Source organism: Paenibacillus sp. FSL R7-0128 (assembly GCF_038002245.1).
In the GTDB taxonomy this organism is placed as follows: Bacteria; Bacillota; Bacilli; order Paenibacillales; family Paenibacillaceae; genus Paenibacillus_AQ; species Paenibacillus_AQ silagei.
The window spans coordinates 6166036-6223706 of the sequence record NZ_JBBOCD010000001.1; the positions used below are offsets into that span (position 1 = coordinate 6166036).

A 57671-nucleotide genomic window follows, 5' to 3' on the forward strand; every position below is an offset into this window, starting at 1 on the left:
GGCCACCCGCTGCTGCTGACCGCCGCTCAGCGAGAGCGGAAACCGGCCGGCGAGCTGGGCGATTCCCATGGATTCAAGCCAGTGCATAATTTGCCGGTCCTGCTGCCGCCTACCCCGGCCTGCCCCGCCCGGACGGGCGATCCGCATCGCAATCCGAATGTTGTCACGGACCGTCTTCCAGGGCAGCAGACCATAATTCTGCGGCACCAGCCCGATCAGCGTCTCCTTCTCATGGACAGATCTGTCATTGAAAAGCAGTTCCCCCTCGTAACCAGGCAGCAGTCCGGCAATCGCCCGCAGCAGCGTGGATTTGCCGCTGCCCGAGGGACCGATCACCGTATAAATCCCGTGCTCCGGCAGGGTCAGGTTCATTTCCCCCAGGGCCAGCTGCCCGTTCTGATAAGCTACATGGAGCTGATTAATGCGGAGACCGCTATTTTTTAAACTGGACATCGGAGATCACATCTTCAGCCGATAGTGTTTTGGTCAACAGTCCTTTTTCACGGGCCCAGGCAAAAGCAGCCTCCACTTCCTTCACATCCACCTGGTTCGCAGGCAGATACTCCGGCACCTTAATCTCATTCTTCAGCGTATCGGGATAGCCCACTTCCTTAATAATCAGGTCGATATATTCCGATTGGTCATGCGTCTTCATATAATCGACAGCCTCATCATAAGCGGCGTACATATCGCGGATTCCTTGACCCTTGGCATCAATGGCACTCTGTGGAAAAGCCAGCACAAACGGATTGATCCCCGCACTATGGGTGGAGCTGAGAACGCGCAGACCGGCAGTACGGCCCATGGTGACAAAAGGCTCCGGCAAAACAGCCGCATCCGCCTTATGATTCTTAAGCAGCTCCAGACGCGTTGGAATCTGCGGCACTTCCGTTACAGTAATATCGGCTTCCGTCAGGCCTGCCTGCTTCAGCATCATGGCAACGGTATACTGGGTTGAGGTATTCTTGGACAGGATGACGGTCTTCCCCTTCAGATCCTTTACCTCTTTCACTTCATCATTTCCGGTCAGCAGGTCGAATTCACCTGTGGTCGTGCTGGTGATTTTGACATCGAGTCCTGCTTCATTATAGATCGAGATCGCCACCAGATCCGCACTGAGGCCATCTACCTTACCCGCCTGAAAAGCCACATCACGATCCTTCGCGCTCTTGAAGGTCTGGATATCCAGGTTCACATGATGCTTCTGATCAAATCCCTGCTCATGGGCAATAATAAAAGGAATTGCATCGATGGATGGCAGCAGTCCCAGCGATATCGTAACGGCCTCAGCAGGTACAGCTGTAGCAGCTCCTGTATTAGTATCTTTGGCATTTCCTGCCTGATTTGCGCTACCGCATCCGGCAGCTACTACACTGACAGCAGCAGTCAGCACGACTAGCTTCATAAGGTGTTTCCAGTTTCTTGTCTTCATGAATCTTGATTCCCCCATCTCTTATCGGTTACGCTTCATGCGAATTTATTCACATACATAGTACACCCATTGTCCTATTTTGTATATTTATAAATTTAAGTATCAGTTTTCTAATGTCCAATATGTTCATGGAATTCTTTTTACAGCAGCACCCAATAATGACGCAAATATGCTATAATGACCTGTACCTATTCCGCAGGTATCCCCCTTCAAGCAGCAGTCCTATTCCAACCCTATCTAAGGAGCTGTGCCCTATGAGCGATGTAATTCTCCAGCAGATTCTTGCCGAGCTGCAAGGAGTAAAGTCCGAAATTACAGAATTAAAATCGGAAATTTCAGGAGTTAAATTCGAAGTTACAGGAATGAAGTCCGAAATCACAGAACTAAAATCCGAAATTTCAGGAGTTAAATCCGAAGTTACAGGAATGAAGTCTGAAATCACAGGGATCAAATCCGAAATTTCAGGACTCAAGGCCGATGTTCAAAATCTTCAGTCAGAATTCACTGCATTCAAGTCTGAAATTACGGCCGAGCTGGTGATCATCAAGGATGAAATTGAAAACGTCAAGGCCGACATCCTTACCATCAAGGATGATATCGTTACCGTCAAGGCTGATATCGAAAGCATCAAAGAAGATACCAAGCTGATTCCGCTTATTCAGCAGGCGGTGTCCGAAGTGAATACTGAAGTCGTTGCTGGCCGGGATTCTCTGGAGCGAATTGACCGGAGCCTAAGAGGACATGACGCAACGCTGGATATCCTGGCCCGGCGTTCTATAGATCAGGAAGCTGAAATGAAACGTTTAGCTGCTTCTGCATAACATCCTGCCACTAAGCGACCGCCCTCCCGGCTGCCGCTTTTTTTGTTGCCCGCACGCAGTCCATCTCACGAGGACATTGTTCTCTTATACAAATACAAACCCAGTTATCACAACATTATTCCTTATTTATTTGTCTTTAACAGGCGGACACTCCATTGCTTTATGGATTATGTATGTTATAATGAAAGCGTAACCAAAAGAGATGTCCCAGAGGTTCATTACCGTATTTCATCGCCAAGGAGGATGAATGCAATGCTGGCAGGAATTAAGGAACTGAAGAATTGGGTAACCGGGATGTGGCAGCCGGGGATGGCTTCCGGAGAAGAGGATTACCGGAGAATGGAATACAGCGCACACCGCCATCTGCACACACCGCCAACGCCAAGCCCGCTAACTTACGAGCAGGAATCGCGCATCAAGACTGTCAAATTTCACTAATTTACAGTTAGATGTATATATAGAACACCCTTCACCTATTAGGTTAAGGCCGCTAAGGAACGGGAGCATCCCGGCTCAGGCGGCCTTTTATTTGTTGCACTTGATTCATTATATTGCTAACCACCGCAGGATCGTCTGTGCCGCTTCCTGATAGCGCTGTCCTACGAGAAGGCCGGTATGGGTGGTGTTCCAAAGACCTGTGTAGGCTGCGCTGAAATACGCTGCATTAGCTCTGCCCCGACGCTCATCCTCATCACTGTTAATGGCATGGATCACCAGACAAGGGCAAGTAATGAACCCGCTGTCTACGGATACCCCTGCTGCCCCGAAATGATAAGAAAAGGTTCGAAACGCCTTGGCGGACTCCATCGTCAGGTATTTTCGCTGAAACGCTATGTCTTCTGCCGTCTCATCCAGGCTGATCTCCTCTTCGCGGACCGGTGCGGGTACTACGTTACCCGGTACTGTCTTAACGATATCCGTATAAGGGACCTCCTCATGTACCTCTCTGCATAGACTCGAATCAATCAACACAAGTCCGGCCAGCCCGGCTGTCTCCGCCACCTTCTGGCTAAGAATTCCGCCCATGCTGAACCCGATTAGGGCAGGAGCAACTCCGCATTCAGCTTGGATCACCCGCATCACTTCATGGATATCCTCCAGATAATCTTCAAAGGTAATTTGCGTCATATCCAGCACCCGGCTCCGGTAATGACTTCTCAGATTCATCACATAACATGTCCAGCCTTCACGGATGAAATGGGGAATGTACTTGCTCCACATCCAGCTTCCGGTATAGGCACCGTGTACAAACAGTAGGGGTACCTTATTCTCCTGTTCCTGGCCTTTTCTCGCCTCTTCTCCCTTATAAATCTCCAGATAGAGATCATGCTCACCGACATATATCTCTGTATGCGGCGGTAATTCATCAGTATAGTCCCTCATTGTAGTGTCCTTCCCCCAATTAGTTTGATATCAAACTATCACACCAAATTTTTAGAAATTATGATTGATTTTTATTAAAATCGCCAGCAAAATTGTCTGCTCCTCTTCCGTGATATCGCGGTAGAACTGCTTCAGCATAGCAGAAGAGACCGATTCAAATACCGGCTCCAGCGCCTTCCCCTTCCCGGTTAGAGTAACGTATACGTACCGTGTGTCCTCCTGATCCCTCTCCTTCTTAACCAGTCCCAGCCGGACCAGCTTATCCACAAGTGCTGTAACCGTAGATTTGTCCTTATGAATATGTGCCGAGATCTCAGCCATGGTGAGTCTGTGCTTAGACAGCAGCGCATAAAGAATATCTCCGTGTGAGGTGGCAATGCCGTCTACTCCCTGCTTCGCCATCTCTTGAACGATGAAGCGGTTAACCTTCTCGCGGATCTTGGATATAAGTGAAATAGCGTCTCTGGTCTCCATACAGGGATTATAGTTTGATATCAAACCATTGTCAATAGATTAGTACATCAGTTCTGCTCCTATTCAGAGTCCTTATCAAGCAGCATGACTTCCTCACCCCGCTTCTGCCGGATCGCAATATTGGTTCTGCCCCAGGAGCACATCAGGTCAATGATTTCATTGGCTGTCACTCCATACTCGGTGATGTAATATTCCACTTTGGGCGGCATTTGGCTGTAGACCACTCTGCCGATGATCCCGTCCCGTTCCAGCTCACGAAGCTGCTGAATTAGAACTTTTTGCGAGATGCCTGGAATACTGCGCTGGAGTTCACTGGTCCTCTTGGTCCCCGACATCAGTATACATATGATCAGCGACTTCCATTTCCCGCCGATAATCTCAAGTGTTGCCTCGATCCCTAAATGATATTGCTTCATCTCTGGCACCTCACCCGTCTTAAATTGAACCTACTTCTCTAAGCATGCCACAATATCCTGCAAGTGGAAACGGCTTTGCCGTCTTTCTTATATTATTAAGTCTAGTGCACACCTTGAGGTAACCTTGTTACTTTATTGTGTGTATTTACATTTTCAGGAACTTGCAAAATAATAAAAGCAGCTGCACAACACAAATTATACCCCGGAAAGGTGATCCCTAATGACAACCCTGATTATCCTGGCACACCCCGATATAGAAGCTTCAAGAGTGAACCGGAGATGGAGACAAGAGCTGCTGCTGCATCCGGAGGACGTTACGGTCCACGAGCTCTACAAGGAGTACCCGGACTGGAGCATCGATGTTCTGCGGGAGCAGCGTTTATTGGAGGCGCATGACCTGATTATTTTCCAATTCCCCTTATACTGGTACAGCTACCCCCCGCTGCTGAAAAAATGGCTGGACGATGTGTTCACTCACGGCTGGGCTTACGGCTCGAACGGGAACAAGCTGAAGGGTAAGAAGCTGGGCATAGCTATGACCATCGGCGATAAAAAGGAAAACTACCAGCCGGCCGGCTCTGTTTCTTTTACCGTAGATGAAGTGATCGCGCCTTTCAAAGCCAGTACAGTACATGTAGGCGCAACCGTATTACCCTATTTCGCCGTCTTCGGCGCCTCCTTCCAGGCGAGTGACGAAGAGATTAACCAGAGTGCGGCGGATTATGTGGAATATATTATTGGGAACAGTTAAGATTGGGGAGATAACTCCCCCTTTTAGTACTTTTTCTGAAAATCCTGCTCCAAATGCAACATCCCCCTGCTCATCTCGGCCATAATCCCAAAGTGTTGTATAAAAAGCAGGATTTCTCTTCCTCCAAGCGGCTTAGCGGGGCCATTCTTGCATTTTATACAACAACTCTAGCAAATTGCTAGAGTTCCAGGTCATAGAGTTGCAATAAGTACACCATTCATTGCTGTTAGCCAATAATCCAATCGACTTCCTCGATAGCAACCACTTCAATGTCATTACAGTAGAACTTAAACCGTTCCTCATTCTCAATATCCCTGACAAGATATTTAACGGAATCCCAGCCCCTGTCCGAAATATTCAAAATCTCAAAGCTGGATAATTGGATTACCATTCCTCCGGCAGATATCTGAAATTTCCCCACCTTTTGAAATTGAATGCTGACCTTATATATCGGTTTACCGCCTTTAGGTATTAAAACAAAGTTGATTAGCAGCATTGGCGTATTGTATTCATCGAACAGTTGTACCGTATCCAGCTCAACCCAGTATCTGTAATCTGTAATGAACTTCAGATCATTCACTGTAAAGTCAGTTACTTTGGCGGTGACCAGATCTATTTTTTTGATATTTGGCATAGTACCTCCCAGCAAGTTACTTTCTTACGTTCACTCTATATAGACTCTATATAGTATGCTATTCCCGCTTCTTCCCCACTGCGCCAAGATAGATCACAAACTCTTCATCTCCGTCCAGCGCCAAAATCTCGTCAATCAGCTTCTGGTCATAGATTCCGATAGCGCAGGCGCCTGCTCCGATCGATTCACTGGCTAGGTACAGATTCTGGCAGACATGTCCAACATCGATGAGGATTTTTTTGTGGGCTGAAATATCATACTTCCATTCAGAACGGTACGGTGTGGTACTCCAGGCGAACAGCACAGAAGCCTTGCGTGCAAAGTTAGGGACGAACGGCTGATCCAGCGTAATGGCATCAATCTTCTGCTCCAGCTCATCCAATTCAAACATAAACAAGAGCTGATGCTCCACAGGAAGATATCTGTAAATCCCCTGCCGGATGCCTTCTACCCGCATAATCATCAAGTAGGTCTCAAAGGTGTGTGTCGCGCCACTGCAGGGTACAGTCCGCAGCGTAAGCCCGTTCTTGTTCATTCCAGTAATCCCCTGGGTGGCCCACAATAAATAGGATAGCTCCTCTAGACTTAGCGTGTCGGCCGAATAGAAGCGTGTACTTCTTCTCTGCTCTATACAGTCAAATATACTCTCTTTACTCACTACGTCTCTACTAACCTTTGGCAGATCAATAATTTGTGATTCCGCATGAAATGACTTCACAATCGGTGGCTGTGCAATGCCCTTAATCTTGTCTGTTTTGATCTGCTTGAATTCATGAAAATTGGATTTCAGAAAATTTCGTTGTTGTTCATATCTGGTCATAACAGTTCCTCCCGGATTACCTTAATAGCTATAATTTATCATTTGATAAAATTCAGATGGTGATCTAACTCACTCTTCTGTTGTTTTCGCACTTCAACAAAAAACTCCCCCACCCCGAAGGGTAAGGGAAGTCTTCATCGCGTCATCTCTTAAGCGCGGCAGCTATATTATCAGCTCCCAGCGTAATCTGGCTCGGGAAGCGTATGCGGACGGCTTTTAACCTACTCTACTCATCCTCCAAAATCAGCCGGTATCCCTTCTTGCCTTCCCTGGCAGCAAGTCCCCAGGCCTCGGCTGCCATCCAGGCGGGATCACTCCCCAGCCGGACCTCAAAGGCCCGGCAGGCTTCGGCCCGCTTACGCAGTTCTTCATCGGCTCCGGGTTCAGTCCCCCCGGTTATTACCTTCCGCCGCAAGGCTCTCCACAGCTCTACATCCGCCAGGGCTCTGTGCAGCCAGGGGCCTGCTTCCGTCTGGAACTTGGAATTCTCCATTTCAAGCAGCCTGCAGGAGACGCTCTCCAGTCGGTCGAAATACGCATCAAGCCAGTGGATATCTCTGCTGTGCACAGCCTCTTTCAGTTCCTCATATCCACCGCTATAGAGCTGGCTATTGAGATTCTGGCGGCAGAAGAACATCATGTCGTCTGCCAGCTCTCCGGCAAATTCGCGGACCGACAGCTCCCAGGATAGCTCAAGCATATAACGCTCACTGTTCCACATATAGTGGGCCATGGTGTTCAGTGTAATCTTGGAGCATTCCCACTGCACCATCGGATTCGCTACCACGGCCTGATGTCCGGTCTGGCCAAGCCGGGAATAACGCCCGCGGACCGGGTCCAGAAACAACCGGTCATAGTCGGCATCATTGACAGGTATGTTGTCCCACAGCCACAGCTCATGTCCGTAATGGCTGTAATTATCCCGTGCATGCCTGCTCCCGACTTGCCGGGCAAAAACGGCAGATCCGGTCCAGAATATCTTGATATCCGTATGCAACTTCTCGCGGATATCCCGCTTATATTCGGTATCCCAGGAGGACCAGTACTCAGAGGGGCACATCACCAGCATAACCTTCTGCAATTGACGGCTTAAATAGTCGTAGACACGGTTGGCCACATAAGCGTGTGCCAGTCCGGAGCGCTCAAGGTAATGAAGGTTCTCCCCTGACAAGGCGTAGTCGATGTCGTCCATCAGCAGAGCGAAATGCCGGACCCCGATGGCGATCATCGCTGTCAGCTTCGCTTCCAGACTGGCAAAATCGTCTTCACTGCGAAACTGCAGATCATTCCCCGGACTAATGCAATAATAGAAGTCCACCAGCTGCGTATCACATTCCTGCTTCAGCTCACGAATCTGCTCGAACAGATTCTCAGGATAAGGCTCACGCCATAGCTCGCGGTGATAGGGATCATCCTTGGGAGCATGCATGAAGGTATTCATCCGGTGAGCCGCCAGATAACGCACAGCATCCATCCGGTCCTCGAAGCTCCACGGCGTGCCGTAGAAGCCTTCAATAATGCCGCGGACCGGAAAAGAAGGCTCATCGTGAATGGTCGCCACAGGCAAGCGGCACTTGCCTTCATCTAGGATCAGCAGCCGGTGCAGAGCATCCATTCCATACCTTAGTCCCCTCTTATTGGAGGCAGCTATGGTAACTGTGCCGTCCTTACGGATATCCAGCAGATAGCCATCCGCTTTAAGCGATCTCTCATATTTAAGTTCCAGCTTGATATTTCCAGGTTCAGGTGTTTCCTCATTTTCTCCAGACGGCTCAAGGATCACAATCGGGCCTTCGGCGGCAAGCGGCCACTCCCACTTCTGGATCATGGAGAACTTTGAAGTCAGCTCGATTCTCAACTGCTGCCCTTCCACCACCAACTCTTCACCCTGATCGTAATAGTCCCGAAAGTAATACTGCCGTTCCCTTAACGGCATCGTCATATGCATACCTCCTTAATCCGTAACCTTTACATTTCCAAACACGGCCTTGTTCCGCGAGTCATTCCCGGGGTTGCTGAGGGCAATCCCGATATACACCTTGCTTTTCATCGGGATCTGAATGGTTCCGACCGTCTGCCAGCTGCTCCCATTTGCCGAAATCGACCCTTTGAACGTATTGCCGGTTCTTGTCAGCTTCAGCCATTTCGGAGCTGAGGCAGTTGCCGTATGATCGGCCATAGTTCCCGCAGTTTCTGAACGATACTGGAAGGTGGCCCCATTCGATGGGGTAAGCATCATATCCGCGTGCTTGGAATTATGGCTCAGGGACTCCCGGATCATAATGCCGGCCTTGGCCCAGCCGTCCAGCCAACTGGTGGACTGCACCTTAACCACAATCTCCGCATTGCCGCTCACGGGTTGGTAGATATAATTCAGCTGATCCCCATTCCCCCAAATATCCGTAGAGCTGCTACTGAGTGTAAACTGCTTATTGGAAGCATTGTAGGTGGCGTTCCCCGGCATGGAACCGATATTCCGCGCCTTCCATACCGCAGGCAGCTGGGCCGGATAGTCCTGCTCTACCGGAGCCGTCCAGCCCGGCGTCGGCCAGGTCTCACGTTCATGGATGTTTGCCAGTTCCTCTTCCGGCCAGGCCCCGTAGGCAAAGAACGACAGGCGCTTCACACCCGGATAATTCTCGCGGATGCCCTTGTAGACCTCCTGATATTGATCATCGGACCAGTCATTATCCAGGGTAGCTACAATATCCACATCACTGCCGCTGATCGCGTCACTGGTATCCTTCAGGATACCGTAGGAGGTGCTGTATACCCAATCACTGTTGAATTCCCAGTCATCGAAGTACGCCATCGGTGCGACAAAGTCGATCTCATCCTTGAACTTGGCTACATTCTGTCCAACCTCGGTAAATTCCGGCGGCAGAATATATACACCGAGCTGCACATCCGGATTCGCGGATTCGGAAATATCCTCACGGATATCGCCTACATACTGTCCGATTTGTTCAGTTCTCCATTCATTCCACTGCTGACGCTGCGGCGAATCCGTATTGAAGTCAATGCTGAGCGGCGAATACCCGAACTGCGCCTGATACTTGGCAACCGTATAATCACTGACATCCATGTTGTAATTGTCGAAGCGGATCCAGTCCAGTACAACACCGTCCACATCATAATTCCCGATCACTTCCTGAATGATGGAGCGTTCATACTGCTGCACTTCATGGTGAATCGGATTGACGAAATATTCGTTGCCGTTAGAGCCCGTAAACGGAGTCTGAACCCCGTTCACCAGCGACTGCATCTGCCATTCATCATGAGCGAGGAAGGCCTGCTGGTCATGGAACTGGGGAATCCAGGCATGAACCTTGATGCCTGCGGCATGAGCTGCCGTAATGACAGCCTGCAAAGCATCGAAATTCTGATAGCCCTGGGCAATAGGAGCGATATCACTCTGATAAAATACACTGCCGGACGGAACCTCATCATCTTCATCCTGCTTCACATTCATGCTGATGACATCGACCCCGTAGCTGGTGGACAGCGCGATGAAATTCTGCACATCCGCCAAGTTCTTGAACTGGTTAACAGTCCGTACAATCACTTCCGTCTCAAATGGGGGATTGCTCTGCTCCTCGGCCTGTGCCGGAAGGGGAAGGGAACCCCCCGCTACCGAAGAAACCAACACAATGCCTAACACTGCCATGAACCTCGATCTCAATGCAAATGCCATAATATCGCCTCCACATCATAGTTTTATTTGGCCAGTTGCCCGTACGGCAGTTATTTCGTCAGGTTCATTTTCTTCACATTTTCCTGCCATTTTTCAGTTCTGAACTCAAGCAGCTTATCCAGCCCGGCTTTTTCGGTGTTCTTTCTGGCGGTATCCAGTGCTGCCAGCACCTCTTCATCCGATTTCGCCTGAACCATCTGGGCGTAAGCAAGAGTGTAAATATCTGCGATATTCTGTGCGATAATGCCGGTCTCCGTATCCGGAAGCGGATCGGTATTTACGAATTGTGTAATGTCCAGCGCGGTTTTCCAGGTCACGGTGGACTGGGCCACGGTCTCCCAGGATTTCTGGTTCGCGGAGAGCAGCGCCTCGAGGCTCATTTTGGCCGTATCAATGAAGGTCGTATTCCCGGCCCAGTTGAAGTCCTCGAATTTCCGCATCGTATCCGTACGCTCGTTAGCAGGCGTTGTCTTGTATTTCTCGTTTGGAATCGGCGCTCCATCCGCATCCTCCTCATCCCAGTACAAGCCCTTGGGGCCGAAGAATAGCACCTTCTGTCCCTCCGGACCCGTAATCCAGTCAAAGTAAGCGAAGATAGCCTCCGGGTCCTTGGCTTGTTTGGTAATGACGCTGACGTTCCAGCCCAGCGTCTCAAAGCCGCTTACAAATACTTTGGTCTTGTCTACTCCTGCTTTGTGGACAGGCCAGATAATTTCATAACCGCTGTCCGGATTGCTTGCTGTCAATGCCCGGTGTCCCTCGGCTCCATACGTAGTGATATTGGATTCGACCATGACTGCTACCCGGCCGGTATTGACCTTTTCCTTGACCGCATCCTGGGTTTGCTGCAGCGCATCCTGTGTAATTAGCCGTTCACGGTACAGCTTATTGATGTACAGCACCATCTCCTCGTAAGCGGGATCATCCAGGATCGATGACAGCTTATCGCCATCCGGATATCCCATGAGTGTAACGAACTTGCTGGTGGAGTTCTCCTTGAAGCCGCCATACATGATCTCCAGACCTGCACCCTTCTCCCCAACCTCCAGAGGGACTACATCCGGATACTTGTCTTGCACCAGGAGCAAATATTGATACAAGTCATCAAAGGTCTCCAGCGCCGGCCTGCCGAGTGCGTTATAGATATCCTTATTCACCATCCATCCGCCGTTGCCGAATTGCCCGGAGGTATACCAGTTCGGGATTTGATAGATTTTCCCGTCGTCGGAACGGAGCAGATTCAGGGTCGATTCCTTCACATATTTCTTGAAGTTCGGATATTTCTCATAGTAATCATCCAGTGCAACGAGCTGCCCCGCCTGCACCAGCCTCTCCACTGAGGACCCCCGGTCCGTAAAAATGACATCCGGCAAATCGCCGCCGACGATCATCGTGTTCAGCTTTTCTCCGGCCGCTCCTCCGGATTGGATCGGTTCAACCGTAACCTTGCGGTTCTCCTGAATCCACTTCGTCGCCTCATTCTCCCCCCATGGTGATGTCGTGAGCCAGTCGTAGTTGCCATAGAAGCTGAAGGTCACAGGCTTGATCCCGCTGCCGTCATCTGTAGCGGCCCCGGTATTCAGATTGTTCCCGCTTGTGTTCTGTGAAGTGTCAGAATTCCCCCCTCCGCTACAGGCAGCGAGCAGCAGCACCAGCGAAGTCAGCAACAGAGCTACCCATGTCAGGCGTTTGCGCATTCTTTTTCCTTCTTTCTACGTAAGATGGGGACTGCTATTCTTTCAATGAACCGACCATCACGCCCTTCACAAAGTACTTCTGGAGAAAAGGGTAGGTCAGGATAATCGGAATAGTAGCGATCATCATCGTAGCCATAGTCAGTGACTTCGTGGTAATCGTCCGATTCCGGTTCATATGATCCAGCGCGATCGCATTCGAGGAGCCAATCTGGGTCATGATGTTGGAGTTCATTACCTGCCGCAGCAGCGTCTGTATAGGCAGCAGGTGATCCTCGGTAATGTAGATCGCTCCCGTAAACCAGTCATTCCAGTAACCGACTGCGGTGAATAAGGCTATCGTGGCCAGCACCGGGCCGGAGACGGGAATCACGATCCGGAAGAAAATGCCGTAGTTGCTGCTGCCGTCGATTTTGGCGGATTCCTCCAGTCCCTCCGGCAAAGCGCTGAAGAAGGTGCGGATGACAATCATGTTCCAGACGCTGATGATGCCGGGGATAATCAGCACCCAAAAGGTATCCAGCATCCCCAAAGAACGGATGAGTAAATAACTGGGGATAAGCCCTCCGCTGAAGAACATCGTAATCATGAAGAACACCATATATTGCTTGCGGAAAAGTAAGGTCTTCTTGGACATGCCGTAAGCTAGCAAGGCCGTAAAGAATACGGATAATGCTGTGCCGCAGAGCGTTCTGAGAATGGTGATCAGAAACGAATTCAGCAGGCGGTCATCCTGAAACACAATATAATAATTTTCCAGGGTAAAGGCTCTCGGCCACAAGGTTACACCGCCGAGCGCCGTATCGCTCCCCAGATTAAAGGAAATGACGAGCGCGTTCCAAAACGGGTACAGCATGAGTAGCGCCAGCAATGCCAAAAGGATATAAATACTCCGCTGCATCATTTTGTCGCCCAGGCTTAGTCTCATTGTTCGGCCCTCCTAAAAGGTTTATGGAGCATTGTTGTGGTATCTACCAGAGACTTACATCTGCCCGGCGCGCGATTTTGTTGGCTGTCACCAGCAGAAGGACACTGATTACCGCTTTGAACAGCCCTACCGCTGTCGCATAAGAGAATCTGGCATTTAATATCCCGACGCGGTACACATAGGTGTCGATCACATCGGAGTAGGGCCTGAGGATTGGATTGGTTGCAAGCAGCAGAATATCCTCGAAGCCCGCACTGAGCAGACCGCCGATGGCAAGAATCATAAAGATGACGATAATGGGGGTAATGCTGGGGAGTGTAATCAGGTGAATTTGCTTAAAGCGGCTTGCTCCGTCTATAGATGCAGCCTCGTACAGGGTCGGATCAATGCCGGCAATCGCCGCCAGATAGACAATACTTCCGAATCCGACCTCCTTCCAGACATTTACACTTACCAGAATAGACCAGAAGTATTTCGGTACTGCAAGGAAGTTAACCGGCTCCTGGACCAGATTGAACCGTTCCAGCAGATAGTTCACCGTTCCGTTATCAACGGACAACAGCGAAAATACGAAACCGGATACAATAACCCAGGACAGGAAATAAGGTAGGTAGCTGACGGTCTGGATCACGCGTTTGAAGCCCATATGCCCGACTTCATTCAGCATCAGGGCAAGCAGTATCGGGGCAGGAAACGAGATAATCAATTTTAACAGGCTAATCACAAGGGTGTTGCGCATCACATTCCAGAACTCCGGCGCCTCGAAGAACATTCTGAATTGCATCCATCCCACCCAGGGGCTATTCATCATACCGCCGAAAATATCGTATTGCTGGAACGCCATAACCACGCCATACATCGGAATGTAACTGAAAATGAATACAAAGATAATTCCCGGCCAAACCATAGACTGCAAATCCAATTGACTGTTAAACTGCTTCCACCTGCTCGGTTTCCCGGCCGTATTCATCCGCTTGACCTCCTCTGGACGATTCTATTGAAATAACGGCAAAAACGGTTTGTTCTTCTCCAGCATTTCATCCAGCAGCTGTTCCGCTACGGTAACCGAAGGTATGAGCGGATGATGAACCATCGCCTGCAGGGCCACATCCCGGTCTCCGTGTACAGCCGCCTCAACGGTAAGGCTCTCGTATTGCTTGACGGCAGCCAGCAGACCTCTGACAGACTGGGGCACCTTGCGCAGCGGAATCGGCAGCGGCCCCTGCTTGGTGACTATACAATTCACCTCAATCGAGGCATCGTCCGGCAGGAAATCAATAATTCCGTTATTCCTTACATTCAGCGTCTGGATATCGCGCGAATCATTATGAATGGAACGCATCAGCAGCACTGCCGCCTCCGAGTAATAGGCTCCGCCGCGCTGTTCCAGCTGCCCCGGCTTCTCCTTCAGCTCAACGTTCCGGTACAGCTCAAACAGCTCCTCCTCCACCTTCTTCACGACTTCAGCGCGTGATCCGGCCGTTGCTGCGGCTTCCTTCTGTTCCGCCAGCATCGCATCCGTCATATAGTAATAGCTCAAGTAATAGGAAGGGATAGCTTTCAGACTGTTCAGAAACCGGTGGTCCCAGGAATCAAACGGCACATTGCTTGCCTTATAGCTCTCGGGGTAATCAATAAGCTCCTGCAGCTTGCTCTTCCCGTCAATCACGACATCGGATACCCAGTGCAGATGGTTGATGCCGACAAACTCCGCATAGATCTTCTCTATGGGAAGTCCGAAGAACCCGGAGAGCCACTTTTGAAACCCGATTGGCGAGTTACACAGGCCTACGCTTTTAACCGATGAATATTTGTGAACTGCTTCAGTCACCATCCCGGCCGGATTCGTAAAATTCAGCAGCCAGGCATCCGGAGCCAGCTCCTCGATATCCCTGCAAATATCCAGAATGACCGGGATAGTCCGCAGGCCCTTCATCATGCCTCCGGGACCCGTCGTCTCCTGACCGATGACACCGTATCGAAGCGGAATCAATTCGTCCCACTTGCGTGCTTCCAGCATCCCTACCCGGATCTGCGTGCAGACGAAGTCCGCTCCGGCAATAGCCTCCCGGCGATCAAGCGTCTCTGCAACGGCAATCGGCAGTCCGGATTCAGCAATCATGCGCTTGCTCAGTTCCGTAATCGTATGTAACTTCTCTCTTCCTTCTTCAATATCCACCAGCCATATTTCGCGGACAGGAAGCTCCTGGTGGTGCAGGATGATCCCTTCAATTAATTCAGGCGTATACGACGACCCCGCTCCGATAACAACCAGCTTCAAGGTTTCCCCCATGATAATTGCTCCTCCTTACCCTGTGATAGATGATCAAGAACCTCCTGATTCACATGCAACCCGCTACTTTCCATTGCCAGAACGACCGACCCTACAACCGGCTCCCGGGTTAAAATCCTTAATGTGCCGTACGGAGCCGCCTGCTTCACTCTTCGCTCAATGGCCCGGCGGATGATACCCGGGCGGTCTCCCTTGGTCAGCAGGCTGCCTGCAAGCACGATGTCGAAGGACTCCTCCTCCATGGCCAACCGGCGGACAGCCGAGGCAGCCGCCAGACCCAGCTCATCCCCTTGCTTGACCAGCAGCCCGGTGGCCACCGGGTCCCCTTCCTCTGCCGCCTGAAACAGCAGCTCCGCAATTTGGGGAGGCAGGTCTCTGAAATGATCGAGGTAATCCTCTCTTAGCTGCGGGACATTGGAATAGCCCAGCAACTGAGTTAAGCGTTCGCTTAGGACCGTCTTCTGTTCTCTTCCGTCATCCGCCCTGAGGACGCTGCGGAAGACCTCCATACTTAAGTCATAGCCGCCGCCGAAATCCCCGAACCGGTATCCGAATCCGCCGCATTGATAAGTAGCACCCGCCGGATTCTTGCCGCTGCAGTTCACGCCCGATCCGCAAATCAGCACGATCCCGTAATTCTTCTCTGTACCTGAACGCAACGCATTCCAGGTATCACAGGAAAACTCCGTCCGGGGAAGGCCGAGGCGGCCGATGATAGGCCGTAAAATCCTAAAATCAGCCTCTCTGTCCGCTCCCGCCAATCCGAACCAGGAATAATCCAGTTGCTCCCTGGTCAGCCCGGATGCTGTAATGGCTTCCGATACAGCCTGTTGCAAGCTGTTCTCCGCCTGCTCACGGTTCAGCTGATGATTTCCGTTCCCCCCCTTGCCTGCACCGAGAAGCTTCCCCTGTTCATCTGCAATCATTGCGTAGGTCTTACTGCCCCCTGCATCCACTCCCAAAAAATACTTCACAGATCATTCACTCCTAAATTTCAAGTTAATCGAACAGAAGCGGTAGATTCACGGATGAGAAGCTGAGGAGCAAGCTTCGTTACCGCAGGGGGCATCACCTCCCCATTGATCAGCTTCAGCAGTAAGTCAACGCCGATATTGCCCATCTGCGCCTCTGGCTGTCTGACCGTTGTGAGCCGCGGGTAGAATTCACCGACGAACTGCTGATCATCAAAGCCGACCACGGAGATATCCTGAGGCACCAGAATCCCCTCCTCACGCAGGGCTTGAACAACCCCGAGGGCAATAAAGTCGTCTCCCGAAAAAATGGCTGTCGGCAGCTTATCCTCGCGGACCCATCTCTTCGCCACCTCATAACCGCTGCTTACCGTAAAGCCGCAATATTCCGTGCCAAAGGGCGTTAGTCCCGCTTCATCCAGCGCCTGGACATAACCCCGTTTGCGCTCCGTTACACTCAGGAACTCCGAAGGGCCGCCGATATAGGCGATCTGGGTGTGTCCAAGACTAATCAGGTGTCTTGTCGCTTCATACCCGCCCTGATAGTTATCAACGACGACACTCGGAACATCCTCATGCTCGAACTGGTTATCCAGCAGGACAACAGGGATGTTCTTTCGCTTCAGCTCCTCCACATATTCCTTCTCCTCCAGCGGAGACAGCAGGATAATCCCGTCCACGCGGTCCTTCTGGAACAGGAAGTTCACGCCATCATCATCGTTCTCGGCTATGGACAGGGCCAGAAAGTACCCCTGCTCTGCCAGCTTCCGGTTCACCACGCGGATCACACGGTCATAGAAAGAGTCATTAAAGTTGGTAATCGACATCCCGATGACTCCGGTCTTGCCGCGCACAAGGCTCCGTGCTGCTGAATTAGGCTGATAATTTAATTCCTCTATCGCTCTCAGCACTTTCTGGCGGTTGCCTTCACGTACAGAGGGGGAATTGTTAAGTACTCTGGATACGGTCACTACAGAGAGCCCCGACTTCTTGGCTACATCATGAATATTCATCTAAGTATCTATGCCTCCACACTTAAAAGTTTAAACGATTTAACTTTCAAAGAAATAAAAAAGATTTACTCAGCACACCATAACTTACAGCCTGACTGAAAAATCGGACATTGTGCGTCAGCTTTGCATTTATTAAAAGTATCAAAACCTTCCCTAAAGTTTAAAGGTTTATACTTTACACTGATTTTACAACCAATTCCCCCAGCCGTCAATCCATAAAATGCAGCCGGACTTGACTTAATATTTCGGGAGGTTGGATCGCCGGGACTAGTAAGAGCAAAAAAAATCTCATCCCGAAGGATAAGAGAAAGCTTAATGATGCGCAAGCTGAAGCAGAGCCGCTATGATATACTAAACATATGATAAACCAAGTGAGGTGAAGCCAATGAAGTGGGGAGAGATTACAGAATTGCACCCAAGCCGCTTTGTACTGGTGGAAGCAATTAAAGCAAGCTCAAGTAACCGCATGCGTCATTTAGAAGATATGGCAGTCATACAAGATTACGATAACCCGCAAGAAGCGTGGAGCGGCTATAAAAAGCTGCATAAACTTCATCCAAACCGTGAACTGTATGTATTCCATACAAGCAGAAATGATGTTGAGGTTGTGGAAGAGTTTTTCTCAGGAGTAAGGCAACCGATATGAAGTTACACCTCCTCCATGGCCTGCCTATTATTTCTTTGACACTAACTCACCAAGGTAAATCCATTTCTCTTAGGAATCTTTTATTTGATACTGGCTGTGCTGCAACCGTCTTTGATTCCGATATACTTGCTGTAATAGGTATCGATATTGATTTTATTAACGGAAGAGCCAAGCGAATGTATGGAGTAGGAGGAACGAGCGAAATTTGTTATAAGCAGCAGATTCCCGACTTTTGCATTGAAGGTATCGATTTGAGTGATTTTCCCATACAGCTTGGTTCGATTCAAGAGCCTTACGGCTTTGATGGAATTATTGGCATTGATTTTATGATGAGCGCCAAATGCAAGGTGAATTTTGAAACCATGACCATCGAACTTGATAAATAAACCAAGCGATGCCCCATCAGAGGTCAGCAAGCGCTTGGTTTATTTTTGCCCGCAACAAAAAACCTCCCCTCATCCCGAAGGATAAGAGAAGGCTTAAACGCATCACCTCTGAAGCATGGCAGCTATATTTTCAGCTCCCCAAGCTTGATCAGCTCGACAACCGCTTGCGAACGGCCTTTTACGTTTAATTTTTGCATTACGTTTGAGATGTGGTTGCGGACGGTTTTTTCGCTGATGAATAACAGTCCGGCAATATCCCGTGTAGTTTTGTCCTGCACAAGAAGCTCGAATACTTCGCGTTCACGATGCGTCAGCAAAAATTTGCTATGATGTTCGTTGCCCTTCAATGGTGTCACCCCTCCTTGCCCTGGGTTTGTTTGGTATAACAAGGTAAAGGGATACAGTCAAAACATACTATGTGGAGGGGCAGTTAATGGTGCTGTCGCAGCATTAAATTGGGCGGGGGCAGGCGCGGAGCATGGACAAACCCGGTACTACTGACCGGAATGCACACAAAAAACGGCTGCTGCTCCTTAGTCATTAAGGCGGCATCCGTCGGGCAATGTCTATAGAAACCACGCTGCTAAAAGGTTGCTCAGGCAAAAAATATTGCTGAACATCCTTCCTGCCCGCAGCGTGAAATGGCTAACGTTACCGGTCCGTCACGCCCTTGCGGTCACGCCGGTTTCTCCGGTAAGGCTTGTTGCACCCCCAGTGTAAAGTATGAAATGGATTCCATAGCAAGCTTTTTATCGGCCGAAAAGCTGTTCATTTCTATGTTAGAATAATGACATACCAGTCTCACACAGGAGGCGCAGACGAACGTGGCTAATATTAAAGAAATCGCCCGGATGGCCGGAGTGTCTGTAACGACCGTCTCACGGGTGCTCAATAATCATCCGTATGTCAGCAAGGACAAAAGAGCCGCTGTATTGCAAACAATTGAGCAGCTCGACTATACCCGCAATATGAACGCCGTTCATCTGATTACCGGACGTACCGGTGCGGTGGCGGTGATTCTGCCGTATATTCATGCTTTTTATTTCTCGATTATTATGAATGGCCTTGCCCACGAGGCGCTGCTCTCGCAATACCGGCTGATTCTGTGCCAGAGCAATTACCTGGAGGAAGAAGAAATCAAAGTGCTGGAGATGCTGCGCCATAAAGAGATTGACGGTGTTGTTATTGTATCTACTGCGCTGAAACCGGACATCATCGAGGAGTACACGGCCTACGGTCCGGTCGTCACCTGCCAGGACAGCGGAGAGCGGCGCTATTCCTCTGTCTATATTGAGCATTATGCGGCTTTCAAGGAAGGGCTGGAGTACTTGACCAGCAAAGGTTACCGCTCCATCGGGTATTGTGAAGGAAGGAGTAACGGCAGCAGCGCCGTGATCCGGCAGGCTGCTTACCGCGAATTCATTGCTGAGCATAAGCTGGCTTTTGAAGAGGAATGGATGATCTATGACTGTATAACGGAGGAAGACGGCGCAGCCGCTGCACAGTCCCTGCTGAAGATGCCACAGCGGCCGGAAGCCATAATTATTACTGGAGACCATGTCGCCGCCGGGCTGATTATTGAAGCGCGCAGAGCCGGCCTCAGCATCCCTGGGGACCTCGCAGTTATGGGCTTCGATAACCAGCCGATCGGACGGCTGCTTCAGATTACCACCATGGACAACCACCTGTATGAGATGGGGGCCGCCGCCTTCCGCATTATCCATGAGCAGATTCACTCGGAGCGCCCCGAGCCGGTCTACCGCAAGCTGGACTACCGGATTATTGAGCGGGCTACGGTGTAGAATCCGATCAGCCGGAAATTTATATATACGAACTGCGTCTTCCGCCTGCCGGGAGGCGTATTTTTGCATTTTATTTGTGCGGATCAGTATGAATATGATAATTATCACATTTTTATTGACAGCCAATAGGGGGAGATTTATGATAAGTCCATTATTGATAACGATTATCATTTTCATAAATGAAAAGGGGTATCCATACAGATGAAAATAGGCTATGCAGTACCCGCAGGTTTGCTTGCGGCTTCCCTCCTGTTTGCCGGCTGTGCAGGCAAGGACAACAGTAATAACGATGGCAACAACGGCAACAGTGGTAACAACTCAGGGAATAATGCTGCAGCCCAGGCAGGCAGCGGGGCAGAAAGTGTAGCGAAGGCCGGAGGTGAGACGAATGCAGATTTCACCACTGCCATCGATGAATACCGCAAATACGTCATTGAACAATGCGATGCGTTCGTTAAGCAGACCGAGGGCTTCACGGATGCTGTCAAGGCGGGCAAGCTGGATGAAGCCAAGGTGCTGTATGCTCCGGCACGCATGCATTATGAGCGGATCGAGCCGATCGCTGAAGCGCTTGGGGATCTGGACCCGAACATTGATGCCCGTGAGAATGATGTAGATGCTGCGGACTGGCGCGGCTTCCATAAGATTGAACAGGCTCTCTGGCAGAACAATACAACGGAGGGCATGACGGATGTCGCGGACCGCCTGCTGAAGGATGCGCAGCTGCTGCGCGCCAAGGTGGAGACGGCCGGAATCGATGCCAATCTGCTCGTTACCGGGGCTGTTGAGCTGCTGAATGAGGTCTCCTCCTCCAAAGTAACGGGGGAAGAGGAGCGTTATTCCCATACGGATTTGTATGATTTTGTGGCGAATGTGGAGGGGGCCCAGAAGATCTATGAGCTGCTGAAGCCGGAGCTGGCCAAAAAAGACCCGGCCCTTGAGCAAACCATCGGCGAGCGGTTCACCGCCTTAATGAATGAGCTGGCGCCGTTCAAATCGGGGGAGGGCTACGTCTCTTACGAAACGCTCAAACCGGAGGAGGTCCGCAGGTTAAGCCAGAACCTCGACGCCTTGGCTGAGCCGCTATCCAATATGGGAACGATTCTGGGAGTGTGACGATATGAACAAGAAAGATAAGAATTCCCGGAATAAGGCTGACGCGGATCACGGGATTCCTGCGCCGGAGACCAAACTGTTCAACACCAAATTCAGCCGCCGCGATATGCTGCGGCTGACCGGTGCCTCGGGTCTCGGGCTGCTGCTCGGCGGAGGCGGTGTGGGCGGTATTATGGCGGCACGCCAGGCAGCGGGAAGGGCAGTCCCGGCCGCTGCAGCCTCCGGGCAGAATGAAGAGCAGGCGGATACGATCCCCTTCTACGGCAAGCATCAGGCGGGGATTCTTACCCCTGCGCAGAATTTTCTGTGCTTCGCTTCATTTGATGTGACGACTACCAAGGTCAGTGATCTGAAAAAACTGCTGGAGGACTGGACTGCCGCCGCTGCTGCCCTGACCTCGGGTACGATGATCGGCACGGCGAACGACAAGCCCAATCTCCCGCCTACTGACACCGGCGAGGCGGACGGCCTCACCCCTTCCAAGTGCACGCTTACCTTCGGGGCAGGTCCGGCCCTGTTCGACAGCCGGTTCGGGCTGGCCGGAAAGCGCCCCGCTTCCTTCACTGAGCTTCCGTCCTTCCCAGGAGACAGCCTAGAGCCGCAGTGGTGCGGCGGCGATCTCTGTGTCCAGTCCTGTGCGGACGATATGCAGGTGGCATTCCATGCTATCCGCAATCTGGCCCGCATCGCCCGGGGCACGGCGGTGCTGCGCTGGACACAGGAAGGCTTCCAGCGCAGCGGCAGCGCCGATCCGTCAGGCGGCACCCCGCGTAATCTGCTTGGCTTCAAGGACGGCACGGGGAATCCGGACGTCACCGATGAGACGCAGATGCGAAATATCGTCTGGAGCAGCAGCGCCGATGGCCCGGCCTGGATGAACGGGGGCACGTATCTTGCGGTGCGACGCGTACGGTTCCGTATTGAGGTCTGGGACCGCTCCTCGCTGAGCGATCAGGAAGCCACCTTCGGGCGGCACCGGCAGAGCGGTGCACCGATTGGAGCCGGAGATGAATTCGCCGAGCTGAATCTGGCAGCAGCCGATGCCAGCGGCAAGCCCGTCATTCCGCCGGATTCCCATTCCGCCCTCGCTCATGGGGACGGCTCGGTCAAGATTCTGCGCCGCTCCTACTCCTATTCCAGCGGCATGGATCTCAAGACCGGACAGCTTGATGCCGGTCTGGTGTTCATCAGCTTCCAAAAGGATCTGATGAAGCAGTTCGTCAGCATCCAGCAGCGCCTTGCGAAGAATGACCGGCTGAATGAATACATGGTTCACACCGGCAGCGCCGTCTTCGCCTGCTTCCCGGGTGTACGGGAAGGCGGATATATCGGGGAGCTGCTGCTCGAGGGATGAAATGCCTAGGCTGTGACCGGTGACGCTGAGGAAGCAGGAGCTATGGGGATTGCGAGGCCGAAAGCGCAGCGGCGATTCGGGGACCGGAGAGGACGGAAAGGTAGCTGATCGTTACGGACTGAGAGGCCTTTATTTTCTCTTTTCGAGCATATTCAGCTACTCCAACGGACTGCACGGCGCTTATTTCCGCTACAGCGGGCGTTTTCCTCCCAATTATTTGTACATAAGCTCCACTGAGTCCGTTTAACTTGCAGAAACGTTAATATTACTAAAATAGGCGCAGCTGAGTCCGTTGCAATTGACCCCTCCTCGCTAAACTTGAAGGGAATGATCCCGATGATGATCACGGTTACACATAGTCCATGGCGGCCGATCAGGGCAGTGCTGCTGCTCCTCTGCCTGCTTGTGCTGCTCCCCGGCGCGCCGGCTTCTGCGTCAGGCGCGCCGGCTTCTGCGTCAGGCGCGCCGCTGGATGAGCTGCTGCCGCCTGTAGGCAGCGCACTGGTCGAGGCCGGCCAGAGCCGCTGGGAGGCGGCGGCGGCCGATGTTGAATCGTTCGCGGCGCTGTGGCGCAGCGCGAACGAGAGCAAGCCGGACCCGGCACTCGCCGGTCCGGCTGCTGAGGTGGACGCCGCGCTGGACGCCGCGGCGGAAGCCTTGGCGGGCGGCGGCGGAGCGCCCGCCAAGGCGGCCCTGTCCACGCTCGCCCGCAGCGTGGACGCGTTCGTCACCGCCGCCGCAGGCGAAGGCGGCGGTGACACGGGCGCCGCCGGACGCGCAGCGGCGGCGAAGCTGCTGCCCGCGGCGGAGCGCACGCGGGATGCGGCGCGCAGCGCCGACTGGGCCGCGGCGGCGGAAGCCTACCGCGCCGTGGTGAACGGCTGGACGCCAGTGGAACGCGGCATCCGGGCGGACAATCCCGCCGTCTACGGCTTGCTGGAGACGAAGATGAGCCTGCTGCGCATTGCGCTGCAGGCAGAGCCGGTCCGTGGAGAGGCCGCGCAGGCGGAAGCGGAAGCGCTGGTGACGCTGCTGTCCGGCTACAGCGAAGGCAAGGCCGTCGATACCGGTGGCGCGCCAGCGGAGCCGGCTTCCATTGAAGGGCTGATCAGCTATCTGAAGCAAGCTTCCGCCTCTGCCCAGACCGGCGACAGCACAGCAGCCGCAGATATAATGGAACAGTTCATCGCTGCCTGGCCTTCGGCCGAAGGCCAGGTCCAGCTGGCCTCACCCAAGGTCTATGCCAGCGTCGAGAACAAGAGCACCGCCGTCACCGGTTATCTGCTCTCCAGTCCTCCGAAGCTGGACCAAGCGCTATCGCTTATGGACACAATGCTCTCTGAGCTGACGCCGCTGGCCGGGGAACAGACTTATACCGCATGGGATGCGGCACTCATTCTGCTGCGCGAGGGGCTGGAGGCGATTCTTGTACTCGCCGCCCTGCTTGCCTATCTGCGCCGTGAAGCAGTACCGGCGGCCCGCCGCTGGGTCTGGTCCGGCGCGGCAGCGGGTCTGGCTGCAAGTATCGGCCTCGCCGTATTGCTGACCTATTCCCTCTCCCAAGCCGCCTCCGGTGGCGCACGCGAGCTGATCGAAGGCATCACCGGCCTCGTCGCTGTGGTCATGATGCTCACCGTCGGCCGCTGGCTGCATGGGAAATCCAGCACGGCAGCCTGGAATAAATATGTGGACCGCCAGATGCAGGGCGCTCTGGCCAAAGGAAATCTATGGTACCTGTTCTTCATCGCTGCGCTGGCCATTTTGCGCGAAGGGGCCGAGACTACGATTTTCTACGCAGGAATGGCACCGGCCATTGATACCTCTCAACTGCTGCTCGGGATTGGCAGTGCCCTTGTGGTCCTGATTATCCTCGGCTATGCCATGATTGCACTGAGCGCCAGATTGCCGGTTGCCGCCTTCTTCCGCGCTGCTACAGTGCTGATCTACTATCTGGTGTTCCGCTTCCTCGGTGAGAGCCTTCACGCCTTGCAGATCGCCGGCAAGCTGCCCGCCCATAACGGGCACAGGCTGCCTTCCATCGGCTGGCTTGGCATGTATCCGACCTGGGAGACCACCATCCCGCAGCTGCTTGTCCTCGTCTTCATCCTCTGGGAGCTGCTGCGCAGCAGACGGACTGCAAATAGGACAAAGGCTGCAAACGGGATCACGAAGTAAACATTTTTACTATAAAGAGCTGCAATCTGTGCGTGTGCTCCTCAAACACGCAGATTGCAGCTTTTTGTATCTCCTTCCATATGAGTTAGCCGTATTCCCATCCGCCAATGCATTAAGCAAAGATGAATTAGTGGAAAAACGTCACTTACTAAAAGAGTAGGATCCTTTTTAAGGATGATAGATGGAAAAACAGCAGTTAATTTTTCCGCAATCAGCTTAAAATGGAATTTGAGCAAAATTAAACAGCAAAAATCCAATTATTTTCCACGACAAACTGAATTATGAGTTAACAAGTAACAAAAATCCAACTGTTTCCTCTTACAATAATCATTCCATCCTCCTCTCCTCATTCCTTTCACCCCCACTCCCCTACCACAAATCCACCACCTCCATCTCCTTAATTCAGCCCCAGATCAGCCTTAAACCAAACTGCCTATTGCAACCTTCCGCGATTTGTTTTATTCTGAATATGAAAATAATTTTCTTTAATAACGTATTAATTGTGTAAAATAATTTCATAATCGGTACATTAGGCAAAGCTAAGTATATCCATACTACATGTCCATTTCTGCATTTTCATTCTATACGTAGAGAAAGCTACATGAATCTGAATCTATAGAAAAGAAGGTGAACGCTTGTCTCCCATTCTGCATGCTCTGGAGCATGACAAGCCCAAGCTGTCGCAAATGGAACGCAAGCTGGCTGAGCGTATTCTGGCCTCGCCCGGGGAGATTGTCCATATGGGCATCACCGAGCTGGCGGAGGAATGCGGCATCAGCACAGCGACGATTACGCGGTTCTGCAAAGCGCTGCACTTCAAGGGGTATCCCGATTTCAAGCTCAAGCTGGCGGCTGAGCTGGCGCATAGCGATGGCTCGCCGGAGACCGGCAGCTCCTCTTATCAGGACATCGTGGCCGGCAATCCGCTGCAATTCATTGTAGAGGCCATGCAGGCCAACCACCTGGCCTCGATCCGGGATACCACCTCGCTGCTGGATCTGAGCCGGCTGCAGCAGGTTATTGATCTGCTGTGCCGGGCGCGGCGGGTTGATCTGTACGGGATGGCAACCTCATCCATCGTAGCCCAGGATTTCTATCAAAAGCTGATCCGCATCGGCGTGAACTGTACCGCTTTTGCCGATTCCCATATGCAGATTACTTCCGCTTCCTCACTCTCTTCCGGCGATGTAGCCTTCGCAGTCTCTTATTCAGGAGAGACCCCGGAGACGGTGGATGCCTTAACCTGTGCGGCCGCAAGCGGCGCAGCCACGGTGTCGTTAACCTCATACGGAAGCAGTACTCTCGCTACACTCGCTGATATTCCGCTGTTCTCCTCGTCTCTTGAGCAGGGCATGCGGCGCGGTGATATGGCCTCACGGATCGCACAGCTGCACATTATCGATATTCTGTTCACCGGCATGGTCAGTACCCGGTTTGGAGATTTCATCCCCAAGCTGGAGCAATCTTATCTGAACGTCCAACATTACCGTCATAAACGGGGAGGTCAAATCTAATGAACATTTTGAAATTTCAGCATGAAGAAGATTTCGCAGCCACAGGAGCTAACCTGATCGCCAGTCTGCTGCAGAGCAATCCCAGAGCCGTTCTGGGGCTGGCTACCGGAAGCTCCCCTGTCGGGGTATACGAGAAGCTGGTGGAGATGCACCGCAAGGGCAATGTCAGCTTCGCCAAGGCATCATCCTACAACCTGGACGAATATGTCGGACTGCCTGTGGATCATCCGCAGAGCTACCGGAGCTTCATGAATGAGCATCTGTTCAATCACATTGATATCGACCTGGCACGCACCCATGTGCCTAACGGAAATGCTCCGGACCTTGCGGCCGAATGCCGTGCGTATGACAAGCTGCTGGAGGATAACGGTCCGGTGGATCTGCAGATCCTCGGCATCGGCAGCAATGGCCATATCGGCTTCAACGAGCCGGATGCCAGCCTGAGCAGCGGAACACATGTGGTCGATCTGCTGGAAGAGACCCTGGAAGCCAATGCCCGCTTCTTCGAGCGTGTAGAGGATGTGCCGCGTCAGGCGGTAACAATGGGCATCGGCGGAATTCTTAAGGCGAAGCAGATTGTACTGCTGGTCCGCGGGGAAGAGAAGGCGGAAGCAGTTAAAAATGCGCTGGAGGGCCCAATCACTACCCAGTGTCCCGCCTCGCTGCTGCAGAGCCATCCAAATGTGGTCGTCCTGCTGGATGAAGGAGCTGCGAAATGGCTGAAATAAACGGTGCGCACGGAGAATTGTTGTACGGCAAGGTGCTGACTCCTGACGGAATCACCGAGCAGGGTGTAATTGCCGTAGCGGATGGCTTGATTCAATATGCCGGAGATGCCTCCTGGCTGCCCGCAGCCTATGAGAGCTGGCAGACAGTCACCCGGGAGCCGCAAGGTCTGCTGATCCCCGGATTCGTCGATGTGCATGTGCACGGCGGAGCCGGACATGACTTCATGTACAGCGATGCAGATGCGCTTGACGATATCACACGGTTCCATGCCTCACACGGGACGACCTCTATGCTTGCTACAACCATGACGGCTGCCAAGGCAGACATCGATCAGGTGTTAGCTGAGGTGGATGCTTATCGTTCCCGTGAGGGCGGCATGCCTTATGCAAGGCTGGCAGGTGTACATCTGGAGGGACCGTTCATCAGCGTGAGATGGCCAGGAGCGCAGAATCCTGAGCACATTGTTCCGGCTAATATAGAATGGCTGGAGGAATGGGAGGACAAGTATCCGGGAATGATCCGTCAGGTCACCCTGGCTCCTGAGCGTGAAGCTGCCCTGGAAGCTATCCAGTGGCTGCGCAAGCATGGCATTACGGCTGCGCTCGGCCACACAGATGCCACATTCGAGCAGGTGATTACCGCTGCAGATGCCGGGCTGAACCATGCGGTGCACATGTTCAATGCCATGACACCGCTGCATCACCGCAAGCCGGGAACAGCCGGTGCCGTCCTGTTCGATCCCCGGATCAGAGCCGAGGTGATTGCCGACGGCATCCATGTTCATCCGGCAGCCATCAGCCTCATTACCCGGCTCAAAAACAATCATAATCTGCTGCTGATCACAGATGCCATGTCAGCAACCGGACTTAGCGACGGAGAATATGCCATCGGTGATCTGCCTGTGATCGTCAAGGACGGCATAGCCACGCTGAAGGAGCACCCCGAAGCGCTGGCCGGCAGCACACTGACGATGATTAGCGGGTTCCGTTATCTAATTCAGGAGGTTGGTCTCAGCCTGCTGGAAGCCTCACAGGCTGCCAGCCTAAATCCGGCGCTGTCGCTCGGCATGCAGCGGTCTATCGGAACGCTTGAGGCAGGGAAGCGCGGCGATATTCTGCAGCTGGATCAAGACCTGAACCTGCGCGGTGTATGGATCGGCGGACGCAAGCTGGAGGCCTGATCCGGATAAGACACAGCTTCGTATTCGTATTCGTATTCGTATTCGTATAAACACAACAATGCAGCCCTCTTCCCCGGCTTTCCGGGTGAGAGGGCTGCATTGTTTGCGTCTGTCGTCATTCACTTTTGCCCTGCTGTGCCGTCATTTGAATAAGCCTCATATCCCTTTGGAATACTATCTTCATTCAAGGCACTATGCTGTAGCGCCTGCTTACTGTCCGCTGCGCGCAGGGAAAATCCGTTCCGCCATGATGCGGAATTCATTCGCGAAGCCTCTGAGCGGATGTCCGGCACGGAATTCCCGGGCATAATAATCGGCCCGTTCCACGAAATCCGGGTTCGCCGAGACATAGACATTGCTGACGTATGTGTTGCCTTTTTTAACCTCTGCGGCGATTTTGTTCTTGATCTCCCCGGGAAGCGTGTCTTTATCCTCCCCCATACTGCTTCTGGACATCAGCCCGTTATTGCCGTTCCCCGGATAATCTTCGGGAGCTGCCATACCTGTACCGCCAATGGTTCCAGTGCCTGTCAGACTTCCCGGAATGCCGGCCATGGAGCCGCCTGTTCCCGTCATTCCCGGCACCCCCGCAGCAGTTCCTCTTCCGGTAGCTTTCTCGCGGGTGGTACTCCGGGTGTGGACCTTGCCCGAAGCATCCTCCAGCATTACAGCGACATAAGCGCTTCTGCCAACCATAATAACGTTAGCCGAACGGACTTCCCGCATCGCCGCAACACGGTCAGCCAATTCCTTGCTCATCTCCATACTGCCGAAGTCATCGTCACGGTTCATGTCCCGTGCGGAGTTCACGTGGATTCGCCCGTCTGTCCCCCGTACACTTTTCGTCTGCATATTTCCGCTATCTGCCGAATGGCCGGCACCGCAGCCGGTCATACTGATGGTGCCGAGCAGCAAGGCTGCAGACACGGACAAGCCTAATTTCGATCGCAACATTCCTTCATCCCCCATCACAGAATAATATAGTGTAGTGTGACAACCCTTAGCATGGCTCCTCCTCTGCCCGGTTATCCAGAAAGGATTTGGCAGAGCTGCCTCCACAGTCACATGTAAGAGAACTCCGGCGTATCTTATATAACAGCAGACTGTGTTTCTCCGCGAGAGTCCAGATCAGGAGGGGTAAGCTTGAGAATTCTATTTACGTTTTATGTACCGAGCGGCGGGGTTGAGACCCTGAACAGACTGCGGTGTGAGAGCCTTCAGAAGAACGGCATCGAATGCCATGTGCTCTATCTCATGCCGGGGTCCGGCACCCACAATAGTGTAAGCTTCCCGGTATTTGTCACGAACCAGGATGAAGAGATCAGAACGGTACTGAATACCCATCATTATGACGCCATTATCGTAACCTCCGATTATCTGCTGCTTGAACGCCTGCGCCGGCTGGGGTATGGCGGCATCCTGATCTACGAGTCCCAGGGTCTGGGAACACGAAGCGAAGCACGTAACGTGATTATAGAGTCCGTGCCTTATCTCCAAGCCTTCTGCAATGCCGTGCTGATTCCCCCCACCGATCATTTACTGGAGCTGTTTATCGAGATCTGCCCCTGGCTACAGCGCTATGTTATTCCGAACCTCGTGGATGTACAAGGATTCCGCTATATCCCAGCCGAAGCGCCCGTTGATCCTGTTATCGCCTGGGTAGGGCGGCTGGAGCCCAACAAAAACTGGAGCGAGTATCTGAAGATTGCCTATCATATCCGCAAACAGAGGCCTAACCTTCATCTCTGGATGTTCCATGATCCGAGCTTGGCCTCAGATGACCAGAAGGCGGCATTCAATGAAGAGCTGCATGCCCTTGGCCTGAATGACCGGCTGAATGTGTTCACAAACATGCCTAACCAGATGATGCCTGTCTATTATTCATCGATTGCCGCTTCAGGAGGCTTCCTGCTGTCCAGCTCAGTCACAGAAGGCTTCGGATATGCTGTAGCTGAGGCTGTCTGCTGCTCCTGTCCGGTACTCAGCACGGATTCCGACGGGGTAAGATCCTTCATCACCCATAATATTACCGGCAAATTCTATCCGCTTGGCAATGTGGAGGCTGCCGTGAACGAAGGACTTGAGCTGATGAATAACACTGCGCTGCGTGAAGCCATCTGCTATCAGGGCCGTCAGCATATGGTTACGCATTTCGGATTCGATCAATACGCACATTCCTTCCGCGAGATGATGAACTCCTTCTCTATCTTCTAACTATTGCAAGCAAGCTTCATATATCCTATCTGCAGGCCAAAAAAAACCTTCAATCCCCAGCGCCAGCCGGGGGTTGAAGGTTTCTCTGTGTTTGGCGTTCTGCCTGGAGGCATCACACGCCTTGTCTGGACACCATCTCGAACAACTCGGCCTGGAAAATCTGCACGCTTCTCTCCCAGGTAAACTGCAGTGAATCCTGCTCTCCCCTGGCGGCCAGACGCTGTCGAAGCTCTCGGTCCTCTATCAGCGTCACTATATCCGCAGCAAGACGGTTCTCATGACGGTATGACATCAGACAGTTCTGCCCGTGTGCGCAGTATTCAAGATTCCCCCCCGAATATACGGTAACCAGTGCAGCACCGCAGCGCATCGCCTCCAGCCCCGGCAACGAACCGGCATCATTAGTACTTGCGCTGACAAAAATATCTGTCTCATTGTAATGAAAAGCCAGCTCGTTGTCATTGCCGGGTGTCCGAAGCTGATAACGCCCGGTGTTAAGCAAGGCCTGCAGACTATCAGATGCGGCATATTCAGCAGGGGGAGTCATGATATATATCTCCACCTCTGGATGAAGCCGCTTGACCATATCGAGCTGCTGAATCAGGTATTCCTGTTCCCGGTGGCCGGAGAATCCGCCCTCCGGACGCCGCATGATGGCTGAGACGATCAGCGGCCAGTCTGCGTTGTCGCGTAAATGCGTATTCTTGAAATCCGGAGCAACGCCGACCGGAACAATTCTGCCCTTAATGCCGTGATTGATCCGTATGACCTCCTGCTGCCAGCGGGACAGCAGAAGCAGGTTGCGGGTAATGCTGTAGGAAGCGAACGACTGGTTATTATCCGGCAAGAAATTCGGCTCATAGCATAAGGCCAGCCGGATATGCAGCCCTTTGCCCTGCCGGCTGGCCCGCTCGGCAACCGGAACGGTTGTATAATAATTGGAGATAATTACATCCCCATAGGGAAAATCATCTTCGGTAAGCACCGGAGCGGGCGCAGTGATAATCGGACATTTCATCTCATATTCAACAAAGCCATGGCTGGGCAAAAGAACAACGACCTCATGGCCAATTTCAGCCAGACGGTTAGCCAGCTCAGTTATCATCCGCTGCGCGCCGCCTCTGGATAATGTCAGAACCGGGAAGGTCAGTCTCAATTCCTTGTCTCCTTTCTCAGCAGCTGCGTCAAATTGCCCCTGTGCATGAACTGCACCCTTGCAATCTCCCGGTTCTGCGCCTCGCTGTGCAGGACCGAGCCCATCTCATTATGCACACGGTAATCCAGCAGCGGCTCTTCTATATAAGACCACTCATAATGCGGAAGAATCCGCAGCCACATATCATAATCCTGTGTATACAGGAGGCTCTCATTAAATGCTCCCACCCTGGAGAGGATCTCCATATCAAACAGCACCGTGCTGCCGTTAACTGGACAGCTGGACATCATAGTCTGAATGAGGGCCGGCCTGCTGCAGGCCGGCATCCGAACGATGTCGTGAAACCGTTGTCCGTGCTCATTAATATAGTAGTAAGCCGTATGATTGAAGGAGGTTCCCGAGCTGCGGATGACTTCTATTTGCCGTCTGATTTTATCGGGATGGAACAGATCGTCCGCGCTTAACCAGGCAAAATAAGCTCCGTTTGCCACCTCAATTCCCCTATTGAGCGCCGAGCCGGTTCCTCCGTTGGTCTTGCGGACATACACGATCCGGCTCTTATAGGCTTCAAGCTTCTCCGTATGGAGTGTGGAACCGTCATCCACCACGATCAGCTCGATATCCGCGTAGCTCTGGGCCAGCACGCTCTCAACCGCCAGATGCACGTAGGGACAATTATAGAACGGAATCACCACCGAGACCTTGGTCTTCTGATTCATGCCCCGGCCTCCTCCCTGAGTTCATTTATACTGTCTTGCAGGCGAGCAGGGCGTCCAGCGGCGCGTGATTCTCACCGAAGGCTTCCCGGAATGAAGGATTCTCCGCATGGTGAAATCCCTTCAGTACGGTTACAGCGTAGCCCAGCTTCAGGAAGTCCTCAGGCTCCCAGCCGCTCCAGTGCTTCTGGTAATACTCCCCATGCAGATTGAAATGGTCCTTCCCCTCCTGCGGGAAGAAGCCCCGTGGTGTAAATACGATGACACGGTTCGCAGCGATAAGCTCCGCCTTACGCAGCAGCTCTATGCCTTCACTCATCGAAAAATGCTCCAGAGAATCGATCAGAGTGACCGCAGAGAAGGTTCCCGGCAGGAACAGCTTATCGATATGGCCGGCATCGGCATGAACCGGAATGATATGAGGGGACTTGTATTTGCGGTGCAGCAGATAAGGCCTGTGGATATCCAGCCCCAGCACTACAGCGGCCTCATACCGCTCCAGCAGCGTACCGGTACCGCTGCCGATATCCAGAATACTCTCGGAGAATTTCAGCTGCTCCAGCAGGACCGGCAGGAAGTCTTTCACTTCAATTTCCCGGTACATATGCTCTCCCTCCTAAGCGTTAGTTGCTTGGTCTTGGGCTGTGCTGCAGTGCCGGCTATGCGCGCTCCGGCAGCTAGCCGCCCATGGAAGCAATCAGGGCGCTTAAGGGAGCGTGATAACGGGCACTGGTTGCTGCAGCCTCGGCCATAATGACATCGTAGTGTCTGAGCGTGCCCATTCCCTCATGCCGGCGGTAAGCCGTTAAGGACTGGTTCAGCATCACCGGTGCATAACCGTTCAGAATCGCCCGGTACCACAGATCATAATCATGGGTATACGGCAGTGCTTCATCGAACATTCCGATGGCTCCGAAGATCTCCCGCTTGAACATCACCGTACAGCCGTTGATAGGATTGCCGTACAGGAAGCAGCGCAGATATTCAAGCTGATTCGGGAATACGGCCGCAGCATTCAGCTCCATAGCCTGCGAGTTTCCGTTAATGTAATTGAAGTTGGTGTACGAGATCAGCAAACGGTTCTGTTCCATGAACAGAACCTGATTATTGATCTTGTCACGATAGAACATATCATCCGAGCTGAGCCAGACTACATAATCTCCCGTGGCATGCGCAATACCGTGGTTAAGTGCCGAAGCGGTGCCGCCGTTGGCCTTGCCCAGATAGTGAATGTAGGGCAGATAAGGAGTAATCCGCTCTGCATGCAGAGTTGAACCGTCATCCACTACGATAATCTCATAAGGCTGCCAGGATTGGCTTATGGCGCTCTGCAGCGCCTGCTCAATATAAGGGCAATTGTAAAAAGGAATAACTACGGATACTCTGGGCTTCATAACAACCTTCCTTCCTTACCGGCCCTTGTATAGCCGATAATATCCGCCAGCGAACGGTCCAGCGCAATCTCCGGCATCCAGCCGGAAATAACAGCATAGGCCCCCGATTCTTCAGGCGGTACCTTACTATCAGCAGATTCAAATGGAGGCTTCGCGGGAACGGCAGGTGTCGGGGAAGGATTGCCCCGACTGTGCTCCTCCTGCGGGCCCCAGTCCATCGCAACCGGAGCTGCCGCATGGGCCAGCAGCTTCGCCGCAACCTCCCCCAGCTCCCGTTCTGTCCCAGAGTCAATGCGGTAGATCCTTCCTGTCTCGCCCGAATCCAGAATGAAGCCATAGGCCCTGACCGCATCACGCACATCCAGAAAGTCACGCAGCGCATGGCGCGAGGAGAGCCGAAACGCAGCAGGTGCAGCCGATCCGGTTATAGCGGCTGCCTCACTGCGCACAATATGCTGTGCCAGCAGGGAACAGAAGCCGGTGGACGGACCCGGACCAATCAGGTTCGAGGGCTCCGCCATCAGCACCGGCTGAGCAAACAGCGTTGCCCAGGCCAGCGATACCAGCTCCTCCAGCGTCTTGCTAAGGCTATAGGGATGGGGCGGGTCTGCCGCACCCGGTCTATACTTAAGCCGGGAGCCGGCCACCAGAATACGGCTGGCCGGCTGGACACGCAGCGCCTCAAGCAAATATAGAGTAGCCATTACATTGGTCTCCATGTAGAGCAGCGGGTCCCTCCAGGACTCCGGGACCGAATTCTTGCCTGCCAGGTGCAGCACCTGATCCGGCTTCACCGCTCCAATCATTGCCGCCACAGCCCTGCGGTCCCCCAGGTCACAGACATACTGCTGAACGCCGTCCGGGAACAACTCCGCAGCTGGCTTGCGTCGGACTACAGCAGTCACCTCCGCTCCTCCGGCGGCAAAGTAGGCCACGGCATGCCTGCCGGTAAAGCCGGAAGCTCCGGTAATAAGGAGACGCCGCCCGCTCATGTCAGCAGCTCTGAGCTGCGCATAAAGTCGGCAAGCTCGCTAAGCATCCGGGGATAGGAAGGCAGCTCAATCGTGACATCGCTTCTCGTGCTGATCAGCGTCCGGTCCTGAACCGGCGTCTGCTGCGGGATGATCTCAACATCCTCTTTATGAAATGCGGTCTGCATCATCTGCAGCAGCTGATATTTGCTTACGGGCTGCGGGTGGGCCAGATGAATCAGCCCGGAGAGATCCGAGTCCAGCAGGGAATCGATGGCTTTGGCCAGCTCCAGGGTGGTGACTCCATTCCACATCACGCATTCATATCCGGTTACCCGGCCTTTCTGGGCCAGAAACCATTCCATGAGGCCGATTCCGCCGGAGCGGATCTCGGGCCCGATAATGGAGGTACGGATCGTGAGATGTCCGGGATCGCGCACTTCTCCAAGACTCTTGGTGAGGGCGTAGACCGAGGTTCCATCCGCGGCATCCTCCTCCGTATATCCGCCGCGTGTTCCTTCGAACACGCAGTCGGAGCTGATATGGATGAGCCGGGCATGGATCTGGTCCGCTGCCCGCCGCAGGCGGTGGGGCAGAAATCCGTTGACATGATACGCGCCGATCCGGTCCCGTTCGGCGAATTGATTGAGTACCCCCATCGCATTAATAATGCAATGGGGGGAGACGATTTCAACCAGCTTCTCTACACCGGCGATGTCGTCGGCGTCTACATACAACCCTCCAAGATCCTTCTTATCCCGGGTTGTATGGAAGATGTGGTGCTTGCCCTGGCGGCGAAAATACTCCGCCAGCATATGACCTGCCATACCATTTCCGCCGAGAATCAGGAGCTTCACTGGAGGAACCCTCCCCGGATCAGGATATCTTTGATTTCAGCCTGCTCCATCAGATGATTCTCCGAGCTGAAGCTGCTGAAGGATACATGGGGGAAATGACGGTAATGCTCCTTCAGCTCCGGCATATCGAGTGTGGGCAGAATAACCAGGTACTGCTCATCGTAGACCACCGTAGTCAGGCTCTCAAAATCGCTCATCAGGATCTCATGGATTTTCTCACCCGGGCGGATGCCGGTCTCGATCATACTGACATCCGTCCGGCCGGAAGCTTCAATCAGCACATCGGCCAAATCCACGATCCGGCAGGTCGGCATGGTCATGACAAAGATCTCTCCGCCGATACTGACATCGGAAGCCTTGAACAGCAGGGTAATGGCATCGCGCAGGGTGAAAAAAAACCGGGTCATGTTCATATCCGTAATCTTTACCTGTCCCTTGTCCTTGATCTGCTTCATGAACAGATGGACCACGCTGCCGTTCGTACCCAGCACATTGCCTCCGCGCACCGTAACAAATTTGGTGCCTGAGCCGATCAGATTGGCATAGACGAACAGCTTCTCACCGATGGCCTTGGTCATACCGTAGAAGTTCGACGGATTGGCCGCCTTGTCGGTAGAAATGTAGATCGCCTTCTCCACATTGTTGGCAATCGCGGCTTCGATGACATTTTGTGTGCCGACCACATTCGTCTTGAGCGCCTCGTACGGCTGGTCCTCGCAGACGGGTACATGCTTGAGCGCGGCCAGATGGAAGACATAATCCACACCGCGGCAGGCAGCCACCAGCGCATCCTTGTCACGGATATCGCCGATGATGAAGCTGAGATGCTTATCTTCAAATTCACGGCTCATGGCTACCTGTGCAGACTCACTGCGGGAGAATACGATGATTTCTTTGGGATGCTGCGGCAGCAGCTGCCGGATCAGCTCATGCCCCCAGGAACCGGTACCGCCTGTAACCAGAATCCGTTTATTATTGAACATGCAGGTTCCCTCCAAGCAGAAATTTAACTACCTTTACCGAGACACCTTGGGCAAGATACCCTTCCGGCGCCTCCCAATCGGGCTTAAGCGACGTCATCAGCACGGTGCAGCGCAGAATGCTGTTCTGTTCTACCCCGGACACTACATTACTTCCGCAATCGATAGTTTCCGGGCGTTCTGTCGTCCGGCGTATGGTCACCGTAGGCACTCCCATCAGGCAACATTCTTCTTGAACGGTGCCGCTGTCGGTAATGGCGCACAGGGCATAGCGTTCCAGATGAACAAAGTCAAAAAATCCGAAGGGTTCGTGAAACTCCACCAGCGGGTTCATACTCAGCGGGAACTGCTCCGTAAGCTTGGAGCGTGTACGGGGATGGATGCTGCAGATCAGGCGGAGTCCCAAATGCTCAGCCACCAGGTTCAGCCCGGACATAATCTGGAGCAGCGACTCCGGATCATCGACATTCTCGGCCCGGTGGGCTGTTACCAGCAGATACCGGCCGGCTTCAAGCTTCAGCCGGGACAGGATGTCACTGGCCGCGATCTGCTCTTCGTAATGCGTAATCACCTCATGGATGGGGTTGCCGGTTAACACGATACGCTGGCTGGGGAACCCTTCGCTGAGCAGATGTCTCTTACTCTGCTGGGTATAGGGCATATTTATGGTGGAGACGGCATCTATGACACGGCGGTTTTTCTCCTCCGGCACTTTCAGATCGTAACAGCGGTTGCCTGCTTCCATATGCACCACCGGGATGCCCATCCGCTCGGCCAGAATGGCACATAGCGCACTGTTGGTATCCCCCAGCAGCAGCACGCGGTCCGGCTGCTCTTGAAGCAGAATGCTCTCCAGACTGCCGAACATGGCGGCCAGCTGACCCCCGAGTCCGGCCTGCTTATCCTGCAGCACGTAGTCCGGTGCGCGGAGTCCCAGCTCAGCGAAGAATACCCCGCTGAGGCTGGCCGTGAAATTCTGTCCCGTATGCACCAGCACATGCCGCTCCGCATACCGGTCCAGCAGCGGAATGATAACGCTAAGGCGGATGATCTCGGGCCGCGTGCCCAAAATCGTCATGATCTTCATGGGTTCACTCCCCTTTGATTATGGCCTGCCCTTAGGAACCGGGCAGGCTGCTCAGGATGCCTTACGCCGCCGCTTGCTCCGGCGGCTTCCGGCCTGGCCCGCGCGGCGCTTCTTGCCGCCGCTGGCCCGACGGCGCGCGGAGCCTGCCGCGCGCTTCTTGCGGCGCGGGCGCGTTCCCGCCGCGCCGCTCCGGGACTTGGCGCGGCGCAGCCTGCCGCGCCGCAGCTTCGCGGCCCGCAGCCGTGCGGCGCGGCGCCCGGTCTTACCCCGCGGCCGCTCTGCCGCGGGGGCGCTCTTCCCGCCCGCCGGCGCAGCTGCGGGCGGGGCTTCCGGGCCGCCGATGAGCTGCGGCGGCTGGAGGCAGTAGCGGAGATGCCACCTCTCCGCTAAGCCTTGCAGCCGGACGCGGTAAGCCGCCGGGCCGTAGACGGCCTCGATGCGCTCCCGCGCCTGCCGGCCAATGCCGGCCGCCATCGCCTGGTCGGCCAGCAGCGCGTTCACCCGCCCGGCCAGCGCATCCATGTCTCCCGCAGGCACTAGCAGCTCGCCGCAGCCTGCGGCGTCCAGAATCTCCCGCAGGCCGCCGGAATCATAAGCGACAACCGGCTTGCTGAAGGCATAGCCCTCCAGGGCGGTCATGCCGAAGCCTTCCCGGATCAGGCTGGGGACAACAAGCAGATCCATCGCGCAGTAAGCGGCCGGCAGACATTCTTCGTACCCGACAAACCGGAAGCGTGAGGTCAGACCCTCCAGCTTCACCTTGCGGACACAGCGCTCATAGTAGCTTTTATCCCCGGGAGTCCCCACTACGAGGTAGCGGGCAGCCGGATGCTGCTCATGCACCAGAACCGCCATCTTGACGAAATGCTCCAGTCCCTTCTCCTTATTAATGAAGGAAGAGACATAGCCAATCAGCGGGTCCCCCGGGGCGATCTTCAGCTCACTCCGCCGTTCCCCGCGCAGCTTGCTCCAGGCCTCGAACATCAAATCCGCGTCACTCCATGACGGAGGAAGCTGGGTCACCTTGCTATCGCGGATCTCCTCGGGGAAGCACGATGCCGCTGTCTGTGAAATCGCCAGAATCTCATCGCTGTTGTTGTGGATCAGCTCTACGCTGATCGGGGTGAACTCGTTGTCTGTAATGGTCTCCGAGATCTTCCAGATCACCGGTATGCCCAGTGTCTTCGCCGCGATGGGCGGCAGGGCATGCACACAGGTGCTGGTGATCACGAAGGACGGACGGAGCTCCGCAAGCCAGTGAGTCAGCTCATGATATTCCCGGCCCTCCTGCAGCTTGCGGATATCTGCCGGAAGACCGGCATAGGGAGTGTATACTCCATAGACCAGCGGAATAGACATCAGCCGGACTTGAAGGCCGTAGCTCCGGGCCAGCTGTGTCAGCTTCCCGTCCTGCGGGGCTACGAGGATACAATTGAAGTAAGGAGACAGCTCCCGGCTGAAGAATAACAGCAGCTTCTCCGCACCCGTAATACTGCGCGTGTTGGAGACATGGGAAAAGAGGACGATCGTCGCTTTGTCGGCCATGGTGTCTCGGCGCTCCCCTGCGAAGGGCTGTGGAGCAGCCATTCACCTCCTAAATTTTGAATGCACACAATCTGTTATCACTCAGCAGTGCTCCTGCTTGGGACGGGTATATTAGCTGACAGGCTAACATCTCTGCCCGGTACTCCAGTATATTGAGGAGGCACAGATGCCGGCACGACACCTGTCCCCTGTGATACGCACATTTTGCTGACAGCCTGTTCTACGATTGCCCTGCTGGCTTACCCGTAAATAACCCTAAGCAGCTGGCTCAGACGTCTGGTATACGTATGATCCCTCAGTGTCCGTTCGAAGGCGCGGAGGGACATCTCCCGGCGCTCTTCCTCGTGCGTCAGATAGTACTGGATTTTGTCCATCAGCTCGCGGGGGCCGGAGAAGGTGTCGATCTCTTCGCCCACCTTGTAGAAGGAGCCGAGATCATCACGGGCATCGCAGAGCTGCAGCGTGCCGCTGGCAGCAATCTCGAACGTGCGCGGATTCGGCGATACAGCCGGAATATACAGCGTGTTATTGTTGACGGCATCGTCGATATGCGAGCGGTGAAGGTTGATCACAATCTTCGAGCCGCTGTAGGCTACAGCCGTCTCCTGGGGGGACATCCATTTGCCGATCTCAATCCGGTCGCCATAGAGCGGTGCTTCCGGCAACCGGTCCCACCAGATTCCGTTAATGACCGTGTTATAGCTCATCAGCTCCGGCATAATATCGCGGAAGAAATTAATCCGGTTCCAGTAGGCAGACCCGATGAAGCTGACATCCCGGCTGACCGGCGAGCGTCCGGTAGTCGGACGGTAATGCTCACGGTGTGCGGCAAAGGGCAGATAGTGGACCTCCGTGCAGCCAAGGCCGCGGTAGATCTCTACGCAATTACGCTCCAGTGTGAATACATAGTCATAGTGAGGCACAATCTTCATTGTGAAATCGGTGTAATACGGATCATCGGTCAGCCAGATCGCGGTCTTGATGCCCTGACCGCGCAGAATAGCCACCTGCTCCAGGGGCAAATCCAGGCCATCCAGCACAAGCACGAGGTCGGGACGCTGGGCAGAAGCCAGCTCTACCAGATTCTGGCGCACATCGGTAATCGTCACGTGAGTGGTCAGTCTTTGCAGCGCGAAGAGCACAGCATCATCAATCGGAGAGTACGGATACCCTTTGCCCGAGGCCACGTACATCACATGTATATTCCTTACCGGCTGCGGCTCCTCCGGGCGTCCGTCCAGAACAGCCAGACGTCCCCGCAGATATCCTTCGTCATAGCCTCCCTTGAAGCCGGTCAGACGTCCCCGCAGCTTCTCTTCCTCCGCAGGGGTTCTCGGCAACGGCGGGGCAGGCATAATAAATTCGTTGTTCATGAGTATTCGCTCCTTTTGATCCATAATGAAATTCACCCTCTTGAAGTAAGAACACCCAGTAAATGAGGCAGACGCGAAGTAAAGGTATGCCGGCGCAGCGTGGTCTGCAGTCCCCGCAGCGCATACTGCCGGCGCTCCTTGTCGTGCTTCAGGTAATAATCAATTTTGCGCTTCAGCTCATCGGCAGAAGCGAAGGTCTCCAGATCCCGGCCCGGCTTGTAGTGGATATCCAGATCCTGCCGGATATCGGTCAGCTGCATCGTCCCGCAGGCGCTGATCTCATAGGTCCGGGGATTAATGGAGAGGGACGGAAGCTGGAACGTATTCCGGTTGTCCATCCCTCCCTCCCAGGGCCGGTGGATATTAATGACCAGCTTCGCGCCGCTGTAATAATTGGCGGTCTCCTCCGGCGGGATGAAGCCCTCTCTGATGTACGGAGACAGCTCCTCGAAGTGGGCCAGCCGCTCCCAGAATCCGCCGGCGATGAGCACCTTCTTTCCCCGCAGGAAGGGGACCAGTTCATCGAACAGCTCCGTACGGTTGCGGAAGGCATTGCCGATGAACACGACATCATAGTGATATTGCGGTCCGGTGTGGCGCGGGTAGAACATCTGGGGGTTGACGCACAGCGGAAGGTAATGCACAGACGCCGTCCCCAGCGAACGGTAGAATTCCACACAGCCCAGCTCATGCGTGAACACATAATCGTAATGCCGGCAGATGACGGATGTGTCCTCGGTGAAATAAGGATCATCCACAAACCAGATCGCCGCCGGGATACCCAGCTGTCTTATTGCCGTAATTTGTTCCAGATGATTCTCCGGAAAAACATGCAGCCCGTTCATCACCAGCACCGCCTCAGGCATTTCGCGCGATGCCACCTCCAGCATAGTTTCCGGAGGACAGATAATCAGCTCGCTTACCAGCAGCCGCAGCGCTTCTGCGACTCCCGCATCGATGGCCTGAAACCCCTGGGGAACATACATCAGTTTTAACGGCTGACATTCCCCCACTTCAAGGGTATTCAGGCGCTTCACGGCTTCGCACAGGCCGAGATGGTACCCTTGCAGATAGCCATCCCGGTAATCCTGTGGAAGCCCGCCTCTCTTTTTTGTTTTCACGGCCTTCACCCTGCCCCGTTATATTCTCAAGACAGTAGTACTATATGCGGAGTCAGCATCCGCCTCATGGACATCTGTCTGTATCACACCGAAATTGGCATATGCCCCCGGTCTTTCGCCCGCTTGGCCCGAACATCTACAGAATCCGTCCACTCTTGTCCATGCAGAGGCAGGGTCTGCACTTCGAAGCCTACTCAAGTCCTTTGCGGGTAAGACGGGAATCATCTACAATTAGAGGCATCACCTTTCACAAGAAAAACTTACTGAGGAGGCACTAAGATATGAGTTCCATCTATGGCCCTATGCTGTATCTGCGCCATGTCGAGCTGCTGCGCGATGCAGTCCCTTCCTTTGGAAGCTATCCTTTTAATCTGCCGGTGGTACGCACCCTGGACCGGCTTGCTTTTCAGAAGCAGGTCACTTTTCTGGTAGGAGAGAACGGTAGCGGGAAGTCTACCTTGTTAGAGGGCATTGCTGCTGCCTGGGGGTTCAATCCGGAAGGGGGGACGCTGAATTTCTCGTTTAATACCCGCGCCTCGCATTCCAGTCTCTACGAATATTTGCGGATTGCCAAAGGGGTGAAGCGGCCGAAGGACGGCTTTTTCCTGCGTGCGGAGAGCTACTACAATGTGGCTACTTACATCGATGAGCTGGATGAGGACCCCGAGGCGGGAAGACCCATTAAATCCTCCTATGGAGGGAGCTCGCTGCATGAGCAGTCGCATGGAGAATCCTTCTTCTCCACGTTCGTTCACCGCTTTGGCGGACAGGGCATCTATATTCTGGACGAGCCCGAAGCCGCTTTGTCTCCCCTGCGGCAGATGTCACTGCTGGCGCGGATGCATGAGCTGGCTGCGCAGAATTCCCAGTTCATCATCGCCACCCACTCCCCCATTCTGATGTCCTATCCGGGTGCAGAGATTCTTCTGCTGAAGGGAGAGAGTATCACGCCTGTTGCGCTGGAAGACACGGATCATTACACAGTCACCCGCGCCTTCATGACGAACCGGGAGAAGATGCTCCGCGAGCTGCTGGGCGATGAGCCTGATCCCTTATAAGCAGAAACGGCTCGGCCGTCCTGTTAAGAACGGCATTCGTTTCAGCGAGAACGTTAGGATTGAAACATATAAACGCTTAAATTTTAAAAAAAGACACTCCGCGGCGTTAACCGTCAAAGTGTCTCTTGTATTTGCATAGCTGCTCTGTATTTCTCTAATAAAGCTGATCATCCTTCTCCGTATTACAATCACTGTATTCATTCAGGAGCGCATCCAGCTTCACCGATTGGCGGAGTACCCGGACATCCTGCATCCCGTACTCCAAGGCCAGTTTGTTCAGTTCCTGTCTTGCCTGTTCAATCTTGTCCTTGTATTCGTCATTCCCCATAGCGGCCCCCTTGTAGGATGAGGCTGTATCAAGCCATTTCCACTCTTTTACTAAAGTTCCAAACACATTGTATTCTATAATCCGCTAGGGGTCAATTAAGGGTTTGACATGACAGGTTATTTCAGCAGCCTCGTCAGCTTATGCAGCGTCCAGCCCAGCATCGCTACCGCCATCATATCGAAGCAGACATTGAACAGGAACAGATGCTTGCCGATATCCGCGCGCCCGTCACCGAGGATCGGAACCAGGAACGAGAACAGCCCGATCAGTCCCAGCAGCATCATCAATTCTCCGGCAATCCGCCCTGCCGCCTCCCGCGTACGGAAGTATTGATAGAACACTCCGGCGTAATACACTAGATAGAAAATAACCAGGAACCCGAGGGAATGGGGCAGATGCTTGTTCTTGAGCTCGCTCCACCCGCTGTACATTCCTGCTACCGCGCCCGCAGGCTTGCCTTCGCTTTTCTCATAGCTTCCGAGATAGTAGGGACGGATGGACATGCTGTTAGCAGCCGCATACTTCATATTCTCTATTAACCGGCTGGGATGCTTCATATAAAAGAAAAGCACATCCTTATGCGATACACGGTCATAGAAATCCGGCCCCAGCGATGGATCATCCTGCTTGATCGCCGTATCCCCCTGGAAATAATTCGTCCCCGCCAGTACCTCGAGGCGCTCCGGCAGCCCCAGGTCGCGCAGATCGCCGCGCACATCCGGAGATTCGTTCAGTATGCCGAAGAACACCGTCTGATACAGGTTGATATGCTTAAGTTCCTTCGGCGCTGTCACGTACATAATCACTGATACCAGCGCTGTAGCCACCCCAAGCCCAAGTGCCAGCTTGCGCCAGCTGCCTGTTCCATGCAGCGTCCGCAGGCGCAGGAAGATCAGCGCGAAGGCGAGGCCGACCGGGGCATTCTGGATTTTGGAGCAGATCAGGAACAGCACGGCCACGAAGAACAGCGTAAGGCCTTTGGAGGACGGCTGCTCCTGCCCGGTAAGCCTCAGACCCAGCGCGAACGTAAGCAGCATGAAGACCATCGACACGGGTTCGCCGAACAGGGAGTTGAAATAAGCCAGATAGCCGATATCGTAGAACACAAACAGCATTCCCGCACCCAGCAGCAGGCCCGTGGCATAGGAGCTCTTCGCACCCAGCTTGACGATCATCCACGTGGCAGCCAGCAGCAGCACTGCATATACCACTGCCAGAAGACGGATATCGAAGTAGCTGCCGTGAAATATGCCCGCAAGCAGCCTTGGCACCAGCACCAGCAAAATTTGCGAGGACGGATAGAAGCCCTTGAACAGATCATCATAAGCAAACTTAGAATGACTATAGCTGAAGAAGCGGTCGGCATAGTCCTCCCCGGCATCAAAATAATTCAGTCCGACCGTATTCATCATCCGCAAAAAATCGCCGTTATCGGCAACGCCCGTGAAGGGCCGCACGAACAACAGATAGAGGATCAGCACAGCGCCGGCCAGCGAGATGAGGTATTCGGGTTTCCATAGTCTTTTCATAACATTCTCCTAACGCTGCGGAAGCAGCTTCACATATTCATCAGATAAGCCCATCAGCTTCAGGATGTAGTCGTAATCACTCTGATAAGCACTGAAGTCCTTGACCGGCTCATGCGTATCCAGCGAGACCGCCACACCGTCCGCGAAGCCCTTACCCGGCACGAACAACACTTTATCATTGAAAAAAGAGCCTGTCGGCAAATAATAGCGCATGCCCACCACGTTGCGGTCCACATTCAGCAAATCATGCCCGAACGCCGTGAACCCTTCGTCCTTCAGCGATACCCCGAGCAGATTGGCTACCGTCGGCAGCACATCCAGCTGTCCGCCGGTCCGCTCCACAACCTGTCCCTGCTTCATACCGGGCACGTGGATCACGAGCGGAATGTTGAACCGGCTGATCCGGTCATCATACTTGATGCCCAGCGCGTCCTCCACCTGCTCCGCCGGGACGTCCTTCGGCTGCAGGCCGAAATGGTCACCGTACAGCACCAGCACGGTATCCTCCCACATCCCCTGCTGCTTCAATCCGTCAATCAGTGTGCCTATCGCATAATCCGTATAGTTCACCGCGCTCAGATAATCGCCAAGCATCGTGCCCTGGAGCTTGTCCGGCACCTGAATGCGGCGGAAGCTGTCCGGCACCTTGAACGGATGATGGCTGGAGGCCGTCACCAGCTGGGCGTAGAAAGGCGTACCCTTCTGATGCAGCACCGCCAGCTTCTCCACGGCAGTAGCATAGAGCTGCTCATCGGAAGCCCCGAACGAATTGAAATGGTCATTCTTGAAGGAGCCTTTGTCATAGTAGCCGTTGAAGCCAAGCGCCGGATACAGCTCATTCCGGTTCCAGAAGCCGACCTTATTCACATGGAACGTGTACGCCTCATACCCCTTATCCCGCAAAAGCCGCGGCAGTCCCGGCAGCTGCCGGTCCCCGAAGCCTGTGGACATGGCAAGCGAAGCGATCGGATAAATCGAGGTGTTGCTCATAAATTCCGCATCCGAGGTATTGCCCGGACCTACCTGCTGATACACATGCGGGAAATAGAAGCCCTCTCCGGCCAGACCATTCAGCACCGGGGTCAGCTCCTGACCCTCCAGTGACTGATGCAGCGGGAAATTCTGGAACGCCTCCAGTTGGATGATGATGACGTTTTTCCCTTTTTGCGATCCGAAATGCTCAGGCAGACCGCCTGTCACAGCCTTGTATGGATAGGTAGCCTCCAGTGACTTCACCTTGGCTATCGTCTCCTGAATATCACCGGTCCCGATGAGGCCGTTATCCTCCCGGGCCTTGATCGCTGCCACCACCTCATAATTCAGGAATCCGGCCGTCTCCGCCTGAACCAGCTCATTGGTAATTCCCCGGGCCGAATGAATCGAATACGCCGACAGCGAGCCGCCCCCTATGATTGCCACCAGCAGCAGCACCAGATAGATGCTCCGGGATCTGCGTGCAGGCTGGCTGCCCCGCTGCCAGCGCATAGGGCCTCTTTTCCATCTGCGGAAGAGCGAATAAATTATCACTATCAGCAGATCGGCAAAAAACAGATAATCGACCCACTCAATCGTAGATTCCACACTCTCTTTTACCTGAAAGACCTGGTTCAGCTCATAGAGCGCCAGATAGGTAGGCACCGAGCCGAAGTGATTGAAATACACACTGGCCGCGAAAAGCAGCAGCGACAATAGGCCATTGAAGGTCCAGAAGACCCCTTTTCTCATCCGCCGAGGCGTAATTACAGCCAGCACACCCAGCAGCAGGAGCACTGGCGCCAGATCCGCAGCGATCCACTCCCAGGCAATCCGGTCAAAGAACAGCCCTCTCAACAGCAGCAGCTTCAGCCACAGCAGTCCCGCCACGATATAGAAATGCGCCTGCGCAGACGCAGGTTTGCCCTCTCTCATTGCCATCCCCTCTTACTCTCTTCATTAATAGTGGTGTACAAACAATTCCTTATTTCTGTAAAAAGCTCACGTTGCTCTAGTATAGCAATACTTGTAAAGGGAATCAAAAGAGGGCCACCCTATTAAACAACTGAGCGGGAGAAAAGGTTCATTAAGGTCGTTATTCTTTTTCCTGACAAAAAAAGCAGAGGCGCAAAGTCCCCTGCAAGGATACAGTTTGAATCTGAGATGCTTCTGGCCCAGGCTGCAATCATGTCTCCGGTCACTATAGTCAGTTTGTCTGGAACAACTAGCGTGGAGCCCCTACCGCTCAGGATAGCCGCGCGCTGCCCAGTAATCTTTTAATCGAAAGGTTCGCTTCATGAAGCACGACTTCCTTGTCGATGGTCTTCAGCCGACCTGTGTGCATAAGAATCTCACCGTCAACCATCGTTGTCTCCACATCGGCACGGGTGGCCGAGTAGACAATCCGCGAGATCGGGTCCACATCATAGGAGGGGAAGGTATGGAAATTATAGAGATTAAGGATAGCCAGATCTGCCTTCTTGCCGACCTCGATGCTGCCGATCTGATCCTCCATCCCGACCGCCTTTGCCCCCCCGATGGTCGCCATCCGAAAGACGCTCCGGGCATCCATCGTAGTCGGGCCATGCGCGGGCTTCTGGATGACTGCCGCCAGACGCATTTCGTTGAACATATCCAGGTTATTGTTGCATGGCGCGCCGTCTGCACCCAAGCTGAGGTGAATATGGTCATGAAGCATGCCCGGCGTATCGGCGATGCCGGAGGCCAGCTTGAGGTTCGAGCCCGGGCAGTGGCTGACATGAACCCCGCGGTCCCGCAGAATCCGCTTTTCCTGCTCATCCAGCCAGACACAGTGAGCTAGAATCAGACGTTCGTTAGCCAGCCCCAGGTGATCCAGATAGACGACATTGCGCATACCGGTCATCGCCTGCACAAGCTCGATCTCGCCCAGATTCTCGGAAGCATGGGTATGCACCTTCACCCCGTAACGGGCCGAGAGGCTCTGTACCTCCCGCAGCAGCGGCTCCGTACAAGAAATGACAAACCTCGGGGAAAAAGCATACTGAATCCGGCCATTCGCATATCCGTTCCATTTCTCCAGCAGATCCACACTCTCCTGCAGCGAAGCCGCCGTCTCCTCCTGCAGGGCCGCCGGTGCATCGGGGTTCTTCCGGTCCATCATGACCTTCCCTGACAACGCGCGGATACCGCTCTTCGCAATCGCCTGGAAGGCATAATCCGTATGATGTACCGTCTCCATATCCACGATGGTCGTTGTGCCGCTGGTGATTAATTCCCCAATGCCGAGCATGGCAGAATAGTACAGGGACTCCTCGTCATGCGCCGCCTCCAGCGGCCAGATCCGCTTGCGCAGCCAGTCCATCAGCTCCAGATCATCCCCTTTGCCGCGGAACAGCGTCTGGCACAGATGAATATGCGTCTGGATAAAGCCGGGGATAACCGTCCGGTTCTTGGCGTCTATGACAAGTTCATCCCCATTCCCTTCAAGGCCGGTGCCAATCTCCACAATCAGATCGCCCTTGATACGGATATCGCCATATATAATGTCCTCCTGCTTGTTCATCGTAATAATCTCCGCATGCTTGATCAGGATATTCGCCATTGTCTTCTCCCCCTAGTCTTGTTGATATCCGGCTGCCTGTAACACAAAAAGGCCACAAAAATATGCCTCAGCATATTTTCGTAGCCAGAAATTTACGGTTCCCGGTAGAGACCCTTAAACCAATTATTAAGGATATACGAAAAGGACTATTCAATTACTTATGAATAATCCCATCATAATTCAAAGACAACTTTCATGTCAATAAGAGTTATTAAATCTAACATTATTATTCGATAAAGTGAGTTTAGGGTATGAATCAACATTTTCACAATAGAAAATCAGACTTCAATGTAATGTTAACTCACTTGATCGGAAGTTATCTCTCCATATTCTCTGGCAGCACCTTCTCAAACACCGGAAAAGCAGCGGTACGGCCGGGAAAACAAATCTCGCCTCTCTGCGAATACCCGAGCGAAGGATACAGCTTAAGCACCCTGTCATTCTTCGCATATGTATCAAGCCGGATGCTTCTATACCCGCTGCTGCGGGCGAATTCCTCGGCAAAGGCGATCAGCCGCCGGGCAATCCCTCTGCCCTGAATCTCGGGATGTACTGCGAGCCGGTGCATGATCAGATGCGGCCCCTGCTGCTGTTCCCATTCAATGCCTGCATATTGCTCCGCCTGGTTCTCATCCAGCACAAGAATCCCGGCAATCGCCTCATGCTCCAGGCAGACAAATAAGGTGCCCTTACCGATATCTTCACTAATGACTTCCCGGTTAGGGTACCCTTCATCCCATTGATCGCTTCCGCCTGCCTGCATAACTTGTACACATTCGGCAATCAGATTCATGATCTCCTGGATTTCCTCACTCCGCGCTCTTCGTATCTCATTACCCATCATGTGTGTTCCCCGCTTTCCTGCCTGAATAGTGTCCCCGGTAAAGATTCTGTTAAGAAGTCTACCATATCCGGCCGGAAATTCCGAGAGCCCGCCTTATCCCAAAGTTCCCCATGTGCTATAGGGGCGGCGCAATATGCGCCAGCCCCTATATAACCGCAGCCCTGGTCCGCTGCTATTCCTGCGGCTCTGTCAGCCAAGCTCCAGCTTATGCCCGTCCTCGAAGCCCTTGGCGAAACCGGCGTCGAACCCCACGTTGTATGCTTCGGTGTAGCCCTGCTGATAGGCGTCTCCCGGCGGCAGTTCCGGCGGGACGCCCAGCTCCGGGGGGAGCGGAATCACCTGCGGCACCAATGGTGTTTCGATTGCCGGTATGACCTGCACAGCGCGCACCCTGCGTAACCGGCGGCGTAGCCTTCTTTTTTTGCGCAGCTGCAGGGATTTCTTCCCCGGCTTACCGGGCAGACCCTTGCGCGATTTGCGTCCGGGACCTTTGCGTATCCGTGTCTTCCGCGACAGCAGCGGTCTGCGTCTCTTGCCCTTGCCCGTGGAACCAAGCTTGCCCAGTCTCTTTCTCTTCATCATCTACGCCTCCTGTACTTCATCTACTTCTGGCGGTCCCCTCTGAGCAGACCTTGCTCAGCCAGGGGGCTGCAGGCACTCCTTCTTTGGGCTCATGCAGCGAAATACCGGATATCATCCGGCACATCGAACTCTGGTACCCGCTAAGAATCCTGATATTGTCGCTCAGCTTGCGGGCTGTCAGCTCCGATTGCCCCGTCACTTCAGCAATACTCTCGAGGATGGCTGCAAGCGCTGCCTGGCTGCGGGCGATCGAGCGGATCATCTCCAGCTTGACGGCGTGTTCGGAGAGCAGCCCGCCGCTCATTTGCTGTCGTCCCCGAAGCTGAAGCCCTCGCCATCCCCGCCGAAATCGCCGCCCTCGTCTTCCCCGCTGCCCAGCACCGCCTTCAGATTGCTGTACAGCCCGTTCTCCAGCTTCGTCAGCCCCTCTACCATTTCCACGATTACCTCGTGAATAGAGATGGATTCCTTCAACTGGTCTTCGTGGGAGTCGAACGCTCTAGCGTGGATATGATGATGGGTCCACTGCTTCACTTTTTCCGCTTCCACCGCTTTGGCCTCGAGAATCATCGCGATGTTCCACTGGATGGCAGCGGTCGACTCCAGCATTTGCAGATATGCCTTTTCTCTGCTCATCCTCCGCCTCCTTGCTCAGATTACACGTTACCCTTACTCTTCTTCCTGACCGTTTAATTCCTTGATGACCCTGCCTACTCCCTCAGCCATCGCCTCTTCGAGATCAGCAAGTGCATTGAGATAAGCAATGATATTTTTGTTGACTTGGCCTGAGCTTTCCACCAGCCCACTGAATCCGCCGAAATCAGGGTCCGCATCCGGCAGATCGTGAACTATTTGCGACATACGGACGGCTACGTGGCGTTCGGCGTCGAGAATCCGTGCCATTTGTTCGTGCGTATGGGCCATGTGCTGCAGGACTTTTGTAATTTTACTCTGCACCTTCATGTCTCCTTTGCTCAAACGCCCTGCTACAGCATATGCGGCATCCGCCTTGACGGTGCCGGAGAAGCGCCGCAAGTTGGGCTGGGACATGTCGCAAGATGACCATTAATTTCAATGTTTGAATCCCCGTGTCCGCTTCCGCTTCAAGGTACGGAGAAGGCTGCATGCTGGAGCATATTGACAAGGGACAGGACGGCAGACTATGCTTGGCTGAAAACACATCCTAATGGTGTATGTCCGCATCTATGTACCCGGATTAGAACTGGAGGCAATCTATGAAACTTACAGGTGAACACCTGGACCTATCTCCTCTGAGCGCACCCGAGCTGGCGTTAGCCTTAGAGAATTACGCCGGGCTGGAGCAGGCGCTGGGCCTGAACGTGACGGCAACCGCAACCCTGATGGACGATGAAGAGATGCGCTATGCGATGCGGGTCAGGCATGCGAAGGTACTACAGGATGAAGAGAATTACTGCTGGCTGACCATGTGGGCCATCATCCACCGGGAGCAGCGGCAGCTCATCGGCTTCCTGATTCTCAAAGGCCGCCCGAACGAGCAAGGAGAGGTCATCGTTGGTTATGTCCTGGACGAGAGATACTGGGGCCAGGGCTATGCCACAGAAGCGCTGCGGCAGATCACCGCCTGGATCTTCAGCCATCCCGGCGCACGCTGGGTCATTGCAGATACCGAGAAGGACAACCTAGCCTCCCACCGTGTCCTGCAGCACCTGGGTGCAGAGCTGTACCGCGAGACCGAGGATTTGTTCTGGTGGAGAATCGCCCGGTCAGCAAGCAGCTGATCGTGATGAGTTGGGTGGCTGCCAAGCTGGGGGCTGCATGCTAAGGGCGATAAGCTGGGGCTCATGCTGAGGCGATAAGCTGCGGACTACGGGCGATAAGTTGAAGGCTGCAAGCTGGAGACTATAAACCCAGGGCTGTATGCTACGGGGGTTAAGTAAAAGGCTGCAAGCTGAAACGGCTGCACTGCCCGCCGGGGGAGTTAGAACCGACTTTCGACCCCTGCGCCCGCTTTCGGCGGATTCAGGGGCATTTGTGCTCTTCATTTCTGCCGAACGCTGACTTTCACCGGATTCAGGGGCATTTGTGCTCTTCATTTCCGCCGAACGCCAACTTTCGCCGGATTCAGGGGCATTTGTGCTCTTCATTTCTGTCGAACGCCAACTTTTGCCCGATTCAGGGGCATTTGTGCTCTTCATTTTAGCCCAGCGCCGACTTTTGCCCGATTCAGGGGCATTTGTGCTCTTCATTTCAGCCGAACGCCAACTTTTGCCCGATTCAGGGGCATTTGTGCTCTTCATTTTAGCCCAGCGCCGACTTTTGGTGAATTCAGAGGGATTTATCCCTCTCCTTCCAGCCGCCAGCCCACTTCCGGCGAATTCTATGGGATTTATCCCTTTAGTTACCTTTTACCACTCAAGTTTCCTTCAATCCTCTTCCTCTTCCTCTTCCTCTTCCTCTTCCTCTTCCTCTTCCTCTTCCTCTTCCTCTTCCTCTTCCTCTTCCTCTTCCTCTTCCTCTTCCTATGTAGACCAACTAATTACTCTTCCCTCTCCCTCTCACCCGCTCTCCCCCTTCCACCCCGTTCAATAATCGCCCTCACCTACCAAAAAAAACGCCGCCCCTCAGGGCAGCGTATCTCTCAGCTTATCTCCGGCTTCGCGCAGAGACTGGAAGGTTCCCGCGTCGCTCCACCAGCCTTGCAGCACATCATAGCTTAGCTTGCGCTCGGCAGCATACAGGTTGTTCACATCAGTAATCTCCAGCTCGCCCCTTCTGGAAGGCGAAATCCGGCGGATGATATCGAATACAGCTTCATCGTACATATATATGCCTGTAACACAGAATTTCGTCTTCGGCTGCTCCGGCTTCTCTTCAATGTAAGCAATCAGGGAGGCATCGGCGCTGTCAAACACCGGAACTCCGTATCTGCGCGCATCCTCGACAGGCTTCAGGAGCACCTTCGCGGTACCCGCCGGCTGTTGCAGATAACTCTTCACGTAAGGCTCCAGACTATCCTTGAACAGATTATCCCCCAGCAGCACGACAAACCGTTCCCCCGGCAGGATGAATCCTTCCGCCAGCTCCAGCGCTTCCGCGATGCCGCCTGCCGCCTCCTGGATTTTGTAAGTCAGGGATACGCCAAATTCAGCGCCGCTGCCCAAAAAGTCAGTGTACTGTCCTGCGGACTGTTTGCTGATGACCAGGAGAATATCGGTGATCCCCCCCTGGCGCAGCCGCTCGATCCCGTAGCACACCATAGGGTACTTGCCGACCGGAAGCAAATGTTTGTTCATCAGCCGGGTGAGCGGGTATAGCCTTGTTCCTGTTCCGCCTGCCAGTATGACTCCTTTCACTTACGTTCCTCCTCTTTCTCTACGTCTTTTGCCTTCGGCCAGCGGCCTCAGATGAACTGCGCCGGGTCCACTTGCCATTTCTCTATAAAAAACCTGCGGTTGCGCTCCACCAGCTCCTGCAATGAGGCGGAATAGACCTCCTTGAAGCTGGCGCTGCCTTCATGATGAACCAGGCAATCTCCGGCAATCAGCAGCCGGTATCCCTGCAGCCGGGCACGGTAGCAGTAATCGTCATCCTCATAATGGCCCGGCGAGAATCGTTCATCGAGCAGGCCGATCGCGTCCATAAGCTGTCTTTTGAATAAAAAGCACAGACCTACAAGCCTTCGGGTCTCCACCCACTTCGCTGCATCAGGAATATTGGCCCGGAGTGCCTCGGCATGGAACCCTGCAATATCGGTATAGCCGGTCTGTACCTGCTGCTGTCCGCTGGCATAATTCGTCACCGGTCCGACAATCCCTATATCGGAGGCACTGTACAAAGCGCTCTTCAGATTATCCAGCCAGCCTTGCGACACAATGACGTCATTGTTCAGCAGCAGCAGCTCCTCCCCCGCAGCCAGCTGAAGCCCAATATTGCAGGCCAGCGGAAAACCGCGGTTCTCCGGGAGGGAAATGAACTTCAGCTTGCTGGCACGGCAATAGGCTTCGGTACCATCATCCGAGGCATTGTCCACTACAATAATCTCATAGGCTGACCGGGTATGCGCTCTGATCGATTCGACGCAGGAACGCAGCAGCCCAAGCCTGTTATACGTAGGAATAATAATGCTCGTCATTGTCATAACGCGTTCCTCCAGGCGGCAATCTGCCGGCGGTGCTCCAGCAAATTATCGGCCGACAGCTGCCCGCTGCTCTGCTGGTGGGCAATCACACAGACCAGGGCTTCCGCGTGATCACCGGCAATCAGCTGCTCCATAGCATTCCCGGCACCCGTGTTGCCCTGGCGCAGCCGGTTCTGCTTGATCACATTCACCCCTCCGGCCTTCTCCACCCGCAGGCGGCCCAGAATGGAGAGCGCCAGCGCCCGAGGCGGCACCATCAGCTCGCGGTAGCCGATTCTCTCCAGCGCCCGGCGGGATAAGGCATGCGGAACCGCCGTCATGGAGCTTGCTCCAAGATCAGGGCGGCCCAGAACCTGATTCAGGTAGAGCTTGCAGCGGGTAACCGCATCACTTAGCCCGAAGGGCGGCAGCAGCGGATCAAGGTCATTGAGCGCCACATCCACCCCCCGGTCCACCGCAGCCACAAAAGAGGACAGCTGCCCGGCGGAGATCACCATATCGCCGTCCAGAAACAACAGGATATCTCCCCGGCTAAGCTTGGCGCCAAGAGAACGTCCCACATCATGTCCGGCAGATTCCGGAATGTACACTATACTTGCCTGAGCGCATAGCCGGGTCCGCTGAAAGCTGCGGTCATTACATCCATTGAGCACAACAATAATTTCTTGCGGCTTCAGGCGCTCCACTTGCTCCAGCAGCTTCGGCAACGTCTGCTCCTCATTCCGGGCCGAGATAATGACCGACAGCGAGCCCTGCGATGCCGGCAGCGGCAGGACCCGCCGCCCGGAAGCGGGCTTCCGCTTGGACCGGGAGAGGCCAGGGCCCGCCGCCGCAGGCTTGCTGCGGCGCGGCGCGGACCGCCGCTTGGCCGCGCCTCTGCGCATTGCGGCGCCGCGCCCGGCGGCGCGGCCTGTAGAGCCGCTGCTTCCAGGCGCAGTACGCCCCGCTGAAGACCGGCCGCTGACGGATACTTCCCGCGCTCCCATCATCTCACCATCTCCCTTCGCCGGATGCCGTCCCCGAAGCCTGCCCGGCCGCCCTTGCGTTCCAGCACCATTGCTACAGCATCCAGGTGGTCTCTGAGGATAGCCTCCTGCAGAAGATCACTGCCGCTGTGCTTCCGGCGGACCGCATTCATCCTGCCCACAGGCACGTTATGCACCGCCGTCACAACCAGGCCCTCCAGTACCGCCTGCGCATGTGCGAGCGGCGGCCTCGACAGCAGACCGCTGCCCAGGGCATCCAGCGCCCTGCGGCTAATCGCATGAGGAACGGCGGTCAAGGAGCAGCCCTTCAGCTCAGACCTTCCGAGCAGAAGATTCAGCACATGCTTGGATAACACCACCGGATGCGGAAATCTGCTGCGGACCGGGCCGGAATAATCATTCAAGGCCAGATCCGCTCCGCCGCTGACCGCGTTCACGAAGGGACGCAGACGCGAGGCGGGGATCACCAGATCCCCGTCTGTGAACAGCAGAACGGCTCCCTTCGCCGCCTCCGCGCCTACGCTTCGCCCGACATCGTGTCCGAGCGGCTGTTCATACACAATTACGTTAGCTCCGCAGGAGCGCGCAATATCTGCGGTCTGATCCGCAGAACCGTTAACAATCACAATAACCTCACAGCGGGGATGAACGCCTCTGGCTCCGGCAATCACTGCGGCAATCGTCGCCGCCTCATTCATGGCCGGAATAATAACCGACACCTCAGGCTGCGGATGATTCACCGCAGGCGGCAGTACAGCAGGCCGTACCGGCCTTGCCACCGGCCGCCGTGTTGTCCGGGTTGCCCGCCGCCCCGTGCGGCGGGCAGATGCTCCTTTTCTTTTCATGCTCATCCACCTTCCTTCACAGGGCTGCTCCCGGGCTGAGGGTTACACCATAGTCTATGTATCCCGCCACCCCCGGTAACGGCAAGTGTCTCCCTGAGCGCAGATAATTGGACAAATGCCGCTATGCGCCTCCACCCGGCAATAGGCCGCCAGGAGAGCGCTTACAGGAGGAGGAACACTTCCGATCATCAGCAGCAGGAGTATATTAAAGCAGCTACAACACTTCTCCCGGCCTCCCTGCTTGTACAATTAGCAGAAATGAATAGCGTGAAGCCTATAAATGCTGGCGTAATCATGCACAAAAGGCGCAACCCACGGCTGCGCCTCATGTACAATCTATTCTGCCCTCAATCAATCAAAAGCACGATGCTCCACAGCAGGTTTGACCAGCGGAGTACCGAGCGCAATCCACGACAGCACGCCATAGAAATGCTGGGTCTCGCGCAGCCGTACCACCTCAATCGTCGCTCCTCCGCCCGTTCTGTTCTTAAGCGAGGCATGGAAGTACGGCTGGTTAGCCATGGCAACCAGCACATAGCCGGTATGGCCGAAGCTCTCGTCAAAAGAAACCGTCACCTCCACACTCTCCGCCTCACCATTGAACATGAACGCCGTCATCCCGAACTGCTGCAAAACCTCGCGGTTCCCGACACTCTGCACCGGATGGAAGGACAGATGCTCCGCATTGACTGATCCGGGCGCCAGATGATCCCCGTTCACTGCACCCTGAGCAATATGATGGCTCTGGATACTGTCTTCTTCCAGATGCCGGGACTGGACGGCAAAGGGAGCGATTTTGGCAGCCTTCACCGCCTCATCCTGCAGTTCAGTGCTGCCTACCGCACCTTCAGCCAGATGGCCGGTGCCGACGCTGTGAATCGCAAGCTTCGCTCCGTTCACACTATGGTCCGGGAGCAGCTCGGAGGTCAGCGCATCCCCGGCCAGATGCTCAAGGCCTATACTACCAGGACGGATATGGCGTCCGTCAACGATTCCGGGAGCCAGATGGCCTCCGTAAATGCTGCCCGGAGCCAGATGATTAGGCCCCACCGCTCCTGGCGCCAGCTTGCTGCCGTCTATACTGCCCTCACCCAGCAGCTCGGAGGTCAGCGTGTTCTCGGCCAGATGCTCACGCCGGATGCTGCCCGTGCGGAGATGGCTGCTATCCACTGAATCAGGCGCCAGATGATCTCCGTTCACTACACCCTGAGCAATATGATGACTCTGGATGCTGTCTTCTTCCAGATGACGGGACTGGATGGCAAAGGAAGAGATTTTGGCAGCCTTCACCGCCTCGTCCTGCAGCTCAGTGCTGCCTACCGCACCTTCAACCAGATGCCCGGTGCCGACGCTGTGAAGCGCAAGCTTCTCTCCGGTAACACTATGGTCCGGGAGCAGCTCGGAGGTCAGCGCATCCCCGGCCAGATGCTCGAGGCCTATACTACCAGGACGGATATGGCGTCCGTCAACGATTCCGGGAGCCAGATGGCCTCCGCAGATACTGCCCTGAGCCAGATGATTAGAGCCCACCGCTCCTGGCGCAAGCTTACTGCCGTCTATGCTGCCCTCACCCAGCAGCTCGGAGGTCAGCGTATTCTCGGCCAGATGCTCACGCTGGATGCTGCCCGCGCGGAGATGGCTGCTATCCACTGAATCAGGCGCCAGATGATCCCCGCTTATCGCATTCTGAACAATGTGGTAGCTCTGCACGCTGTCTTCTTCCAGATGCCGGGACTGAATGGCAAAGGAAGAGATTTTGGAACCATCCACCGCCTCATCCTGAAGCTCTGAGCTTCCCACTGCCCCTTCCGCCAGATGCCTGGTTCCAATGCTGTGAGGAGCAACCTTCCCCCCTGTAATACTGTCATCCTGCAAAAGCTCGGAGGTCCGGGCATCCTGGGCCAGATGCTCCAGGCCGATGCTGCCGGGACGGATATGACAGCTATCCACGGCTTCAGGCGCCAGGTGACCTCCGTAGATGCTGCCGGAAGCCAAATGGATAGAGCCCACGGAACCCGCGGCCAGCTTGCTTCCACTAATACTGCCATCCGGCAGCAGCTCCGCACTTCTGGTTTCCTCCGCGAGATGCGCCAGCCGGATAATTCCCGGCCCCAAATGGCGATCCCGGATTACTCCGCCTGCAAGATGTTCTGCGTTCACGCTCTGCGGCTGGAGATGCTGCG

The 57671-nt window shown here is 54.2% G+C and carries 57 protein-coding genes and 1 riboswitch (2 of these 58 only partly in view); of the genes, 15 read left to right on the top strand and 42 right to left on the bottom strand.

The genetic code is table 11. The annotated features are described in order from the left end of the window. On the bottom strand, positions 1-453 hold the 5' portion of the coding sequence (locus tag NST26_RS25995) for an ABC transporter ATP-binding protein (protein WP_339250754.1). The gene continues 330 nt to the left of window position 1, outside the view; the window shows 453 of its 783 coding nt (coding positions 1-453); its start codon is at positions 451-453; its stop codon lies off the left edge, out of view. After that, entirely contained in the window at positions 434-1432 is a 999-nt protein-coding gene (locus NST26_RS26000; RefSeq protein WP_036723493.1) for an ABC transporter substrate-binding protein, read from the bottom strand. Before NST26_RS26000 ends, NST26_RS25995 begins: the two co-directional genes overlap by 20 nt. Positions 1433-1686: 254 nt before the next feature. Here NST26_RS26000 and NST26_RS26005 point away from each other — a divergent pair, with 254 nt between their 5' ends. Together NST26_RS26005 and NST26_RS26010 are read left to right on the top strand one after the other, a co-directional pair. After that, on the top strand, positions 1687-2253 hold the full coding sequence (locus NST26_RS26005) for a hypothetical protein (RefSeq protein ID WP_340980174.1): 567 nt from the start codon (positions 1687-1689) through the stop codon (positions 2251-2253). Positions 2254-2505: 252 nt separating this feature from the next. Further along, a complete protein-coding gene (locus NST26_RS26010) occupies positions 2506-2691 on the top strand; it encodes a hypothetical protein (RefSeq protein WP_036723496.1) in 186 nt (61 codons plus the stop codon). Positions 2692-2799: 108 nt separating this feature from the next. Here the strand turns inward: NST26_RS26010 and NST26_RS26015 are convergent, their stop codons facing one another. Genes NST26_RS26015 through NST26_RS26025 form a run of 3 tightly spaced genes read right to left on the bottom strand, consistent with a single transcriptional unit; the run spans position 2800 to position 4526 of the window. Continuing rightward, complete coding sequence (locus tag NST26_RS26015) at positions 2800-3636, bottom strand: alpha/beta hydrolase (RefSeq protein ID WP_340980175.1); 837 nt, start codon at positions 3634-3636, stop codon at positions 2800-2802. A gap of 51 nt (positions 3637-3687) precedes the next feature. Further along, on the bottom strand, positions 3688-4110 hold the full coding sequence (locus NST26_RS26020) for a MarR family winged helix-turn-helix transcriptional regulator (RefSeq protein ID WP_036723521.1): 423 nt from the start codon (positions 4108-4110) through the stop codon (positions 3688-3690). A gap of 59 nt (positions 4111-4169) precedes the next feature. Continuing rightward, positions 4170-4526: a winged helix-turn-helix transcriptional regulator gene (locus NST26_RS26025; protein WP_340980176.1), complete on the bottom strand. Its 357-nt coding sequence runs from the start codon at positions 4524-4526 to the stop codon at positions 4170-4172. Positions 4527-4746: 220 nt separating this feature from the next. Between NST26_RS26025 and NST26_RS26030 the strand changes: the two genes are divergently transcribed. After that, entirely contained in the window at positions 4747-5277 is a 531-nt protein-coding gene (locus tag NST26_RS26030) for an NAD(P)H-dependent oxidoreductase (protein WP_340980177.1), read from the top strand. A gap of 226 nt (positions 5278-5503) precedes the next feature. On the opposite strand, the gene NST26_RS26035 is transcribed toward NST26_RS26030, so the two are convergent. The 10 genes from NST26_RS26035 to NST26_RS26080 form a co-directional block, all read right to left on the bottom strand. Next, a complete protein-coding gene (locus tag NST26_RS26035; RefSeq protein WP_339250767.1) occupies positions 5504-5911 on the bottom strand; it encodes a hypothetical protein in 408 nt (135 codons plus the stop codon). 58 nt (positions 5912-5969) lie between these two features. Next, positions 5970-6731: a SagB/ThcOx family dehydrogenase gene (locus NST26_RS26040; protein WP_340980178.1), complete on the bottom strand. Its 762-nt coding sequence runs from the start codon at positions 6729-6731 to the stop codon at positions 5970-5972. Positions 6732-6957: 226 nt separating this feature from the next. Next, on the bottom strand, positions 6958-8673 hold the full coding sequence (locus NST26_RS26045; protein WP_340980179.1) for a protein O-GlcNAcase: 1716 nt from the start codon (positions 8671-8673) through the stop codon (positions 6958-6960). A gap of 12 nt (positions 8674-8685) precedes the next feature. Continuing rightward, a complete protein-coding gene (locus tag NST26_RS26050) occupies positions 8686-10425 on the bottom strand; it encodes a family 10 glycosylhydrolase (protein ID WP_340980180.1) in 1740 nt (579 codons plus the stop codon). A gap of 50 nt (positions 10426-10475) precedes the next feature. Next, positions 10476-12122 carry an extracellular solute-binding protein gene (locus tag NST26_RS26055; RefSeq protein ID WP_340950502.1) on the bottom strand — a complete coding sequence of 549 codons (1647 nt, stop codon included), beginning with the start codon at positions 12120-12122 and terminating at the stop codon, positions 10476-10478. Positions 12123-12156: 34 nt separating this feature from the next. Next, positions 12157-13047 carry a carbohydrate ABC transporter permease gene (locus tag NST26_RS26060; RefSeq protein WP_339250777.1) on the bottom strand — a complete coding sequence of 297 codons (891 nt, stop codon included), beginning with the start codon at positions 13045-13047 and terminating at the stop codon, positions 12157-12159. A gap of 43 nt (positions 13048-13090) precedes the next feature. Beyond that, complete coding sequence (locus NST26_RS26065; RefSeq protein WP_340980181.1) at positions 13091-14017, bottom strand: ABC transporter permease; 927 nt, start codon at positions 14015-14017, stop codon at positions 13091-13093. Between the two features lie 24 nt (positions 14018-14041). Then, entirely contained in the window at positions 14042-15340 is a 1299-nt protein-coding gene (locus tag NST26_RS26070) for a 6-phospho-beta-glucosidase (RefSeq protein ID WP_340980182.1), read from the bottom strand. Continuing rightward, positions 15325-16314, bottom strand: coding sequence for an N-acetylglucosamine kinase (locus NST26_RS26075; protein WP_340980183.1), 990 nt, complete (start codon positions 16312-16314; stop codon positions 15325-15327). Before NST26_RS26075 ends, NST26_RS26070 begins: the two co-directional genes overlap by 16 nt. A 20-nt stretch (positions 16315-16334) precedes the next feature. Continuing rightward, entirely contained in the window at positions 16335-17324 is a 990-nt protein-coding gene (locus tag NST26_RS26080; protein ID WP_036723514.1) for a LacI family DNA-binding transcriptional regulator, read from the bottom strand. A 385-nt stretch (positions 17325-17709) separates the two neighbouring features. On the opposite strand from NST26_RS26080, the gene NST26_RS26085 reads away from it, so the two are divergent. Together NST26_RS26085 and NST26_RS26090 are read left to right on the top strand one after the other, a co-directional pair. Then, complete coding sequence (locus NST26_RS26085) at positions 17710-17970, top strand: hypothetical protein (protein WP_339250786.1); 261 nt, start codon at positions 17710-17712, stop codon at positions 17968-17970. Next, entirely contained in the window at positions 17967-18356 is a 390-nt protein-coding gene (locus NST26_RS26090) for a hypothetical protein (RefSeq protein ID WP_340950494.1), read from the top strand. The genes NST26_RS26085 and NST26_RS26090 overlap by 4 nt, the downstream gene beginning before the upstream one ends. A 122-nt stretch (positions 18357-18478) precedes the next feature. On the opposite strand, the gene NST26_RS26095 is transcribed toward NST26_RS26090, so the two are convergent. Then, on the bottom strand, positions 18479-18703 hold the full coding sequence (locus NST26_RS26095; RefSeq protein ID WP_019908812.1) for a helix-turn-helix domain-containing protein: 225 nt from the start codon (positions 18701-18703) through the stop codon (positions 18479-18481). A gap of 477 nt (positions 18704-19180) precedes the next feature. Here NST26_RS26095 and NST26_RS26100 point away from each other — a divergent pair, with 477 nt between their 5' ends. The 7 genes from NST26_RS26100 (at position 19181) to nagA (ending at position 28226) form a co-directional block, all read left to right on the top strand. Further along, positions 19181-20158, top strand: coding sequence for a LacI family DNA-binding transcriptional regulator (locus NST26_RS26100; protein ID WP_340980184.1), 978 nt, complete (start codon positions 19181-19183; stop codon positions 20156-20158). Positions 20159-20359: 201 nt separating this feature from the next. Further along, a complete protein-coding gene (gene efeO / locus NST26_RS26105; RefSeq protein WP_340950490.1) occupies positions 20360-21274 on the top strand; it encodes an iron uptake system protein EfeO in 915 nt (304 codons plus the stop codon). A gap of 4 nt (positions 21275-21278) precedes the next feature. Beyond that, entirely contained in the window at positions 21279-22628 is a 1350-nt protein-coding gene (gene efeB / locus NST26_RS26110) for an iron uptake transporter deferrochelatase/peroxidase subunit (RefSeq protein WP_340980186.1), read from the top strand. Between the two features lie 336 nt (positions 22629-22964). Continuing rightward, complete coding sequence (locus NST26_RS26115) at positions 22965-24803, top strand: FTR1 family iron permease (RefSeq protein WP_340950485.1); 1839 nt, start codon at positions 22965-22967, stop codon at positions 24801-24803. Between the two features lie 635 nt (positions 24804-25438). Next, positions 25439-26317: a MurR/RpiR family transcriptional regulator gene (locus tag NST26_RS26120; protein ID WP_036727152.1), complete on the top strand. Its 879-nt coding sequence runs from the start codon at positions 25439-25441 to the stop codon at positions 26315-26317. Beyond that, complete coding sequence (gene nagB / locus NST26_RS26125; RefSeq protein ID WP_036727151.1) at positions 26317-27045, top strand: glucosamine-6-phosphate deaminase; 729 nt, start codon at positions 26317-26319, stop codon at positions 27043-27045. The genes NST26_RS26120 and nagB overlap by 1 nt, the downstream gene beginning before the upstream one ends. After that, positions 27033-28226: an N-acetylglucosamine-6-phosphate deacetylase gene (gene nagA, locus NST26_RS26130; RefSeq protein ID WP_340980187.1), complete on the top strand. Its 1194-nt coding sequence runs from the start codon at positions 27033-27035 to the stop codon at positions 28224-28226. Before nagB ends, nagA begins: the two co-directional genes overlap by 13 nt. A gap of 210 nt (positions 28227-28436) precedes the next feature. Here nagA and NST26_RS26135 read toward each other — a convergent pair whose 3' ends face one another. Continuing rightward, positions 28437-29180, bottom strand: coding sequence for a YhcN/YlaJ family sporulation lipoprotein (locus NST26_RS26135; RefSeq protein WP_340980188.1), 744 nt, complete (start codon positions 29178-29180; stop codon positions 28437-28439). A 189-nt stretch (positions 29181-29369) separates the two neighbouring features. Here NST26_RS26135 and NST26_RS26140 point away from each other — a divergent pair, with 189 nt between their 5' ends. Beyond that, positions 29370-30440, top strand: coding sequence for a glycosyltransferase family 4 protein (locus NST26_RS26140; RefSeq protein WP_209876019.1), 1071 nt, complete (start codon positions 29370-29372; stop codon positions 30438-30440). Positions 30441-30552: 112 nt separating this feature from the next. Here NST26_RS26140 and NST26_RS26145 read toward each other — a convergent pair whose 3' ends face one another. The 11 genes from NST26_RS26145 to NST26_RS26195 form a co-directional block, all read right to left on the bottom strand. Next, on the bottom strand, positions 30553-31596 hold the full coding sequence (locus NST26_RS26145) for a glycosyltransferase family 4 protein (protein WP_339250799.1): 1044 nt from the start codon (positions 31594-31596) through the stop codon (positions 30553-30555). Continuing rightward, positions 31593-32315: a glycosyltransferase family 2 protein gene (locus NST26_RS26150; protein ID WP_340980189.1), complete on the bottom strand. Its 723-nt coding sequence runs from the start codon at positions 32313-32315 to the stop codon at positions 31593-31595. Before NST26_RS26150 ends, NST26_RS26145 begins: the two co-directional genes overlap by 4 nt. A 25-nt stretch (positions 32316-32340) precedes the next feature. Then, positions 32341-32916 (bottom strand): class I SAM-dependent methyltransferase, encoded by a 576-nt coding sequence (locus NST26_RS26155; RefSeq protein WP_076082334.1) that lies wholly within the window; start codon positions 32914-32916, stop codon positions 32341-32343. Between the two features lie 73 nt (positions 32917-32989). Beyond that, the gene (locus NST26_RS26160) at positions 32990-33706 is read right to left on the bottom strand and encodes a glycosyltransferase (protein ID WP_036727141.1); all 717 of its coding nucleotides are present in this window, start codon (positions 33704-33706) and stop codon (positions 32990-32992) included. After that, the gene (locus tag NST26_RS26165; protein WP_340980191.1) at positions 33703-34698 is read right to left on the bottom strand and encodes an NAD-dependent epimerase/dehydratase family protein; all 996 of its coding nucleotides are present in this window, start codon (positions 34696-34698) and stop codon (positions 33703-33705) included. Before NST26_RS26165 ends, NST26_RS26160 begins: the two co-directional genes overlap by 4 nt. Further along, the gene (locus NST26_RS26170) at positions 34695-35534 is read right to left on the bottom strand and encodes a dTDP-4-dehydrorhamnose reductase family protein (protein ID WP_036727137.1); all 840 of its coding nucleotides are present in this window, start codon (positions 35532-35534) and stop codon (positions 34695-34697) included. The genes NST26_RS26165 and NST26_RS26170 overlap by 4 nt, the downstream gene beginning before the upstream one ends. Then, entirely contained in the window at positions 35531-36517 is a 987-nt protein-coding gene (locus tag NST26_RS26175; RefSeq protein WP_036727136.1) for a polysaccharide biosynthesis protein, read from the bottom strand. The genes NST26_RS26170 and NST26_RS26175 overlap by 4 nt, the downstream gene beginning before the upstream one ends. Beyond that, positions 36507-37601 (bottom strand): non-hydrolyzing UDP-N-acetylglucosamine 2-epimerase, encoded by a 1095-nt coding sequence (wecB, locus tag NST26_RS26180; RefSeq protein WP_036727134.1) that lies wholly within the window; start codon positions 37599-37601, stop codon positions 36507-36509. Before wecB ends, NST26_RS26175 begins: the two co-directional genes overlap by 11 nt. Before the next feature lie 51 nt (positions 37602-37652). Beyond that, on the bottom strand, positions 37653-39188 hold the full coding sequence (locus tag NST26_RS26185; RefSeq protein ID WP_340980192.1) for a glycosyltransferase family 4 protein: 1536 nt from the start codon (positions 39186-39188) through the stop codon (positions 37653-37655). Between the two features lie 197 nt (positions 39189-39385). Next, positions 39386-40519, bottom strand: coding sequence for a CgeB family protein (locus NST26_RS26190; protein ID WP_209876010.1), 1134 nt, complete (start codon positions 40517-40519; stop codon positions 39386-39388). 32 nt (positions 40520-40551) lie between these two features. Next, positions 40552-41649 (bottom strand): CgeB family protein, encoded by a 1098-nt coding sequence (locus NST26_RS26195; protein ID WP_445323344.1) that lies wholly within the window; start codon positions 41647-41649, stop codon positions 40552-40554. 272 nt (positions 41650-41921) lie between these two features. Here NST26_RS26195 and NST26_RS26200 point away from each other — a divergent pair, with 272 nt between their 5' ends. Continuing rightward, positions 41922-42698, top strand: a complete 777-nt coding sequence (locus NST26_RS26200; protein ID WP_340980196.1) for an AAA family ATPase — start codon at positions 41922-41924, stop codon at positions 42696-42698. 154 nt (positions 42699-42852) lie between these two features. On the opposite strand, the gene NST26_RS26205 is transcribed toward NST26_RS26200, so the two are convergent. The 9 genes from NST26_RS26205 to NST26_RS26245 all read right to left on the bottom strand — a co-directional run bounded on the left by NST26_RS26205 (position 42853) and on the right by NST26_RS26245 (position 50500). Next, positions 42853-43026 carry an aspartyl-phosphate phosphatase Spo0E family protein gene (locus NST26_RS26205; RefSeq protein ID WP_076082320.1) on the bottom strand — a complete coding sequence of 58 codons (174 nt, stop codon included), beginning with the start codon at positions 43024-43026 and terminating at the stop codon, positions 42853-42855. A gap of 116 nt (positions 43027-43142) precedes the next feature. Next, positions 43143-44555, bottom strand: a complete 1413-nt coding sequence (gene wsfD / locus NST26_RS26210; RefSeq protein WP_339250811.1) for a glycan biosynthesis hexose transferase WsfD — start codon at positions 44553-44555, stop codon at positions 43143-43145. Positions 44556-44564: 9 nt separating this feature from the next. Beyond that, positions 44565-46463, bottom strand: coding sequence for an LTA synthase family protein (locus NST26_RS26215; protein WP_340980197.1), 1899 nt, complete (start codon positions 46461-46463; stop codon positions 44565-44567). A gap of 310 nt (positions 46464-46773) precedes the next feature. Next, entirely contained in the window at positions 46774-48111 is a 1338-nt protein-coding gene (locus NST26_RS26220; protein WP_340980198.1) for a 5'-deoxyadenosine deaminase, read from the bottom strand. Positions 48112-48172: 61 nt separating this feature from the next. Then, a riboswitch (purine riboswitch) is annotated at positions 48173-48271 on the bottom strand. Positions 48272-48427: 156 nt separating this feature from the next. Next, positions 48428-48955 (bottom strand): GNAT family N-acetyltransferase, encoded by a 528-nt coding sequence (locus NST26_RS26225; RefSeq protein ID WP_245368362.1) that lies wholly within the window; start codon positions 48953-48955, stop codon positions 48428-48430. 189 nt (positions 48956-49144) lie between these two features. Then, entirely contained in the window at positions 49145-49534 is a 390-nt protein-coding gene (locus NST26_RS26230) for a hypothetical protein (protein ID WP_036727124.1), read from the bottom strand. A gap of 19 nt (positions 49535-49553) precedes the next feature. Next, the gene (locus NST26_RS26235) at positions 49554-49841 is read right to left on the bottom strand and encodes a hypothetical protein (RefSeq protein ID WP_036701531.1); all 288 of its coding nucleotides are present in this window, start codon (positions 49839-49841) and stop codon (positions 49554-49556) included. Continuing rightward, positions 49838-50173 (bottom strand): hypothetical protein, encoded by a 336-nt coding sequence (locus tag NST26_RS26240; RefSeq protein WP_036727122.1) that lies wholly within the window; start codon positions 50171-50173, stop codon positions 49838-49840. The genes NST26_RS26235 and NST26_RS26240 overlap by 4 nt, the downstream gene beginning before the upstream one ends. Before the next feature lie 33 nt (positions 50174-50206). Next, positions 50207-50500, bottom strand: coding sequence for a nucleoside-diphosphate sugar epimerase (locus tag NST26_RS26245; RefSeq protein WP_081751236.1), 294 nt, complete (start codon positions 50498-50500; stop codon positions 50207-50209). A 272-nt stretch (positions 50501-50772) separates the two neighbouring features. Here NST26_RS26245 and NST26_RS26250 point away from each other — a divergent pair, with 272 nt between their 5' ends. After that, positions 50773-51297, top strand: a complete 525-nt coding sequence (locus tag NST26_RS26250; RefSeq protein WP_339250822.1) for a GNAT family N-acetyltransferase — start codon at positions 50773-50775, stop codon at positions 51295-51297. Between the two features lie 843 nt (positions 51298-52140). On the opposite strand, the gene NST26_RS26255 is transcribed toward NST26_RS26250, so the two are convergent. The 5 genes from NST26_RS26255 to NST26_RS26275 all read right to left on the bottom strand — a co-directional run. Beyond that, positions 52141-52872 carry a sugar phosphate nucleotidyltransferase gene (locus NST26_RS26255; protein ID WP_339250824.1) on the bottom strand — a complete coding sequence of 244 codons (732 nt, stop codon included), beginning with the start codon at positions 52870-52872 and terminating at the stop codon, positions 52141-52143. 47 nt (positions 52873-52919) lie between these two features. Next, the gene (locus NST26_RS26260) at positions 52920-53657 is read right to left on the bottom strand and encodes a glycosyltransferase family 2 protein (protein WP_339250826.1); all 738 of its coding nucleotides are present in this window, start codon (positions 53655-53657) and stop codon (positions 52920-52922) included. After that, entirely contained in the window at positions 53654-54646 is a 993-nt protein-coding gene (locus NST26_RS26265; RefSeq protein ID WP_340980200.1) for a glycosyltransferase family 2 protein, read from the bottom strand. Before NST26_RS26265 ends, NST26_RS26260 begins: the two co-directional genes overlap by 4 nt. Continuing rightward, positions 54643-55488 (bottom strand): glycosyltransferase family 2 protein, encoded by an 846-nt coding sequence (locus tag NST26_RS26270; RefSeq protein ID WP_340980201.1) that lies wholly within the window; start codon positions 55486-55488, stop codon positions 54643-54645. The genes NST26_RS26265 and NST26_RS26270 overlap by 4 nt, the downstream gene beginning before the upstream one ends. Before the next feature lie 351 nt (positions 55489-55839). After that, a protein-coding gene (locus NST26_RS26275; RefSeq protein WP_340980202.1) for a WIAG-tail domain crosses the window boundary here: on the bottom strand, positions 55840-57671 show its end. Its footprint extends 3283 nt past the window's final position; the window shows 1832 of its 5115 coding nt (coding positions 3284-5115); its start codon lies beyond the right edge, outside the window; it ends in the stop codon at positions 55840-55842.

Excerpts from the sequence above, each read along its gene's own strand:
- NST26_RS26000 (WP_036723493.1), bottom strand. The coding sequence starts at position 1,432 with ATGAAGACAAGAAACTGGAAACACCTTATGAAGCTAGTCGTGCTGACT.
- NST26_RS26005 (WP_340980174.1), top strand. The coding sequence starts at position 1,687 with ATGAGCGATGTAATTCTCCAGCAGATTCTTGCCGAGCTGCAAGGAGTA.
- NST26_RS26010 (WP_036723496.1), top strand. The coding sequence starts at position 2,506 with ATGCTGGCAGGAATTAAGGAACTGAAGAATTGGGTAACCGGGATGTGG.
- NST26_RS26015 (WP_340980175.1), bottom strand. The coding sequence starts at position 3,636 with ATGAGGGACTATACTGATGAATTACCGCCGCATACAGAGATATATGTC.
- NST26_RS26020 (WP_036723521.1), bottom strand. The coding sequence starts at position 4,110 with ATGGAGACCAGAGACGCTATTTCACTTATATCCAAGATCCGCGAGAAG.
- NST26_RS26025 (WP_340980176.1), bottom strand. The coding sequence starts at position 4,526 with ATGAAGCAATATCATTTAGGGATCGAGGCAACACTTGAGATTATCGGC.
- NST26_RS26030 (WP_340980177.1), top strand. The coding sequence starts at position 4,747 with ATGACAACCCTGATTATCCTGGCACACCCCGATATAGAAGCTTCAAGA.
- NST26_RS26035 (WP_339250767.1), bottom strand. The coding sequence starts at position 5,911 with ATGCCAAATATCAAAAAAATAGATCTGGTCACCGCCAAAGTAACTGAC.
- NST26_RS26040 (WP_340980178.1), bottom strand. The coding sequence starts at position 6,731 with ATGACCAGATATGAACAACAACGAAATTTTCTGAAATCCAATTTTCAT.
- NST26_RS26045 (WP_340980179.1), bottom strand. The coding sequence starts at position 8,673 with ATGACGATGCCGTTAAGGGAACGGCAGTATTACTTTCGGGACTATTAC.
- NST26_RS26050 (WP_340980180.1), bottom strand. The coding sequence starts at position 10,425 with ATGGCATTTGCATTGAGATCGAGGTTCATGGCAGTGTTAGGCATTGTG.
- NST26_RS26055 (WP_340950502.1), bottom strand. The coding sequence starts at position 12,122 with ATGCGCAAACGCCTGACATGGGTAGCTCTGTTGCTGACTTCGCTGGTG.
- NST26_RS26060 (WP_339250777.1), bottom strand. The coding sequence starts at position 13,047 with ATGAGACTAAGCCTGGGCGACAAAATGATGCAGCGGAGTATTTATATC.
- NST26_RS26065 (WP_340980181.1), bottom strand. The coding sequence starts at position 14,017 with ATGAATACGGCCGGGAAACCGAGCAGGTGGAAGCAGTTTAACAGTCAA.
- NST26_RS26070 (WP_340980182.1), bottom strand. The coding sequence starts at position 15,340 with ATGGGGGAAACCTTGAAGCTGGTTGTTATCGGAGCGGGGTCGTCGTAT.
- NST26_RS26080 (WP_036723514.1), bottom strand. The coding sequence starts at position 17,324 with ATGAATATTCATGATGTAGCCAAGAAGTCGGGGCTCTCTGTAGTGACC.
- NST26_RS26085 (WP_339250786.1), top strand. The coding sequence starts at position 17,710 with ATGAAGTGGGGAGAGATTACAGAATTGCACCCAAGCCGCTTTGTACTG.
- NST26_RS26090 (WP_340950494.1), top strand. The coding sequence starts at position 17,967 with ATGAAGTTACACCTCCTCCATGGCCTGCCTATTATTTCTTTGACACTA.
- efeO (WP_340950490.1), top strand. The coding sequence starts at position 20,360 with ATGAAAATAGGCTATGCAGTACCCGCAGGTTTGCTTGCGGCTTCCCTC.
- efeB (WP_340980186.1), top strand. The coding sequence starts at position 21,279 with ATGAACAAGAAAGATAAGAATTCCCGGAATAAGGCTGACGCGGATCAC.
- NST26_RS26115 (WP_340950485.1), top strand. The coding sequence starts at position 22,965 with ATGATGATCACGGTTACACATAGTCCATGGCGGCCGATCAGGGCAGTG.
- nagB (WP_036727151.1), top strand. The coding sequence starts at position 26,317 with ATGAACATTTTGAAATTTCAGCATGAAGAAGATTTCGCAGCCACAGGA.
- nagA (WP_340980187.1), top strand. The coding sequence starts at position 27,033 with ATGGCTGAAATAAACGGTGCGCACGGAGAATTGTTGTACGGCAAGGTG.
- NST26_RS26135 (WP_340980188.1), bottom strand. The coding sequence starts at position 29,180 with ATGTTGCGATCGAAATTAGGCTTGTCCGTGTCTGCAGCCTTGCTGCTC.
- NST26_RS26150 (WP_340980189.1), bottom strand. The coding sequence starts at position 32,315 with ATGAATCAGAAGACCAAGGTCTCGGTGGTGATTCCGTTCTATAATTGT.
- NST26_RS26155 (WP_076082334.1), bottom strand. The coding sequence starts at position 32,916 with ATGTACCGGGAAATTGAAGTGAAAGACTTCCTGCCGGTCCTGCTGGAG.
- NST26_RS26160 (WP_036727141.1), bottom strand. The coding sequence starts at position 33,706 with ATGAAGCCCAGAGTATCCGTAGTTATTCCTTTTTACAATTGCCCTTAT.
- NST26_RS26165 (WP_340980191.1), bottom strand. The coding sequence starts at position 34,698 with ATGAGCGGGCGGCGTCTCCTTATTACCGGAGCTTCCGGCTTTACCGGC.
- NST26_RS26175 (WP_036727136.1), bottom strand. The coding sequence starts at position 36,517 with ATGTTCAATAATAAACGGATTCTGGTTACAGGCGGTACCGGTTCCTGG.
- wecB (WP_036727134.1), bottom strand. The coding sequence starts at position 37,601 with ATGAAGATCATGACGATTTTGGGCACGCGGCCCGAGATCATCCGCCTT.
- NST26_RS26185 (WP_340980192.1), bottom strand. The coding sequence starts at position 39,188 with ATGGCTGCTCCACAGCCCTTCGCAGGGGAGCGCCGAGACACCATGGCC.
- NST26_RS26190 (WP_209876010.1), bottom strand. The coding sequence starts at position 40,519 with ATGAACAACGAATTTATTATGCCTGCCCCGCCGTTGCCGAGAACCCCT.
- NST26_RS26200 (WP_340980196.1), top strand. The coding sequence starts at position 41,922 with ATGAGTTCCATCTATGGCCCTATGCTGTATCTGCGCCATGTCGAGCTG.
- NST26_RS26205 (WP_076082320.1), bottom strand. The coding sequence starts at position 43,026 with ATGGGGAATGACGAATACAAGGACAAGATTGAACAGGCAAGACAGGAA.
- wsfD (WP_339250811.1), bottom strand. The coding sequence starts at position 44,555 with ATGAAAAGACTATGGAAACCCGAATACCTCATCTCGCTGGCCGGCGCT.
- NST26_RS26215 (WP_340980197.1), bottom strand. The coding sequence starts at position 46,463 with ATGAGAGAGGGCAAACCTGCGTCTGCGCAGGCGCATTTCTATATCGTG.
- NST26_RS26220 (WP_340980198.1), bottom strand. The coding sequence starts at position 48,111 with ATGGCGAATATCCTGATCAAGCATGCGGAGATTATTACGATGAACAAG.
- NST26_RS26225 (WP_245368362.1), bottom strand. The coding sequence starts at position 48,955 with ATGATGGGTAATGAGATACGAAGAGCGCGGAGTGAGGAAATCCAGGAG.
- NST26_RS26230 (WP_036727124.1), bottom strand. The coding sequence starts at position 49,534 with ATGAAGAGAAAGAGACTGGGCAAGCTTGGTTCCACGGGCAAGGGCAAG.
- NST26_RS26235 (WP_036701531.1), bottom strand. The coding sequence starts at position 49,841 with ATGAGCGGCGGGCTGCTCTCCGAACACGCCGTCAAGCTGGAGATGATC.
- NST26_RS26240 (WP_036727122.1), bottom strand. The coding sequence starts at position 50,173 with ATGAGCAGAGAAAAGGCATATCTGCAAATGCTGGAGTCGACCGCTGCC.
- NST26_RS26245 (WP_081751236.1), bottom strand. The coding sequence starts at position 50,500 with ATGAAGGTGCAGAGTAAAATTACAAAAGTCCTGCAGCACATGGCCCAT.
- NST26_RS26250 (WP_339250822.1), top strand. The coding sequence starts at position 50,773 with ATGAAACTTACAGGTGAACACCTGGACCTATCTCCTCTGAGCGCACCC.
- NST26_RS26260 (WP_339250826.1), bottom strand. The coding sequence starts at position 53,657 with ATGACAATGACGAGCATTATTATTCCTACGTATAACAGGCTTGGGCTG.
- NST26_RS26265 (WP_340980200.1), bottom strand. The coding sequence starts at position 54,646 with ATGATGGGAGCGCGGGAAGTATCCGTCAGCGGCCGGTCTTCAGCGGGG.
- NST26_RS26270 (WP_340980201.1), bottom strand. The coding sequence starts at position 55,488 with ATGAAAAGAAAAGGAGCATCTGCCCGCCGCACGGGGCGGCGGGCAACC.